Below are 57,671 nucleotides of genomic sequence, written 5' to 3' on the forward strand. Positions count from 1 at the left end.
GTTATGGTACTCGTAAAGTCTGGAAACAGTTGAAAGCAGAGGGTATACATCCTGCACGCTGCACTGTAGAGCGGTTAATGCGGCAGCATGGCATGCAGGGTGTTTGGCGAGGTAAAGGTAAGATAACGACTAAGTCTCGTGACGATCAAAAGCGTGCTGATGATTTGGTTAATCGTAACTTTAATGCCCATCGCCCTAACCAACTATGGGTTGCTGATTTTACCTATATAAAGACACTGAGTGGCTGGGTATATACCGCCTTTATCATTGATGTATTTGCTCGCGCTATCGTTGGCTGGAAAGTATCAGATCGTATGAACACTGATATGGTGATGGCAGCACTAAACCAAGCCATTGCAGACAGAAACCATCCTAAAGATGTCATTCATCATAGTGATCGCGGCGTTCAGTACTTATCAATTCGCTATACTGATAAGATGGCTGATTCTGGCGTCATTGCATCTGTTGGCACGACAGGTGATTCATACGATAATGCGTTGGCTGAAACGGTTAACGGACTTTATAAAACGGAGGTGATTGAATATTTAAAACAGCAGTGGCAAGGTGTGAACGATGTTGAATTAGCAACCCTAGAATGGGTGGACTGGTTTAACAAAACTCGCATTCATAGTACGATTAGTTATGTGTCGCCTTTTGAGTTTGAGAGACGATACTATGATAGTCTTTGTGAGTCAGACAAAGCTGCCTGACTCAAGCAATCCACTCTCCGATATAGTCGGGGCGGTTCAGTTGTACGCTATCTTCACCGTTTATTTTGTCGTCGCCATACTGATAAACATCGCCAATACAGACGTTAGACTCATCCATCTCAGGAAAGCCATCAACGGTTTCAGTAGTAAGATTTTCACCGAGCGTACCGACGCGTACTTTTAGGTCAAACTCTGTATTGATTTTTTCGTACGTGGCCGTTGGCAGTTGATGCACCGCTTTGAGTGGGCCGCCATGATGTTTGCGATCGGCTTGCTCGTCAGTGGTCAATCCCATAAAATTGACGGCGACGGGTGCTGTAATGGGCGCTTTATCAATGGCACTCATTTCTTCACGAGTGAAAGGCATGGCTTTGCCCGCGCGGACACATACTAAGTTTGCCACATGCAAGGGTAGGTTAATCTCAGAATTTGAGCGGTGAGTAGCAGACATGGGCAATCCTTAATGATACGTGAGAGCAGGACAAAATTTGCGCAGCAATAGTGATAAGGATGATAACAATCTATCCGACAATTATCCATTCTAATGGCTGTTTATCATTGCAGATATGTCTAAATATCGGCACAAAAAAAGACCAGAATAACAATTCTGGTCTTTTGGTCTTATGCTTTTAGTATGACGCGATTATTGTACTCAATAATCTTATTTGTTCTTGTTGCGACGACCAGCGGTTTTCTTTTCACGCGGTGTGGCGACCAGTTCAGCCAACTGATCCGGTGATGACCATAGGCCCTCTAAGTCATAGAACTCACGCGCTTGCGGGGTCATGATATGGACAACAACCGCGCCCAAGTCAATCAAAGTCCAGTCAGAGTCGATACCGCCTTCACGGCCAAGTGGCATAAAGCCTGCTTGTTTGGCTTCAGCGCCGACGCTATCCGCCATCGCGCGTACATGACGTTTTGAGGTACCATCAGCAATGACGATACGTTCGGTGACGTCAGTTAAGTCTTCTACATTCATTACAGTGATGTTCTTTGCTTTCATATCATCTAGCGCGCTTTGTACAAGGTTCAAGCACACGGTTAAGCGTTCTTCGGTCATGGTGTTGATCATAAATTTTAATCTCTTCAATCGTAACTATTAAAAATAAAGGGGTAAAACGTCAATTTGTCTGATTCGACTGATCATATGTCGTCAGTCACGTATAGAGACAGGATAGGCAAAATGACATAGATAAGGCGATTTTAACGGAATTGAGCAGCAGAATATAGCTGATGGGCGATAATATAGTGATAAACGGCAGGATTAAGCCATTTAGCTAATGAATTGGGGTGAGTATTGCTCATAATATCATTTATTGGTGCGATAGATGCGATTTGCCTCTCAGTGACGGGCATTTTATTTGTTTTATTGCCCAATATTTGTAGTTGCTCGCGTATTTGAGTGCTTGATACGGCAGTGATCGGTCGCGTATCTATATAAATGCGTCCTTTCATAGCGCTTTTCAAGTCAGTGCTATTTATGTCAAGGCTATTTGTTTTTGAGCTATCGTCTTCCGTGCTATCTACCAAGCATCGAGCAATTGGGGTTAATAGCTCAATCGGTGAGTTGGTTACGTGTGGTTGTAAAAGTCGCGGCAGTTGCGTTTGTAAGGTTGCCAGATATTGCGAGGCCGCTATAGGGTTTTCAAATGATGTCGCATTGTCAGAAACTCCATCATTAATATGATCGCTATCCTCACGATTAAACACCCACAGATTGACATAGTCCGTCAGTTGTAATCCATCCTTCCATTTATCCAAACTGCGCGCGCTGTCCATACCCATGATAAAAATTAAACAATCATGAGGGTACTGCTGTCTGAGTGCACGCACACTATCAATCGTATAGACAGGCGGCGCTTGCCATAGCTCTAGCTCATTGATTTGTATCGGTGTGTCTTGCGTTGCGAGCTGCAACATGGCTAGGCGATGAGCAGGATCTGTGCTTTGCGCCTTAAATGGCGAGCGTGCATTGGGTAATAAAGAAACGTGTAAGGGGCAGTTTTGCTGCTTTGCGATTGGTAATAAGTCCTGATAGACGTGTATAGCCACTTCTAAATGACCATTATGTACCGGATCAAACGAGCCGCCAAGATAGGCACGGATGGCAGGGGCAGAGGTCTGTTCGTGACTATTATTACTCGTATTTGGCATAAATAAATGCGTAAAAAGAGATGAAGTATCTGTTGGTATCAATACACCTTACTCTTTTATCCGCTAACCTTTTTATATTAACTGAATCATAGCGCTATTGTAGAGGGCGGGCGAGTATCTGTCATCACTATCTATCACCACCTATAGTCAGTGAAAATTAATACCGCTACATTATGCACTGCTAAATCAATTTTTTTGCTTGCTGTGCCTGCGCAGACAGAGGCTGCAAAAATTGATATTAGCAGTACCGTATCGTTTTTGAGATGCTTTGACTATACCACCACAGCACCAATAAAAAACCGACCATCATGACGATAGTCGGCGATATAAAGGACTTTAATTAACAAGTATGACAGCGATTAAATCAGGTCGCTATACGCTTGGATAGCGGTTAGCGCGATGGTATAGACGATATCATCAACGAGCGCGCCACGTGATAGATCATTGACTGGTTTGTTTAAGCCTTGAAGCATTGGTCCAACGCTGATGACATTGGCGCTACGCTGCACTGCTTTATACGTGGTGTTACCTGTATTGAGATCAGGGAAAATAAAGACGTTGGCTTGACCTGCGACAGGAGAGTCAGGCGCTTTTTGTTTGCCCACACTCATGACCGAGGCGGCATCATATTGTAGTGGGCCATCGACCTTGAGGTTTGGCGCACGCTCACGGACGATTTGAGTGGCACGAGCGACTTTTTCGACATCAGCACCTGCGCCTGATGAGCCCGTAGAATAGCTGATCATCGCGACTTTTGGATCGATACCAAAGGCAGCAGCGGACTGTGCCGATTGGATAGCAATTTCAGCCAACTCTTCAGCATTCGGATCAGGATTAATCGCACAGTCACCATAGACAACCACTTGCTCAGGCAACAGCATAAAGAACACGGATGATACGAGCGAGTACTGCGGTGCGGTTTTGATTAATTGAAACGCTGGGCGTACGGTATTGGCAGTGGTATGAATCGCACCTGAGACCAGACCGTCGACCTCATCTAGCTGTAGCATGATGGTGCCAAGATACACCGTATCTTTTAGATATTCAGCGGCGACGTCCGCGCCAGTTTTACCTTTACGGCGCTCCACGACGGCAGCGATATATTTGCTCATATCAAGGGTGTCGGGGTCGATGATTTCTAGACCTTCTGGCAACGTCAAATCGCGATTTTTGGCGACTTGCTCGACATCGCTACGCTTGGCCAGCAGTACGCAGTTGGCAATACCGCGGCTCTGACAGATACAGGCCGCTTCGACAGTACGTGGCTCAGAACCTTCTGGCAATACGATACGTTTTTTGGCGTGCTGTGATTTTTTGACCAGCTGGTGGCGAAACGCAGATGGGGACAAGCGCGGTTCATGATTACGGCTAAAGTATTCTTTAATCCAGCTCAAATCCAAATGGGCAGCGACATAACGCGCTACTTCTTCCGCACGCTCAGTATCATCACTTGGAATCTCAGAACTCATATGCATCAAGCTCTGCACCGTCTGATAGCTGTCGCTCTCGACACTCATGACAGGGATGCCAGTTTTGAGCGCTGATTGCCAAAGCTCAGCGACCGTTTTGCTTGGGGTGATACCGCCAGTGAGTACCAGACCTGCCAATGGAATCCCATTAATACAGGCCAACCCAGCAGCCAGCAATAAATCATCGCGGTCACCAGGCACCACCATTAACGTACCGCGCTTAAAGACTTCGTTGACACGTGCTACTGAGCGCGCCGTTAGACTGATACGATTGATACGACGTGTTTTTGCTTCACCGACATTGAGCCAAGTAGCATCCAGCTCTGTGGCAATATCCCATGTGCGCGGCACTGATAACGAATCGCTAAAAGGAACGACACCGATAAGGCGAAACGCATCAGTATTGAACGAAGGCGATAGGCGCTGCACTTCTTGCAAAAAGGTTGGATCTAAGCTGACGACCGCCTCACCCGGAGCGACTGGTTGATTCTCAAAGGTATTGGGTACGTCTTGTACCCGCATCAATATCACGCCAAGCGTACGCGCATCCATGACACCGCCGAACTCGCGAGCATGCACATCTAGCTTGTCTGCTAAATAGGCAGGCTTGCTGATATCAGCCGTACTGACAAATATAATCTTGGCATCTAAAGCATGGGCAAGCGCACGGTTGATTTGTGAGGCGTAAGAGGTCTCAGTGGTCGGCACCAGACCTTCACAGATGATGACATCAGGGCCATCATCAATCGTATGATAATTGGCAATCACTTCTTCCATCAAATCATCAAGATTGCCGTCGCCTAGCATCCGCTCGACGTGCTGACGGCTGATCGATTTGGGCGGCTTTAGTCCAAAGGCATGCATGGTCAATGCACTTGAGCTATCTAAGCTGTGCTGCTTATCTAGTGTATCGTCTTGCAAAAACGGCTTCATAAAGCCCGCTTTGATACCGTTATAATCAAATGCGCGAATCAGGCCAAGCGCGGCTGATGTCACACCGATACCGCGGCTAATGGGAACAAGTAAAATGGTCTGCATAATGTATCCTACGGTTTATTTTATTATTAAGTTCAATTCACCCTTGGCAGAATGAGCAATGTGCTGAGTATGTACGCCATAGCTTTATAGCAAATGTTAAGTATATAGGTATGGAGTATCAAACACTTTCACGCTTATATCAAATTCAATGCCTGACGCGTCTCTTGAGCAATACGGTACTCTTCGTCAGTTGGGACGACCCATAGCTCGATACTGCTGTCATCTGCGTGGAAGCTACCTTCTTTACCACGAACCAAACTGGCATTTTTTTCAGCATCTATTTTGATACCGAAATGACGCATCACTGCCAAAATTTTGGTACGTGTAATGTCGGAGTTTTCACCGATACCGCCAGTAAAGACAATACCAGTAAACTCTGGTAGCGCACAGCTAAGACTGGCCAGATATTTACCAGCACGATAGCAGAACATCTCGATAGCGAGCTGCGCATCTTCGTGACCTTCACTAGCTGCTTGCTCGATGGTACGCAAGTCGTTAGACAGTCCTGAGATGCCGAGTAGACCGCTGTCATTATTGAGCATTTTGTCGGTCTCTTCTAAGCTCATATCGAGCTGGCGTTTTAGATGCATGTGCAAGCTAGGATCTACATCGCCACTACGCGTGCCCATCATGAGGCCCTCAAGCGGGGTCAAACCCATGCTAGTATCGAGACTTTTGCCATCGTATACCGCCGCGATTGAACAACCATTACCCAAATGCGCGGTCAACCAACCATGCGGGCCTTCTGCCTCGGTGATTTGGCTGGCACGCTCTGAGACATAGGCGTGAGACGTACCATGAAAACCATAGCGACGGATTCTATGTTCTTCATATAAGTATTTTGGTAGCGCATAACGGAAAGCAACGGGCGGCATGGTTTGGTGAAAAGCGGTGTCAAACACCACCACTTGAGGCATATCAGGATAGATCGCCTGAACCGCTTCGATACCTAGGGCGTTTGCAGGGTTGTGTAGCGGAGCTAGTATTTTGAGACGTTTCACTTCTGCCAATGCATGCTCGTCAACGCGAACGGCTTTGGAATATTCGCGACCACCATGTACCACACGATGACCGACGGCGATGAAATGATACTGCTCTAGTAGCTCAAGGATTTTTTGTAGTGCCAGCTTATGGCGACCACCAGGGATAGAGATTTCAAGTTTTTCACCGTTTAAGGTCGTGTGTTTGATACGAGCCGTATCAAGACCTAAGTTTTCGGCAAGACCGGTGATACGAGTAGAGTTGTCATCGCTAATCAACGCGTATTTGATGGAAGACGAGCCACAGTTTAAAACCAAAGTTGGGCTGGTCAGGGTTGATGTTTCAGAGTTCTTGTCATCAAAAGTGGTCGTTAGGCTGGCGCTCATACTCTATCCTTAGATTGGTTTTTATAGGTGGGTTTTTGTAGGTAGAAAATCATCATATCGTCAGATTACTATGATAAAAATGACACTGACATCGCATCGTGTTCATATTAAGGTGGTGATAGATTGATCGTGTTTAACACAAAATTAGCTATATCCATGCTGATCTATCAAACAAGTATATGCTTGATCTTAGTCATACTGAGGCTGATGGTTGTATCTTATTACTATATAGCAGTACCGCCGAATCGCAGGCCTGCGCCTCATCATAGCCGTAAGGTCGCGGTATAATGTAACATATTTTTGTAGCTATACCGCGATAACGGTAAGGTTTAAAATTGGTGTCTATCAAGCGTTCAAAATATTGGTACATCTGTTATAGCTAGTGGCTCCTAGGTACTTTAGCCATTGATTATTAGCTGTTGTAGAGCAACCTTATGAATATCAAAAATTGTAAGAAATATTGTCTAAATACCTATCAGATATGTTTTTATGCGCAAATTATCAAGCGATACCGTCAGTAAATTATGATGAAAGCATCAAACCAATCCCCGCTATGAGCCAAATTTATTGGCCAATGCTGTTCAGTATGCGTACAGCTTTGTGTCATAATGCTATGATTAAAACTTTGATATTGGCTATGCTTTGGCTGCCTTTTTCGCTCTTTATTTATTACGATTTTTAATCGCACTTACACCGCTACACGCTCACAGGTGATCCACTCTATGTCTACTATACTTCGCTCATCAGAAACTGGGCATATCGCCTTATGGAGACTTGCCAGTCGCCGCGCCATTACTACTTTAGTAATTGGCAGTGCGATGATGGTAGGGTTGTCAGGCTGCGGACAAAAAGGCGCTTTGTACTTACCAGAGTCCAGTAGCCAAACGATAGAGGGTAGCCAATCTGTACTAAATAGTACGAGTCATCCACAAGATGCCGCTTTTGCAGGTATTGATGATGATACCTATCAAAAAAATGACTATCTAGATGAACAGCAAATACTGCCCGAGCCGAGTACGGATCCTAACGATTATTAACTTTTATTCTTACCCTTGATACCCTGATTATATTAGAGATGTTTATATGAGTCATTCTGAACTACCTGCTGACGTAACCGATTTTGCCACTGGCGAATCTGTCACTATCCAAACTGAGCAAGGTCTATATGTTGATCCTAAAGCGTTAAGCGCTCATCTGCCCGCGCTAAGCTATCGCGACGAGGCACTATATATGGAGCAGGTCAGTGTTGATGCGTTGGCAAAACAATATGGTACGCCATGCTATGTCTACTCAAAGCAGGCGATACTGGATGTTTATAAAGCCTATACCGATAGCTTCGCCAGTCTCAATCATCAGGTATGCTACGCGGTAAAAGCAAACTCGAATCTTGCAGTGCTTGGGGTGCTTGCGCAGGCAGGCGCTGGGTTTGACATCGTCTCTCGTGGTGAGCTGATGCGTGTATTGGCTGCAGGCGGAGCGGCGTCGCGCGTTGTATTCTCAGGTGTTGGCAAAACATATAGTGATATCGAATACGCACTGACCCAAGGTATTGGCTGTTTTAATGTTGAGTCAGTCAGTGAGTTGACCTTAATCAACGAGGTAGCGGTAGCACTTGATAAGCGTGCGCCAATCTCATTGCGCGTCAATCCAAATGTTGATGCCAAGACGCATCCGTATATCTCAACGGGTCTTAAAGACAACAAGTTCGGTATTACCCACGAAGACGCTCTAGCGGTCTATCAGCAAGCGGCGAATTTATCGCATATTGATATCGTTGGTATTGATTGTCACATTGGTTCGCAGCTGACTGAAGTCGCGCCGTTTGTCGCCGCATTAGACAAAGTCATTGAGCTGATACATAGCCTGCGTGATCATGGTATTGAGCTGCGTCACATTGATTTGGGTGGCGGTCTAGGCGTGCGTTATATTGATGAGACGCCTGTGTCTATCGATGAGTTTGCCGAGGCTTTATTACCAAAGCTTAGTGAGCTTGGTTTGACTGTATTCTTTGAGCCGGGTCGTAGTATCGTTGCCAATGCTGGTGTGCTATTGACGCAAGTCGATGTACTCAAGCCGACTGAGCACAAAAACTTTGCGATCGTCGATGCTGCGATGAACGACTTGATTCGTCCTGCTTTATATCAAGCTGAAATGGCTGTGATTCCAAGTACACTGCCGAGCGATGGCATGGATACAAATGGTACAAAGCCGTGGGACATCGTTGGCGCGATTTGTGAGACAGGGGATTTCTTAGCAAAAGACCGCTTACTATCACTTGCTGAAGGTGATGTGCTGGCTATGACAGGCGCGGGTGCTTATGGCTTTACCATGAGTAGTAACTACAACTCGCGTCCGCGTGCGAGCGAAGTGATGGTATCAGGTGATAACCATCAGCTCATCCGTAAACGTGAAACGGTTGAAGCCTTATATGCTGACGAAATACTGTGGCAGGATAAATAAAAGCGCCAACACTGACACTGTTTTTGCATAATAAATAAAACCCACCGTGATGATAACGGTGGGTTTTTTATGGCAAACTCGAATGGCATATATCGAGTTTGAGGTATAACGATAAGTTGGTATTTGATAGCGGTGATAATTATGATTGTATCTGACAGCGTGCTAATATAAGCCATACATAAAAATAGGATAGGACATCAAAGATATGCTAATAGAATTTACTAAAATGCATGGGCTGGGCAATGATTTTATGGTTATCGATTTGGTGACCCAGCGCCTAGATTTGACCAAGGAGTTGGTAGAGTTATTGGGAGATCGTCACCTAGGTATTGGCTTTGATCAATTGCTTGTGGTCGAGCCACCGATGCGCCCCGATGTTGATTTTAGTTACCGTATTTTTAACACGGATGGCACCGAGGTGGAGCAATGCGGCAATGGTGCGCGCTGTTTCGCCCGTTTTGTCCAAGCGCGCAAGCTGTCATTTAAGCAGCGTCTACGGGTTGAGACGGCGAGTGGCATTATCTCTTTGACCACTGATCGGTTTGGTTGGGTAGAAGTCGACATGGGTAAGCCCAAGTTTGAGCCAAATGAGATACCCTTTAGCCCAAGAGCCACGACCAAAATCCAAAACACTTATCACCTCGATGTAAATGGCACGCCTGTGCAGCTATATGTCGCCAATATGGGCAACCCACATGCTGTTATCAAAGTCGATGACGTGCTGGACGCCGAAGTTGAGACGTTGGGCAAGGCCATTGAATCTCATCCAGCATTTCCAGATCGCGTCAACGTGGGCTTTATGCAAGTGATGAACCAGCGTCATATACGTCTGCGTGTGTATGAGCGCGGTGTTGGCGAAACGCAAGCCTGCGGCACGGGCGCCTGTGCCGCAGTTGCAGTTGGTATAAGAGAGGGCTGGCTCGATGAAGGCGAAGAAGTACGCGCGCAGCTCTATGGTGGCAGCATGATCATCAAGTGGCAGCCTGGCTATTCAGTTATGATGACGGGTCCGACTGCTTTTGTTTATGAAGGAGTCTTTAGTCCAGATGGTTTGATGGCGCAAGCAGGTATTAAGCCAAGTTCTGAAGGCTGATATCTGTCGTTAGACAAATGATATCAATAACATGGGTGCTTCTGATATGGTTATGTCCACTCATCAAGACGGTCAGACAACGCAAACGGCACCTTGGCTATCAGCTGAGCTGGCGGTAAATATAGAGTCAGATGCCGCGCTACGAGCGTTATTAGCACCTGTCCATCGTTGGCTCAATACGCTGTCTGTGCGCAACCATTCGCCGCATACGCTGACCGCTTATTTTGCTGGCTTAAACCAACTTGCGCTGTTTTTACGTGGTAAGCGATTGACGTGGACGCGTTGTGATAAGCGCCAACTGGCTCAGCATATCAGTCAGCGTCTCGATGAAGATAAGCTTGCGCTTGCTAGCGTTCAGCAAGAGCTGTCAGCGATTCGGCATTTTTATGGTTGGCTCATAGAGGAGGATTTGGCGCGTATCAATCCAACGACCGGCTATCAGCTCAAGCGTAGCCCTAGACCATTACCTTCGATTGCTGATGTGGATTTATTGACGCAATTATTGGATCAACAAATCCCCGACACGCCAGAGCAAGCGCGCCTGTGGTTGCGTGATAAAGCCATGTTTGAGCTGCTTTATAGTAGTGGTCTACGTGTTGGCGAGTTGGTCGCACTTGATATGGCTGATGTGGACTTGTCTGATTTACGGGTCCGAGTCACTGGTAAGGGTAATAAGACCCGCTTAGTACCATTAGGTGCAAAGGCAGCAGAGGCGATAACGCGCTATCTACCGCATCGCAATCTATGGGTTGAGCAGATGGACAGTGCCTTGTTCATTAGCGAAAAGCTCGGCACCAGACTATCGACGCGAGCAGTACAGCAGCGTTTAAAAGTTGCTGCGACTCGCGCAGGTATCGCGCAAAACATGTATCCACATCTACTGCGTCATTGCTTTGCCTCACACATGCTGTCAGGTAGTGGTGACTTGCGTGCTGTGCAAGAGATGTTAGGACATAGCGATATCAGTACTACGCAAATTTATACCCACGTTGATTTTGCCAAATTAACACAAGTCTATGATCGCGCCCATCCACGAGCCACCCACACTCAAAATGATGAAAACCCTACCTAATTAAGTCATTTACGGTTTAAGTAATCTATGTTACTTCCTAAACTACGCCAAACGATGGCAATCAAAGATAGGTAGTTTCTGTCGACCTTGCACTTGAGCTTGCTTGTCTAATGATGCCATGACGATGGCGTATCCTTTATCTACGTCAGATGTCGTAGACAGATTTAGCTCACTACTATCATGGCTCGCAATAACGCTACCATCAAAAGCAGTAATGGCGGTATGTCCCCACGTCTGGCGAGTATTGCCATCTTTATATGCATGATCGCCGCCCTGTGCTGCCCCAATCACCATACACTGACTGTCCAAAGCACGTGCCTGTAACAACAGCGACCAATGCGCTTGTCCAGTCAGATAAGTAAAAGCAGACGGTGCACTTAATATGTCAGCACCTGCTTGACGTAAGCGCTGCGCTAGAGCAGGAAAGCGCAAATCAAAACAGACCATCATACCTAACTGATAGACAGCGTCGCCGGATTCAAGAGGCGCAACCACTGTTTGCGTGCCCGGCTCAAACGTCGCCGCTTCATTGTAGCTGCCTTGCTTGTCGGCCACGGTCGCGGTAAACAGATGGATCTTGTCGTAGCGTGCCACTCGCGTCCCATCTGGTGCAAACAACTGACTGACTTGGCGTAGCCGACCATCAGGAACGACCATGCCATCAGGCCGATAAGGGCAAGGCAGTGAGCCTGCCAGTAGATATATATTATGAGTGCGGGCATACTCTGCCATCGTCGCTGATAGCGCGTCAAAACGCTCTGCAGTCGCAAACTGTTGGCCCATGCTACAGCAGTTTTCAGGTACGACAACGAGTTCAGCACCTTGCGATTTGGCATCAATGATCGCCGCTTCTATATTCGCTAAATTGCTATCGATGTCTTGCTGGCTGTTCATTTGAATCGCAGCTGTGGTAAATTGAGGGATATTTGTTTGGTCATGCATGACAATATTCTCCGTAAATGTTGAGTATTGATGGTCGCTCATTATGTTATTTTTATAATAAAATTTTGATGATCGTGAACAGGCCATTCATATTTATTGGTTGGCTATTGAGATAAAAATGATAGGTTTATATAAGAAACATACCAATCGTATCTGGGTAGAATATAAATTATCGTAGCAAAATTGTCACAAAAAATGCTATCGTCATGTCCTGATCAGGTTATGTCACGGCCTCAATTGGCAAAATAAATATAATATCACCAAAATTGGAGTGTAATAAGCCGCCCATGAGTATGTCATTCGGATTGGCGAGCACGCTAAGCACCTCACAAAAACTGACACCGCAAATGCAGCAAGCCATTAAATTGCTGCAGCTCTCTAGTCTTGAGCTCGCACAAGAGGTTCAAGCCAAGCTGGATAGTAATCCGCTGCTTGAACGTATCGAAGAAGATGATGACGAGTACGAGAATAACCGTGACGATAGAGCAGATGAGCTAAGCGAGTCATTAACACTTGATAGCTGGAACCAAAGCAGCAATGACGCATCTAGCGCAGGATCTGATAACCATGCAGACTATGGTGACGATAGCACTGACAGCTGGGAGAAACTGCAGCAATCTAGTATTGATGATGGGGCGATGGATAGTGACAGCAGTTTTGACACTGATAGCTTCGATGCTAGCAGCTTTGATAAAGATAATTACGCTTCGACATCAACAGGCGCAGGCAATAACAGAGGCGATGAGGATTTTGATAGTTATCAGGGCGGTACTTCGTCGATTATCCAAGATCACGTACGCTGGCAGCTCAACTTTAAGCGTCTATCAGAAGCAGACACCCTGATTGCAGAGTATTTGATGGACTCTATGGATGACATGGGATTCATACGAATTGATATCGATGAGTTGCTACAGAGCTTTGATACCATGGCCAACTTTTATCAGTGGGATGAACGCGTTGAGTACGACGAGGTCATGGCCGTATTGCGTATGATCCAATCTTGCGATCCGATTGGCGTTGGCGCACGTCACTTGAGTGAGTGTCTAGCGATTCAGCTGTCCAAGCTAGACGCCAATACTCAATATCTCAAAGAAGCAAAAGCGCTGCTAACGGCGGGCGAGCATTTAGTCAGTAACAATATCAAAGCGCTTACTGAACGGACAGGACTTGCCCCTGAGAAAATCACCCCTGCGCTTACCTTACTACGCACCTTAAACCCTTCACCCGGATTACTCTTTCAGATCAACCAGCCTGATTATACCCAGCAGCCCGACAGTTACGATATTCCAGATGTGTTAGTCACACCCATTAGGAGTCGTAAAGCCACTACCAATGCTGAGGCACTAGAAGATGGTTGGCATGTACGCCTCAATCCTGACACCTTGCCGAAGCTGCGAGTAAACCAAGAATATGCCAATTTAGTCAAACGCGGTGATGACAGCCCGGACAACCAATATCTACGCGAAAACCTCACCGATGCGCGCCTCTTTATCCGCAGTATCGAAGAGCGCAATCAAAACCTATTAAAAGTAGCAACCAGTATCGTGCGTTATCAGCAGGAGTTTTTGCAGCACGGCGCGACGGCTATGCAACCACTTATTCTAAAAGCAATTGCAGAAGAAGTGGATCTACACGAGTCCACCGTCTCACGCCTCACTACCAGTAAGACGATTTTGACACCGCAAGGACTATTTTCACTAAAGCACTTTTTTTCTTCTCACGTCAGCAGTTCGGATGGCGATATCTCATCAACGGCCATTAGTGCCATGATTAAAAAGCTAATCGCTGATGAAGATCCCAAAAAACCGCTCTCGGATAGCCGTATTCAAAAAGAATTATTGGCAGACGGTATCGATATTGCCAGAAGAACTGTTGCCAAATATCGTGAAGCCATGAATATAGGTTCATCCACTCAGCGCAAACAGAAGTATTAATCGTTTAAATACAGTTATCTATAAATACATTGAGTAATTATGAATATTTCTGTGTCAAGATATAAAAAATAAAATTTTTTGATTATATAGAAACATGATAGAAACAACAGGTATTGTTACACTTAATTACAATTTAACGTCTTGCTACTATCTGTCTTTCATGACAAATTAGAGTCATACCAACAACGAAATCTAAGTGCCAATCTATAGTATTTACTTATAATGAATAAAGGAGACGATAAAAGGATACGTCGAAATGTTACTAGAGGCATTAGATAAATTATTGGTAAGGCAGGATGATAAGAGCAGGAATGCGACTTCATCTGTTGAATGTAAGTTACAAATACAAGGACAATAATATGAATGTTTCTATCAGTGGTCACCATATCAGTGTTACCGAAGCTATGGACACAGCAGTTCGTGAAAAGCTTGAAAAAGTAGAGCGACACTTTGATCAGATACAGAGTATTAAAGTGATATTATCGCTAGACAATAGTGGCGCAAATGATGGCGGTAAAAAAAGCCATAAAGCTGAAGCAATTATGCGCGTCTCAGGTCAAGAAATGTTTGTCCAAGCATTAGAAGATGATATGTATAAAGCCATTAACGAGATGGCAGACAAACTTGATAGACAAGTACGTAAGTACAAAACCCGTCAAGAGCGCAAAAAGACTCAGGGTGCTGGGCGTGATGAGCGCTATCAAGACACCACTCCTGCTGAAGCAGTACCAGCAGCTTAATCATACGTTTGAATCACGTTAATTAAGTGGGCAATCAGATTATCAAGAGCGTCTGAACAAGCTAAAAAATAAGAAATTTGACAAACAGCTATTTCATTCATTGATGATCCACAAAAGAAAAAAGACCTCAAACGTTTGATACGTTGAGGTCTTCTTTAGTATGTCTTTAATACTGCGGTCAGGACTTCATAAAACATAAAAGCTAATGACAGACTGAAATATAAAAAGTTAGCCTCCGCCCACAGCCTGTACGACTTCTATATTCATACCCTCTTCAATACGCAATTGAGCCAGTTCACTCTTTGGTATCAGGTCACCATCTACTTCGACGGCATAGCGTCCTTGACTGAGTCCAAGTTCATTGATGACCAACTGCACTGTCTGATGGGTGGTTTGTAAGTTTTTACCATTGACGCTAATGGTACTCATATAAAATCCTCCTTAATAATTTGAGATTCCTTGTATCAGCCGTCCTCTTATATTAACCGCAATATAGCTGCTTTGAATCTTATGGGCGACTTATTTTTATCTATACTCATAATATCAATCAACTTTCGGCAGGTATGAGTAGAATGGATTAATCCATTGAGTTCTTAAGTCGAAATGTAGAGATAGCAAGCCATAACCAACCTGAAATCATAAGAACCCCGCCAATGGGCGTAATCGCGCCAAACCAGCGCGGTGCTCCAAGCGTCATGGCATACAGACTACCAGCAAATATAATAATACCGATTTGCAATAACCAAGCCGTAGTTTGAGTGGTATATTTTAAGCGTATCAGTAAGCCCACAACTAATAGACCCAGCGCATGTATGAACAAATACAGCGTCGCGGTATGCCACCATTCAAGCTGTTGTGCGCTGACAATATTCTCTAAACCATGAGCACCAAATGCGCCCAAAGCGACAGCAATAGCCATATTAATGGCGGCAATACCGATCCAATTTAGCATGGCAAAACTCGTATTCTTTTAGAGCTACTGAATGTCATCTGGCAAGATCACGCTATCAATGGTCATGGCATCGCGGATTTTGTCCATCGCGTTTTTTTCGATCTGACGGACACGCTCAGCCGAGATAGAGTAAACTGCTGCCAGCTCGTGCAAAGTAGATTTTTGCTCAGAGAGCCAGCGCTGCTCGACGATATCGCGTGAACGGTCGTCTAATGTTCCCATAGCAGCGATCAATGCTGACGAGTTGTTTTCTTCCCAGTCTTCTTCTTCCAACTGCTCAGCAGGATCGATACCATCTTCCAAAAACAGCTGCGGTGCATAACGACCATCATCATCGTCACTTGACTGCGCTTCAAATGAGGCATCATAAGAAGTCAGGCGTGACTCCATCTCTAGCACTTGCTTGCGCGTAACGTTCAAGTCTTTGGCAATCGCGTCTGCTTCTTCTAGTGTGAGCTGATTATTGGTTTTCTTTAAGCTGCGTAAGTTAAAAAATAACTTGCGATGGGCTTTGGTGGTCGCGACTTTTACGATACGCCAGTTACGGATGACAAATTCGTGAATTTCAGCTTTGATCCAATGTACGGCAAAAGACACCAAGCGCACACCCTTATTGGGATCAAAGCGTTTGACTGCTTTCATCAATCCAAGATTACCTTCTTGAATTAGGTCAGCTTGTGGTAGTCCATAACCTGAGTAGCTACGTGCAATATGAATGACAAAACGCAGATGCGACATCACCAGCAGACGTGCTGCTTCGACATCGCCTTCATCATAATAGCGATGGGCGAGTTCTTGCTCTTGTACAGTAGTCAAGATAGGGATTTGATGAACAGTATTGATATACGCACCCAAATTGACCCCTGGCGCTGACAAATGGGTTGGCATTGCTGGCACCAAATCACGCGTACTGGTATTGCCTAACGTACTGGCGTCATAGGGTGGGCGCTGCGCAGCTGCCTTTAGTGCAGCATCGCGCGCATCGTTTTTTATAGGAGCTGTGCTGTCTTTTTTATTCGCATTCGCAGCATCAGAAGTAGTAGTAGCCATATTCTTGACCTTGGTTAAATAGTTAAGCAAATAGTCAGATAAAAATCTCTATAGTTGTAATTGTAAAGGACAGCAGCGTTTAGTTGCTATCAGTTTTGGTAATGATGAAGTGATATATTGTAGCGAAACGCTGCAATGATGTGCTATTGCCTGACAAATCAGTAACTTCGTTTACGATTAACGCTAGGTAGTCGTTTGTCTGTGTTTGCTGACTCTGACGACAAAACGCTGTGATATCAGCTTGTGAGTTGGGATCCGTCGCGACCACATATAATGATTCACCAGCGGCTACATCACGCAACGCAACTTTGGTTTTCAACAACGGCATTGGACATGCAAGCCCGCGACCATCGACGAAACGCTTGATATTTAGTAAAGGTTGCTCTCTATCTGTTTTGGTCTCAGTGTCAATATCTGAGCCACCATTCTCTACTGGCAACAAGTCTAACAGATGGTTGATCTCTTGCTGCTCTGGATCGGATAAGCTCGCTGATAAGTAAATAGAGTGTGATGCGCGTTTGATGGGTAATTGGCTATCAGCGGACATAATACAAACCTTACAAGTATCAATATTTCGGTTTCTTTATTAAAAAGGCTCTAACAATTATTTTTGAATATCGTCAATATATTTACGACAACCATGAGCTTACTATTATTGTGTTTAACCATTATACCAAATAGCCGATGTATAATTGCATTTGAATATAATCAACGTCATGTTCGGTTCATTAGAATCACACAGTCATGTTGCACAATCGTGACGGGTGGCTGAGTGATTGGTAGCTAAGCACATAGTAGAATTGACCTTATACAAACAAGCTCGTATAGTCAAAAAGACGTCGTCAACAATCTGATAGGATACGAATTTGTACCACACTAATAGACCGCCACGACTTACTAAAGCCACCAGCCATTCGATGAATAAGCTAACGGAAAGCTCGCTATCTAAACTATTTGGGCAAACAGATAGCCACAACTCTGTGGTTTTATATTTTGCAAATGGTATCAAAATCGGACTGTCAGTGACACTGCTGGTAATCGCCACAAGTGCTCATAGCAAGGATGGTGATGATAGCCAAGCTATGCCATTTGCCAATCATTCATGGCAAACGGTAGAGTCACAATCGTTAGAGTTACCCAATTTGCGCGGGCAAGGACTGAGCTTTGCTGAGCAGTATCAAAACAAAATGCTGGGTGAGTGGTCATTACAGAACATCAATGGTCGGGTCAAAATGGAGCACGACCCTTGGGTGCAAGAGACGGTAAAAGACATGACATGGCGACTCAATGCACAAGCCCGTCAGCAAGCACCACTTGGCTTAGTTATTCTTGATAATCCTAGCATCAATGCTTTTGCCGCACCTGGCGGAGTCATCGGGATCAATACAGGGACGATATTGGCCGCCAAAAGTATGGATGAGCTGGCAAGTGTCATCGCCCATGAAGTCGCGCACATCAGTCAACGGCACTATGAACACAGCGCAGACGAGCGCAAAAAAGCCTTACTGATGCAAGTAGGCGGTATGTTGGCTGCGATTGCCGCATCAGCAGTCGATGGTGATGCGGCGGCGGCTGTAATGGCGGGTAGCCAGACAGCCTCTATGAATAGCAGCATGGCTTTTAGCCGTAACAACGAGCGCGAGGCCGACCGAGTAGGGATGCAAATCATGACTCAGGCAGGCTATGACCCTCGGGCAATGCCACGGTTTTTTGCCACGATGAATCAACAAAGCCAGCTCAATCAGGTTGAAAATCGCTTTTTACCAAGCTTTGTGCGCTCGCACCCACTCAGTGATGAGCGACTGAGTGAGTCGCAGAGCCGTGCTGGGCAGTATCCCACACTGTCATTGAGCCAGCAGCAGCGCCATCAAGCCTTGTTTGATTTGCTCTATTGGCGTGTACAAACTACTGGCAAACATGCTTCTGAAGTGACGCTCACAACCGCTGCTAAAAATAGTCTGGGTGCCAAGCTTGCCTTAGTGAGCTGGTATGGAGAACAGCAGCGCATCAAAGAGGCTAATGAGGTATTGGCTGAGATAAATAAACTCCCAAATACGCAGCGTCAAAGCCTAGAACCTTTGCTATCGATTACTCATAGTCAGCTTTTAAGTGAACAAGGCAAATGGCAACAAGCTGCAGATATTTTAGAGGGTCAGCAGCGTCTGTATCCTGAGCGCCGTGACTTACGTCTGTATTTGGCAGAAGCACTGACCAATAGCAATCAGCCATCAAGGGCACAAGCACTGCTAAAACCACTCACAGAGCAACAACCAAGCGATCGCTACGCATGGCAAAGTTTGCAGCTTGCTAATGAAAAGCTCGCTAAAACTGCAACGTCACCACAACTGGCTAATATTGCAACGATTAACGCATTGCGTTATCGAAGCTACGATCAACTTTGGAATGGCCGCTATGAGAGTGCATTGACATCACTAACGCAAGCAAAGCAATTGACGGAAAACCTGCAAGCCACAGCACAAAGCAATAGTGCGCGCCCGTTGCTAGCCAATATCAATGCAGAAATCAAAGCAATAAAAACCGCCAAAGACTTTGAGCTTTAGGCGGTTTGTAAATAGTCAGTTTTTCGCACAATAGTGGGTGCGCTTGACGACATCATTCTCAGTAATAGCAGCTCATATGCCATTTGCTACCCAAAACGAAAAATTAGCCTTGTAGCGCGTCTTTAACCATTTTAGAGATCAATGCAGGATCAGCGCGACCAGCGGTCTTGTTTTTCAGTACACCCATCACGCTGCCCATATCACGCATAGAAGTGGCACCTTGCTCTGCGATTTCAGCGTTGACCAATGCCATGATTTCATCATGACTCATTTGCTGCGGCATAAACTCATTGATAATATCAATTTCAAACTGCTCTTTGGTCGCCAAATCATCACGGCCATTTTCAGTAAAAATAGTGAGCGACTCTTGACGTTGTTTGAGCTGCTTTTGTAGCACTTCTAATACTTGCGCGTCATCAAGCTCTGTTTGACGATCAATCTCAATTTGTTTGACCACTGATTGTACGTTGCGCAGTATTTTAACACGCTCAAGCTCACGAGCTTTCATTGAAACTTTGATGTTGTCTGATAACGTCTGTTTAAGTTGGCTCACTGCTATTATCCTTATTCGTTTGTTAAATGCTATTTGTTGGGTACTGTTTAATAAGTTTTTTGGGATAAAACCTGCTGAGAGCGGGCTTTGATAAAAAAATGCGTCAGCAGTAACAACGAAAATTGTAGCATAAAAAACGCCACTGATATCGATGGATAACAGTGGCGTTAGTGTAGCACTTGTACTTAACTAATCAGATTGTTGATTAGTACATACGAGTAGTACGAATAGTTTCGCGTTGTAACTTCTTCTTATAACGCTTTACGGCAGCAGCTTTTTTGCGCTTACGTACTTGCGTTGGTTTTTCATAAAACTCACGCTTACGTACGTCTGATAATACACCAGCTTTTTCACAAGCGCGCTTGAAACGACGGATAGCGATATCAACTGGTTCGTTTTCTTTAACCTTAACTGCAGGCATGAAGACTCCTCGATTAGGATGAGATATAAGGGCATTAGTTTGGCTGTGTGTTAGTATTTAGCCGTAATATCTCAAGATTACTGGCATCAGCTCAAACTAGGACAATTCTCACGCATTGGCGTAAGGGCAAGTATTTTAATAAAAAATATCAACAAAGTCAATGATTTTAACGGTTTATTGTCTATTTATACTTTGTTTAAAAAGTATTCAAGCTAAGCTGTCAGGTTTTAGGTGGAGTTAAAGCACAAAGCTTAGTATCAATAAAAAGTCCCTACGGTCTATAACGGTTTAGTGGGAGTTTATGCTATGATATTTCCCATATTATAGGGTCTGTTTGATATTCAAATGTTAGGGCTGCTGATGGCTAAAATGGCACCAAACTAGGCGAAAACCGACGATAATGTCGAGACCTTAGCTAGGTTTTCAACGACGGTTGGGGTGATTTTAGCATCAGCCTTTCAGGGCAGTACTCTTTTTTGCCAATATATGGCGAAATGGTTTAACCTAGAATGACTAGGCGTCAACAATTTCACTGCATATTGTCTAAAAAATAGTGACTGCCAGCACCACATTTGAATATCAAATAGACCCTAGTAAGCCTATGAACCGTTTTGTGCGTATTTTATTGAGGATGTTGGAATGAGAAAAACAGTATTGAATACGGTGTTGAGCACAGCTTTTATCGTGGCGTTGGGTGCGGGCGTGAGTGCTTGTAGCGGCGGCGAAGAGCATGAAGAAGTATTGGCGATCGATATGGTAGATGAAGCGGCTGAGCTAGCACGCGTAAATGCCCCTGAAGCAGAAGACATGGAGTTTCCAGAGACTTCTGCAACTGCAGTGGCAGACAATGCGACGGCAGCTGATGAAGCAGGTGCGACTGAATCTGAAGCGATGAGTGTTGAGCAAGAAATAACAGGCGATACCCAAGCGGATAGTGCTGATACCGCGGCTGCGCCTGCTGCCACTGACAGCGCCGATATGGCAACACCTGAAGATGCCGCTGCAACACCTGCTGAGTAAGCCTTCAATTAGACTCGTAATATAATATTGCGAGTCTATGAACTGCTACAAAAAATTTGGCCACAGACGCATCAAATAAAGGTAAGGTCATGATTGATATACAGCAGCACATAAAAAGACTGAGCTTATCTGTCATCAGTCTGAGTGTGTTATTAGTATTGAGCGCTTGTAGTGGTGATAACGCGACTACGGAAGCGTCTACCGCAGCCAACGAACCTGCTGCTACGAGTGTTGAAGAAATAGTTGCAACAAAATCCGAAGCTACGGTGCCTGAGCCTATAGTTGAACCTGAGTCTACCGACATGGTAGTTGAAGAAGAAACTGCCGCTGAGCCTGAAATGCTCGCTGCAGATGCTGGTGCTAAACTTTACGAGTCAAACTGTAAGGTTTGCCATACAGCAGGTTTATTGAATGCGCCGAAATATGGTGACACAGCCTCTTGGGCGACTCGTTTGACCAAAGATAAAGAGACACTATATATGCACTCTGCTAAGGGCTTTAATAAAATGCCAGCACAGGCGGTAGATGGTGTCAGTGAGGCACAAGTCAAAGCCGCTGTTGATTATATGCTCGCGTCAGTAAGCTGATACGGTATATATAGACGATATCAGTCATTGAAATTTGTTAAACTGACCGTCATTGTGACTGACAATGGCGGTTTTTTTATGCACGTTTTTTATTACTATCAACTTTGACAATATGACTGGCTGTACGAAGCGGATTTGATTCGCTATTCAAAATGTTAAAGTGATATACAATAAAAACGCGGCGAAAAATAGTCCGAAAATCAAAGCATAAAGGCAAAAGTATGAAGGTATTGGGTTTAGAGACCTCTTGTGATGAGACGGGGCTAGCGATTTTTGATAGCGAGCAGATTAATAGTGATAACCAAGGGTTAGTTGGGCAAGTACTGTACTCACAGATTGAGCTGCATGCGCTCTATGGCGGCGTTGTACCTGAGCTTGCCAGTCGCGATCATATTCGTAAGCTTGTGCCATTACTCAACGAGCTACTTGAGCAGTGCAACATGAAAAAAATCGAGATCGATGCGATTGCCTATACCAAAGGTCCAGGGCTAATTGGTGCGTTAATGACTGGCGCATTATTTGGGCGTAGCTTAGCCTATGGTTTGGATATTCCTGCCATTGGTATTCATCATATGGAAGGTCACTTGCTCGCGCCGCTTATGGGTGCCAATCCACCCGCTTTCCCATTTGTCTCGCTGTTAGTCTCTGGCGGTCACACGTTACTTATTGCCGCACATGGCGTTGGGCAGTATGAGATATTGGGTGAGTCGATCGATGACGCGGCGGGTGAGTGCTTTGATAAAGCGGCCAAGATGCTGGGCTTACCTTATCCCGGTGGCCCTAATATTGCTAAACTGGCAGAAGCTGGCAACCCTGATGCTTACGCACTGCCAAGACCGATGCTTCATCGAGGTTTGGACTTTTCATTTAGTGGTATGAAAACAGCGGTACATAACTTGATCAAAGACACTGATGGCTCTGATAGCGATCCGCAAATTCGCGCGGATATCGCCGCCAGCTTCCAACATGCAGTGGTCGATACCTTAGTGAAAAAATGTGTCAAAGCACTCAAGCAAGCAGATATGAGCCGTCTGGTCATTGCAGGCGGCGTCAGTGCCAATACGCATCTGCGCGAGATGCTAGAGGCGGAGCTGGCTAAGATCAATGCGACGGTCCACTATGCACCGCCCGCGCTGTGTACAGACAATGGCGCGATGATTGCTTATGCAGGGTTTGAGCGTTTGCAGGCAGGACAGTCTGATGACTTGGACGTTAGCTGTGTTCCGCGCTGGCCAATGACAGAGTTACCAGCCGTATAATTGAGCCTTTTGTCCAACAAATTTATACGAACTAAGGACAGTCTATGCAGTGGCTTGCTATTGGTCTGGGAGCAGCATTCGGTGCTTGCCTGCGCGCGTGGCTATCGCGTTTCAATGCTTTAAATAGTTGGGTACCACTTGGGACTCTGAGCGCTAACATACTGGGCGGGCTTCTAATTGGGCTTGCGCTGGTGTGGTTTGAACGTATGGGAAGCAATCTATCTGATCATGTGCGTGTCTTTGTGATTACTGGCTTTTTGGGTGGGTTAACTACCTTTAGTACGTTCAGTGCAGAAGTATTTAGTTTTATTCATGATGGGCGGCTACTGGCAGGCTTAGCGCTCATAGGCTTGCATGTGGGGATGACATTATTGGCAACCGCAATTGGTTTTTATTTCTTTAAGTTGGTTTTGTAGTCATTAGTAGATATTAATCGTTTAATAGACTGTTATAAGTGGTTCCATTATATCAGTCTGTTTTAAGTGGTCTGTTAATAGGTTTGAAGGGTGAAATAGCTGTTTCTGTTGGGGTATACCTGAAATAGACCGCCTAGACATTCTTATATTCTAATTAAAAAAACTCTTATAATAGATGCCGAGAGCTTTTTAATAATACTGTTCTACTGAGTAACGTATATTGGAAATAATTATGAATATTGAAATTCACGGCGATAAAATATTGACTGAGTTAGAATTTCATAAAGAAATTGCGCGGCAATTTGATGTGGAGCTCTACTATGGTAAGAATCTTGATGCATTATGGGATCTATTAAGCGGGGGTGTAGAGAGACCTATTAATTTAATATGGTTCAATTCAACTACTTCAAAAGAAAAGCTGAGTTGCTTTGAAGAGATAGTTTTTATTCTCGAAAAAGTTAAAAACCAGGACGAGCAATTCAACTTGGAAGAAAAATTTACTTATACCTTAATGTAGTTCTGCTAGCTATCTTACAACAATCAGAAATAAGGTAGTGAAAAATCAAAGTTGTTAATAAAACACTATAGATATTAGGCATACAACTCATAGTTCGATGCCTGTATAGCGCACCAAACACGTTCCCATAACAGACGTTATTAAATATAAGGCTTAGCAGTATGTTGAATATAAACGATGTTATTAAGGTATCAAAAAATATTCAAGACGATATCAGAGCAGGTCATTTGGGTACTGTAGTACATATTTTTGATCAAAATCCCCCTATGTACTTAATTGAGTTTATTGATAATGAAGGCCGTACAACTGAAATGGCATCTCTAAAAGAAGAAGACATGAGCCTTTATTGGGTTGCCAGCACTGAAACATATGTCGAATAGTTAACGGTGAATTGTCCTGACTATTGATGACTACCTGATAACCTAGTCAAAAAACCATTAAGCCAAGCTCATTCAGTACACTCAGATGTACATTGATTCAATATAAAATCTATATCCATTGGAATCACGTGGGCTATAGCCGAAGATTCAAGTCCTCACTAGGGAACCATCAGTTTTCCTAACGCCTACCACAACGTAAGAAAGCGGACAGTATTTTATAACCAAAAAATGTAATAAGCAGTGGAGTATTAAACTGGCTTTACGATCCCTTCCAATAAATTCGCAAACCCTTGCATGTATGCTGTATCTTTACTTGAGGTACGCGTCGCGGCGTATAGCTGACAATGCACACCCTCTCCTAGTGGTCGCGAGACGACCCAACCTTTTCTCTCATATTCAGCAACCACCCAATCAGGCAACGCTGCCACACCGCGTTCACTGGCAACCAACTGAATCAGCATCGCGGTCAGCTCTGTGGTACGAACACTCTCAAAGCTCACTTGTGCTGGTGTCATAAAGTTGGCAATGATATCGAGACGCTTGGCTTCTACCGGATAGGCAATTAATGTCTCGTTGGTCAAATCATCTGGTTCAATAAATTCCTGTGCTGCCAAATCATGTGTTGGCGACAGCACCAAGCGACTCTCATACTCAAACAATGGCTGATAGCTGATACCATCGATCGGTAAATCACTGGTAGTGATGAGCAGGTCGATATCGCCCTCCATCAATAGATGATGCGGCTCAGGCTCAAAGCCTGTGGCAAAATCCAGCTCGACATCTGACCATTCACGTCGATAGTGATTGAGTATCGGCATGAGCCAATCAAAACAGCTATGGCACTCTGATGCCAGTCGCAATCGTCCTGCTTGACCGTGTGCTAAGCGTTTGAGGTTGGATTTGGTACGGGTCACTTGCGGCAAAATACTATCTGCCAATGCCAATACGGTTTTACCCGCTGGCGTGAAGCTGAGCGGGCGAGTTCGACGATTGACTAAGCTGATGTCGTAATAGTTCTCTAGCTCTTTCAATTGATGCGAAACGGCCGAAGCAGTGACGTGTAGCTCATCGGCCGCTGCTGCAAGTGAACCATGCGCTCGTAGCGCGGTTAATGTATTAAGATGACGAAGCTCAAGCATAATAGTACCTAACCGCTAAGGTGAGAAAAATTCATTATAGTCAATATGGAGCTGAATTTCACTCATAGTCTGCTACTAGTGAGAAGTTAATAAATAATCAACGTTTAGCGCTTGCGCAATAGTAACTGTGAGATGACTACCAATACTAGCGAGGCAACCAATAATAACGTACCTATCGCGTTGACTTCTGGCTTGAGACCGACGCGCACCATAGAATAAATACGCAGCGGTAAAATCTCATAACTAGGCCCTGTGACAAAGGTCGATACCACCACATCATCAAGCGATAAAGTAAAGGCGAGTAACCAACCTGCCATGACCGCTGGCAAGATAACGGGAATCAATACCGTGCGCACCATGGTTGATTCGTTAGCACCCAAGTCACGTGCCGCTTCCATCAAGCGCTCATCTAAGCTGCTCAAACGCGCAAAGACAGTAATCACTACAAAGGGCAAGCAAAAGGTAATGTGTGCTAATAGCAGGGAGATAAAGCCTAGCTGCAAACCGATTAACAAAAATAGCGCGAGCAATGAGATAGCCAGCACAATCTCAGGCGACATCATCAGGACAAATAGCAGACCATTTAGTAAGCCTTTACCGCGAAAATTATAACGATGTAAGGCGAGGGCAGTGAGCGTCCCTATAAGAGTCGAAACAGTAGCCGCGACCAACCCCAAGACAATAGAATGCCAAAACGCATCGAGCATCGCTTGGTTGTTAAATAGTGACTCGTACCATTTTAAGCTAAAGCCGCCCCAGTTGTAGCCGATTTTTGACTTGTTAAATGACATCACCACCAAAACAATGATGGGTAGATATAACAAAGTATAAATAAGACCGAGATAGCCTTTGGCAGCGATACTGCCAATCTTGAGTGTACGCGAATAAGACATTAGGCCACCTCGTTAAAATCGGTCTTGCCAATGCGGCGACTACTGGCACGGTAGGCTAGTAATAATACCGCCATTGCCACTGTCAATAACACGCTAGCAGCAGCACCAAACGGCCAGTCACGGGCGTCTAGGAATTGGTTTTTGATGATATTACCGACCAACAAGTTACGAGAGCCGCCCAAAATATCCGCCACATAAAACATACCCATCGCCGGCAAGAGCACAAGCAGCACCCCAGAGATAATCCCCGGCGTCGTCAGTGGCAGCACCACATGCCAAAAGGTCTGTGTTTTAGTTGCGCCCAAATCCTGTGAGGCTAATAGCATGTCATTGCGTAAGTCAGTAAATACTGCATATAACGGCAGTACCATAAACGGAAATAATAAGTAAGTTAGGCCAGCAATCACCGCGCCTTGCGTATATAAGATATCGATAGGGGTATCAATGACACCGATTGCCAGCAGCGACTTATTAATCAAGCCATTATTCGCAAAGAGCAGTTTTAGCGCATAAGTACGCACCAAAGAGTTGGTCCAAAAAGGCAGGATCAACAGCAGCATGAGTAACGGCTGCCATCGCACTTTTACTTTGGACACGAGCCACGCAAAAGGGTAGCCCAGCAGTAGACAGATAACCGTTGTGATACCTGCCATCCACAATGAATGAACAAAGACCTCAAAATATAACGGATCAACCATGCGCACATAGCTGTCAATACTGACAGGCAGGCTAATAAAGGCGCTGCTATCACGGGTCAAAAAACTGACAGCAATGACCAATATGTTTGGTAATAGCGCAAATATCAGTAGCCAACCCCAGATCAGCCAGAGCGTTGCCGTACGAAACGGACTTTTGCTGCCTAAGTGGTTGCGGGCCATCAGCTACCATCCTTTTGTGCGATCGCATTGTTTGTATCGTTAGTATCTTCTGGCAACACCCACTCCCAGCCATCGACCCATGAGACTTTGACGCCTTCGTTTAGTTTATAATCAAAGCTTGGGTCGTCTTCATCAAAAAACTCAGAGGCCTTAATGATATGGCCATTCGCCAACTCGATAATCGAGTCTAACGTACTGCCTTTATAATTACTCTCGATGACCCGTCCCAATAGTCCGCTATGCTCGTTATCTTTTGGATCATATATTCGTAGATCTTCGGGACGAAGTAGTAAATTAACGATGTCACCTACTTGTACATCATTGGCAAAATTGGGTCGGCGCAAGTTACGTAGCGTTGTTGGTCCTTCTTGCGCTTGAGCCTCACAGACTTCGACTTCGATGCGTCCATTAGTCACTTTGCCATCGCGATCGGGAAGGTCTGGATAGACACCCTTGACCTCAGCTCTAAACAGATTGGTCTCACCGATAAACTTGGCAGTAAACAAGTTGGCAGGGGTCTCATAAATCTCGATAGGCGTACCGATTTGCTGGAATGTACCGTCTTTCATCACGGCAATACGATCTGACATAGACAGCGCTTCTTCTTGATCATGCGTGACAAAGACAAAGGTAATGCCTAGCTCACGTTGCAGACGCTTTAGTTCAGACTGCATTTGCAAGCGTAGCTTATGATCGAGCGCGGATAGTGGCTCATCGAGTAGTAATAGCTTGGGGCGATTGATCACCGCACGGGCGATCGCCACGCGCTGCTGCTGCCCACCAGATAAATCTTGCGGTTTGCGATTGGCCAAATGCTCCAACTGCACCATGGCTAGCATCTCGCTCACACGCGCTTGAATCTCGTCTTTCGGGACTTTCTTTAACTTTAATCCATAAGCGACATTTTGGGCGACGCTCATATGTGGAAACAACGCGTACTGCTGAAAGACGGTATTGACCGGACGTTTATCAGCGGACAATCCTGCCATCTGTACGCCATCTAGATAGATTGTCCCCGCATTTGGCTGCTCAAAACCTGCAATCAAGCGCAGTAATGTCGTTTTGCCACAGCCTGAGGGCCCAAGCAGGGTCAAAAATTCGCCGTGCTTGATATCAAGGTTGATGTCTTTTAGAACCTCGGTTTGATCGTAGGTTTTTTTGATACCATTTAATTGCAGCAACGTCTTGTCATCCTGAGGCGACGCGGAGGTAGGGTGCGTATGTGCAGAGGGGTCGATCATAATATTTGTTCCTAAGCGTCTAGTAGATCAGTGCAGCCACCAAGCTGGAGCGTTGTTTTTAAAGGGGCTGGCATGAGTGTCAGCACGATTTGATTACTGTCTGATTGTTGCCTGATTGCTGCGTATTATAACAAACCCGTGATACAAATCAGTGCAAGTTCGTTATCAATTACGCGAGTTGTACCGTTATGGTAGCGCTAGGAGGGGTTCTAATTTTGATGATATATGCTTTGATATAACGACATTTAAACAAAATTTTTTACCGTTTTTTGGCCTCTATTCCTATACAATCACGGTATGGCTGACAAACATAATGAGTCTGCTAGGTTAGTATCTGCTCGCACCTCAATGTCTGCATACATGTGTGAAAAGCCGTTTATAACTCTCATATTATTGATAATAAAGGATCTCTCATGCCTACTGATATACGTCCAACAACAGGTCAAGAAGCCCTTGAGCTGTTAAAAGAAGGTAATGCCCGCTACGTGGATAGTCTCACCAGTACCGATGAATATATGCAGCGTCGCCCAGAATTGGTCAAGGATCAAAATCCATTGGCCATTATTTTGGGCTGCTCGGACGCACGAGTACCCGTTGAGATTGTCTTTGATCAAGGTTTGGGGGATTTGTTTGTCATACGTGTGGCCGGCAATGTAGTGGCGCCATCACAGATTGGCTCAATTGAGTTTGCGGCCGAGGCCTTCGGTACGCAGTTGGTGGTTGTCCTTGGACATTCAAAATGCGGTGCTGTCACAGCCTGCGTCGAGACACTGATTAATCCTGAACAGAATTATTCACCTAATTTGCAATCGATCGTTGATCGTATTCGCCCAAGTGTTTATAACTTGCATGAGCTGGCAACGGCCAATGGTCAAGACGTCGATGCCGATGAGCTGGTTGATCGCTCTATCCGTGCCAACGTGCGCATGTCAGTGAGTCAGCTCAGACATGGATCGCGTGCACTAGAGGACTTGACCAACAGTGGTCAACTACTTGTTGTCGGTGCTGAGTATGACCTAGAGACGGGTAAGGTAAGGTTCTTAGACGGCTAATATATCTGTAAATATGAACATACTTTGTTCATATTCTTACAAAACCCTATCAATTATTTCGCCATTTTTTATTATGATGAAAGAACCAAGCGAATTGCGACCATCGTGATTCGCTTATTTATAACTGCATTTTCTAAATTATATTGGGATAATTATGTCTAATCCATCTAATAATAACGCAACCATCGCACAGCCTACTAGCAGCATCAGTGCAGATGGTGTGAAGTCGATTTCAGCACAAACGACAGGCTTTACCTTTAATCACACCATGCTACGCGTCAAAGATCCTGCCAAATCATTGGACTTTTATACTGGCGTGTTGGGTATGACGTTGCTTGCGGTCAAAAAATTCCCTGATATGGAGTTTGACTTGTATTTCTTGGCAAAGCTGACCGAGAGCGAGCGTGAAAACCTACCCTCTGGTGACGATTTGGAAATTTTTGCGTTCCGTCAGCGCGGTATTTTGGAGCTAACCCATAACTATGGCACAGAGACAAAAGCTGATTTTAGCTACCATGATGGCAATCAAGATCCACAAGGTTTCGGTCATATTTGTTTTAGCGTACCGAATCTAGAGGAAGCGGTTGCTTGGTTTGATAAGAACGATGTCGAGTTCAAAAAACGCCCAGAAGATGGCAGCATGAAAAACATTGCCTTTATCAAGGACGTTGATGGCTATTGGATCGAAATCGTACAAGCTGATTTGATGTCATAACTGGCAAAGAAGCAGTGAGATGTTCATTTATTTATTCCTTTAAACACGCGCTAAGACAGCAATAGGAGCAACCCTTTATGCCCACCCCCGACGTGAGTCGCATATCGAATACGCTAACCGATGGTGTGACCATCTATCAACAAGTGGTCTATACCACGCAAGACTTGGCAAGTGGCTTTATTGAGCGCATTCCATATTTTGTGGCGGCGCTCATTGTGTTGGGGATTTTTTGGCTGTTGTCGATTATTTTCAAAAAAGTCGTGCATAAAACCTTGGGCGCGCGCGTGCGTCATCAAAACTTGGTGAAAGTGTTTCAGCGGATAGGTGGGGCACTTATTCTATTTATTGGCTTTATGATCGCTATGGTTGTTGCTATTCCAGGATTTACACCAGCCAAATTAATCGGTGCGCTTGGTATCGGTTCGGTTGCGATTGGCTTTGCTTTTAAAGATATTTTTCAAAACCTACTCTCTGGTATTTTATTGCTGATCTCAGAGCCGTTTCGTATTGGTGATCAGATCGTCTCAGGGGATTATGAAGGAACGGTTGAGGACATCAAAATCCGTGCAACGACCATCAAGACCTATGATGGCAGGCAAGTGGTTATTCCAAACTCGGAGCTATATACCTCGGCGTTGACTGTCAATACCGCTTATAAACAGCGCCGCTTACAAGTAGCGGTGGGCATTGGTTATGAAGACGATATCGAAACGGCAAAAGCTGAGATTTTACAAGCTTTGGATAAAGTTGAGAGCGTATCGAAGAAAGCGACACCAAGTGTGATTGCCACAGGGTTTGGCGGCTCGTCCATAGATCTAATGGTTCGCTGGTTTATTGAAGATGGCACGCAGGCCAACAAGGTCACCTCAATTCATCAAGTGATTGTAGAGATCAAAAACGCCCTTGATGCGGCAGATATCAATATTCCATTCCCAATACGTACGATAGATCTAAGCGATCCTTCGGTAAAATCTATTGTTAAGCAAATAAATAAGCAGCAAGATGAGGACGTTAATGATGATGCTAATAATGCCAAAAAAATAGAGACAGAGTGATTTACTCAGAGCGTTATTTCAAAGAGCTGCCTTAGCGTGATATTTTTTGAGCAATAAAAAACCGCCATATCATTGAATATGGCGGTTTTTTTGTCTTTCTACAAACTACTAGGCCAGTATAAAGCGTTAGTCATTCTTTGCTCTAAATTCGGTATGGCACGATTTACAGCTTGCGCCCACTTCACCAAAGGCAGGCTGAACGTCTTCGACACTAGTGGCTGACTGTGCAGCAGCATTTAGCTCAGCAGTCACTTTTTGAAAGTTGTCCGCTTCAGCACTGAAACCATCAGCATTTGACCAAACGGCTTCAGCGGCATTGCCCATGGCTTCTTGGTTTTCAAAATGACTCCAAGGGCTTGAGGCGTCTTCTGCCAAGAATGCCGCTTGTTCTTTGAAAACAGCCGCATCAAAGGTATCTGGTGATTTGACCATATCACCCATGACCCCCATTGCATCGCCCCAGCTTTTCATGCTGTCTTGGCGCGCTTTGATATCAGGGTCATCGCCTGCACCGCTACACGCTGTCAAACCCAGCGCCGCTGCCATTAAGGTGATGCTAAAAAAAGACTTCAAAGATTTTTTGGTATAAACCTGTGCCATATGACTTACTCCTTTAAACTTGGCTAATCGCAGGCGCCACTATAAACGCGCACTTTGCCTCAAATATTATTATAAAAATACTGCCGAAAACTCTTTTACGTACAGTAGCCGCCAAAGAACTTCTCTTATTGTAGCGGTTATCTACAAAATGGTAATGAGATAGTTGTTATATCCTCGTAATCATTCAGGTGATTAAAAAGAGTTTATGGCGTTAATAACACGATTATTGTTCATTTTATTTAAATGTCATATCAGTAATGTCATATCAATGCAGTGAAATTCAGTATCAGTCATCATATGAATGTAAAAAGGCCAGCTATCGTAGCTGACCTTTTAAATCATTTATCAAAAACTTGAACGACAAGTTATCTGCAAAATCTATAATGCTAACCAATCACGTGGTTTTAGATAATAATCAGTCAACTCAAATTCAGGTGTGCCCTCAGTCGGCTCAAAACGATAATGCCAGCTAGCAAGTGGTGGCATACTGACTAGGATAGACTCGATACGTCCGTTACTTTGTAGTCCAAATAAAGTCCCGCGATCGTAGACCAGATTGTATTCAACATAACGGCCACGGCGATAGAGCTGAAACTCACGCTGTGCTTCGGTATAAGGCATATCTTTACGCTGCTCAAAAATCGGCATGATACCGTCAAGGTAACCATTGCCAACGGCCTTCATAAAGTTAAAGCAAGTCTCAAAATCCCAGCCGCGACTCTCTGTACTGACGTCGTCATAAAACAAACCGCCGATACCACGCTGCTCATCACGATGACGCAGATGAAAATACTCATCGCACCACTGTTTAAAGTCAGCATAAATATTGTCCCCAAAAGGTGCGCACAGATCGTGACAGACTTGATGCCAATGCACACAATCAGCGAGTACGGGATAAAAGGGCGTCAAATCAAAGCCACCACCAAACCACCAAATAGGCGCCTCGCCTTCCGCTTCTGCGACAAATAAACGCACATTGGCATGGCTGGTTGGCACGTTTGGGTTTTTGGGGTGCACAACTAGCGACACACCCATGGCCTGAGCTTTACGCCCAGCGATATTTGGGTGACGGGCAGTGGCTGAGGCAGGCAGGTTATGGACATGAATATGGCTAAACATGACGCCCGCTTTTTCGATGACCTCGCCATCTGCCAATACACATGACCGACCGCCGCCGCCTTCAGGACGTTCCCAGTCATCGGGAACGAAGGTCGCATGCTCGTTGTCATTAGTACTGCCATCACGCTCTTGTGCTTCTAGCGATTCACAGATACGTGCCTGTAAATCAACCAAAAATTCGCGCACTCGCATGATGTCGTCATTGGTTGGCGTCGTCACAGACGCCACCGTTGATAAGTCTGTTTCGTTATTTGTATTTGTAATACTCATAAGATATCTATTTATTCAGGTGTATGGCGGTATTAAGGTCTGTATCGAGAGAAGCATCTGTATTGAGATTGATATTTTTATCAAACAAGTGGCCCATACGATCGCGTTTGGTTGCTAGATATTCAGCGTTCATATCGTTCACACCAACGAGCATGGGTACACGTTCAACGACATCGATACCGTGCTCCGTCAAATAAGCAACTTTGTTTGGATTGTTAGTGATGAGTCTGACAGCGTCGACACCGATATGGGCAAGCATCGGACCACACATATCATAGATACGCGCATCAGCAGGCAAGCCTAACATGAGATTGGCATCCAGCGTATCATGTCCCTGATCTTGGAGGGCATAAGCGCGAATCTTATTGGTCAAACCGATACCGCGACCTTCTTGACGCAAGTACAAAATAGCACCGCAACCAGCCTCTTGGATGGCTTGCATGGCAGTATTGAGCTGTGGTCCGCAGTCACACTTCAATGAGCTAAACGCATCGCCTGTTAGGCACTCAGAATGAATCCGAACCAGCGGAATTGGTTCTTGCGGCAACGTGTCATCTGAGCTAGGTGCTGTCATTGTGCCTGTCGTTTGATCGACCACAGACAGACCGACGGTCAGCATGACATGCTCTTGGCCTTCATCGTTTTCAAAGATATGAATATCAAACTCGCCGTGACGAGTGGGTAATTTGGCACTAGTGATAAATTGATATGACATTGCTGTCCTGCATAAGCCTATAATCGTGGCGGTGAAGGGTTTGTGATAGTGCTATTAAACCCGCGATGACATCTTAGACTGAACGGTAAGGCCAAGATGATAGCAGTATAACCCTTTCATAAAGAACGCGTGCTTATTGTATTTATTATAAAAACACACAAAGTTCACAGACGACGCACGATGATTAAAGCGACAATTAAAAAAAAATGCTATTATGCCATACTATTTTGGTGGATACAGTGACAAGTCTTTATCCTTACATTACTATGTCGTCACTAACATCCGATATTGATGCAAAATAATAGGGCATAATGTTAAGCCTCATTGTCGAAGCATGCAGTATTGAAACATGGTCTATTATAGTAGTGTGCCCACGTTATACATAGTAAAACTATAGAAATGCAAAAGTTGCATGAATAATTATATGGTCGATTACATCAATAATGATGTAGATATTATTGACGTCTTTCAGTTGTAGCTATTGCTATATTGGAGACACGTCTTGTCAGCAGATTGGTAGGTATCGTACGGTTTATGCAGCAGTCACTTCATTCCCCAAAGTCTCAGTCCTCATCTGCATCAGTATCTGATTCTGCCGCCCAGCTATCGAGCTTACAGCAGACTTATACTGTGATTCCTCGCGTGCGTCCGCATACGCCATTGCTTGATGCCATTGACACACCTTCTGATATGAATGCGTTTTCAACCACTCAGCTGATTACGTTGGCTGATGAACTGCGTCTTTTTTTGTTGTATTCAGCCGGTCAAAGCGGCGGGCATTTTGGCGCCAATTTGGGTGTGATTGAGCTGACGATTGTATTGCATTATTTGCTAGATACACCGCAAGATCAGATCGTATGGGATGTGGGTCATCAGGCCTATGCACACAAAGTCCTGACAGGTCGCCGTGAGCAGTTGGCAACGATCAGATCAAAAGATGGTCTGACTGCATTCCCAGAGCGTGCAGAGTCTATCTACGATACATTTGGTGTTGGGCATTCATCAACCTCTATCTCAGCGGGTCTGGGCATGAGCTTGGCGCTGCGCTATCAAGGCCGCGCGCAAACCGTTGCTTGTATCATTGGTGATGGCGCGATGACCGGTGGTATGGCTTTTGAAGCCATGAACGATGCAGTCCAACAAGATGCCGATCTACTAGTCATTTTAAATGACAACGATATGTCGATTTCTTGTTCTATCGGTGGTTTTTCGCGGCATCTAGCGATGCTTTGGGAGTCGGGCTACCAAGTCGATATCTCTGATTCAGGTAAGCCTGTGCTTTGCCAGCGTCCTGATATGCAAGCATTTGATCGGCGTAAACGTCACAAAGAGATGCGTGATGTGCCCCAGTTAGAGGACAACTTATTCAAAGCGATTGGCTTTACCTATTTTGGTCCGTTTGATGGGCACAATATCCCTGAGCTACTGCGTGTGCTGTCAATTGCCAAACAAGTCAAAGGGCCTGTTTTAGTACATATCTATACCACCAAAGGTAAAGGCTTTGCACCAGCAGAACTAGATCCGGTCGGCTATCACGCGATTAGTAAGCTGCCAGCAGAGATTCATAATGAGTCTCAGAGCAAATCTACAGAAGCACCAAAACAAAATACAAAACCTGCGCTAAAATACTCGCAAGTATTCGGCAAGTTCTTATGCGATAAAGCGGCTGAAGACGATAAGTTGCTAGCCATCACCCCTGCTATGGAAGAAGGTTCGGGGATGATTGACTTTGCTCGTCATTTTCCAACACGCTTTTTTGATGTGGCTATTGCTGAACAACATGCGGTCACGCTAGCGGCCGGCATGGCGACGCAAGGTGTCAAACCTATTGTGGCGATTTACTCGACATTTTTGCAGCGTGGGTATGATCAGCTGATTCATGACGTGGCGCTACAGAATCTCGATGTCATGTTTGCCATTGATCGAGCGGGTCTCGTTGGTGAAGATGGTGCCACGCATGCAGGCGTTTTTGATTTTAGCTTTTTACGTTGTATCCCGAATATAGTGATTGCTGCGCCAAAAGATGAGAACGAATGCTACCATCTGCTCAATACTTGCTATGAACATCAGGGATGTACGGCAGTTCGTTATCCGCGTGGCACCGGTACAGGCGCAGCTATCGAGCAGCCAGCACAGAATTATAAAATAGGTGAAGCCGTTATTGAGTCAGTATTGGGCAGCAATGATGCGCCTTATAAGCTAGCGATATTGGCTTTTGGTACGATGGTTGCGACTGCTCAGCAAGCGGCCGAGAGCTTAACCAGTGCTGATGCATTGATAGAATGTCAGGTACATGTGGTCAATATGCGCTGGGTAAAACCGCTAGATACCACAATGCTTGAGAGCTTATTGGCGCAAGGCGTGACGCATATCGCAACCTTAGAAGAGCATATGGTCATGGGCGGTGCAGGTAGTGCGGTCAATGAGTACTTGCTTAATGAGTCGGCTGCTTTTAAACGTCAGCGTTCAGCTATTGGCAACATAGGCATTGCTGATCGCTTTATCGCGCATGGCTCACAAGCAGAGCAGTGGGCTGATTGTGGTTTGGATGTCGAAGGCGTAATTAAACAGCTTAAGCAACTGCTGTCGTAATTTTTATTTTTAGATTTACAATATTATTTAAGAATTATTGCTTTAAAAACATATTAATTAAAACCGATATAAGCTCTTTGAATGGAGCAAACGCCTGCTAGCCGTAGGTGCTGACTTTTTTACAACTTGCGCAGTTTGTATGACCCCCAAAATACTGGCTTGGTCAGCGTGACGGTTTTTTCGTTTTTATCGAACAATTTTAGTATAATGCGGTTGTCGTTTATAAGTTTTTATTTATAAAAGACACGTTTTTAATCGCATAGATGTGGTGTGATGCGGCGGCTGTTTGGCATGTTGTGGGCACAGAGTTGGTCTTATTTTTTATATTCATTCATCAAGCAAATAGGTTATTTATGGAACCCATGGTCGTCATCGCAGCGCGTACTGCTGAAAAAGTTGGTAAAGAGATTTTATATGCGCATCAAAACCGTCACAAAATCGAGTTAGATATAGAGTCTAAAGGGCTTGATGGTCTGGTTACACGCATCGATCGCTTTAGCGAAGAGCTCACTATTGAGACACTAAAAGCCAGCTATCCCAATCATTCGTTTTTGGGTGAAGAGTTTGGTATGCAAGAAGGTCGCGGCGAAGACGCTGACTGGTGCTGGATTATCGATCCGCTAGATGGTACTAAGAACTTTGTCCACGGTGTACCGCAGTTCTGCGTATCTATCGCTGTACAGCACAAAGGCGTGACTCAGCACGGCGTCATTTATGACCCAGTCCGTGACGAGATGTTCTCTGCTAGCCGTGGTAAAGGCGCACGTTTAAACCAACGTCGTATCAATGTCAGCGAACGTAAAACGATTGATGGTGGGTTTTTTACCACAGGTCATCCGCTTGAGCGTAAGCGCAATGGTGAAGTGATCTCTTATGCCAAGCAGCACTTTGAGAGCTTACAAAAGATCTCTGAAGCTGGTGGTCAGGTACGTCGTCTGGGTTCAGCGGCGCTTGATTTGTGTTATGTCGCTGCTGGTCGCTTTGATGGCTATTTTGAGATGTCGATCAAGCCTTGGGATATCGCAGCGGGTGAGCTTATCGTCACCGAAGCGCGCGGCGTTGTGGTCGATCACACGGGCGCGCACAATTCTATGACTTCAGGCTCTATCTTTGCTTGTAACGTCAAACTGCTCAAGCCATTGATGCAAACTGTTGTGCCAATCTGGGGCGATGTGATCTAATCACAAAATAAGCAGGCTTAAACGCCGAGCGAGTCAAGTATTAAAAAGCTGGTTCCGTTAAGGAGCCAGCTTTTTTGTTTTCTTAACAGGTTTGTCTTCAACGGTGATACCTTTAAATGCCAACTCTTGACTGACAGTTTCTAGCAACTGTAGCTCTTCTTCTATCAGCATGAGCATGTCTTGGACACGCGGTAATGCTTTACTACAAGCAGTGATGCCAAATTCAATTCTATCCAAATAACTGGCCAATGTGATATTCATGGCTTGACCGTTGAATACGATAGAAGCAGGATACAGTGATTGTAAGCGTGCACCATTCCAATACAGCGGCTTCTCAGAACCAGGAACGTGAGAAATAATGAGGTTAAAGGCCTGCTTTTTTGGAAACACACCAGTCGCCAAGTTGATACCTTGCCATGCATAGGCGATGACGCTGTAATTAATGACTTGCGCTTGATTCATGCGGCGAAAGCGACGTTTGCCATTATTCATACTGCGATGGATAAGCTCTATCCTGCGTAGTGGGTTGTCTAAATGTGTGCCCAAATTCGCCAGTACAAATGACAGCTGGTTGCCCGATATACTATCATCAGTACGCAGTGACATCGGTACAAACGCAATCAGCGGCTTGCTGGGTAGCGCATCCATCGAGATCAAATAACGACGAATGGCGCCAGCACAGACGGCTAATACCACATCGTTTCTACTGATTTTCAGTCTTTCGGCAATTTTATTAAAGCGTTGTATGTCGTAAGACTGCGCCGAGATACGACGTGATGCGGAAATGCGCCTGTTTAAAATACTCATCGGCGCGTCAAACGTACCGACATAGCCTTCATCACCATAGTTTTTCAGATTGTCTATCAGTTCTGTAAATACCGGTTTGATGGTAGATATTTGCTCTTTCATGATGCGCCTGATAGATCTTTCGGCAGGCAAAATAGCATTCACTTGATTACGATGACGCGCCATCAGTGACCATACTGGTAGGGTGACGGGCTCGGTAGGGGATTGTGATAAGGATTTTTTTACCAAACGCATGGCAGCGATACCATCAACGAGCGAGTGATGAATCTTAAAATACCAAGCAAAACGTTCAGGCCCACCTTCTACTTCTGGCTCAATCCCTTCTATGACGTGGCATTCCCAGAGAGGCATCGCACGATCTAACAGTCGCCCATGCTCTCTTGAGACATACATCAAAAGCTCACGGATCCGTCCAGGACTTGGTAGCGCCACATGATGAAAATGATGCTCAACATCAAAATCTTTGTCTTTTTTCCAAAACACCAAATGCTCTAGCACCTGATTGAACGGAAAGCTCGGCGGTACATCGGATTCTTGCATTTGTTTTACCAGCTGATAGACAAAGTCGCTATCAGCACCTTCGGGTAATTCAAATAAAAACAATCCGCCAACGTGCATTGGCTGTTTACGCGACTCAAGAAGTAAGAACAACTGGTCGACTGCTGTGAGAAGTCGCATAATAAATCCTTTTATGACGATAATGAATAAAAATTATAGCTGACAGGTGGCTGAGCCAACCAGATTTCTGTCTTATTATTTTATAATCGGTTTTTTGTTAGAGCTGACCCAAGCAAGCGCCTACTGGAAAAAATATCCTGTCTGCGGTGAGCTGGCAGTTGCCATCTTACGCATCGGCATACGACCAGCCAAAAATGCGGCGCGGCCTGCCCATACGGCATGTTTCATGGCATGTGCCATCATCACAGGGTTTTGCGCATTAGCAATCGCTGAGTTCATCAGAACGCCATCACAGCCAAGCTCCATGGCAATCGCAGCATCAGATGCTGTACCGACACCTGCATCGACCAAGACGGGCACTTTGGCGTTTTCGATGATGAGGCTGAGGGTATGGCGATTGAGTAAGCCAAGCCCAGAACCAATCAAGCTCCCAAGTGGCATGATGGCGACACAGCCCATGCTTTCTAGCTCTTGGGCGACGATAGGATCATCTGAGCTATAGACCATGACTTCAAAGCCATCATCCACCAGTACTTGAGCCGCTTTTAAGGTCTCAGTGATATTAGGATAAAGGGTTTTTTCATCGCCCAATACTTCAAGCTTAACCAGATTGTGCCCGTCCAATAACTCGCGAGCAAGTTTGCACGTACGAATGGCAGTTTCGGCATCGAAGCAGCCAGCCGTGTTCGGCAAAATCGTATATTTGTCAGGAGAGATCACATCAAGCAAATTTGGCTCATTGCTGTTTTGTCCAATATTGGTACGGCGAATAGCGACAGTCACGATTTCTGCTGCCGAAGCGGCAATCGCTTCTCCAGTCTCACTCATGTCTTTGTATTTGCCCGTACCGACCAGCAGGCGAGAGGAAAAGGTACGACTACCAACGGTAAAAGTATCTTGCAAAAGTGGTGTCGGGTGAGTAGCAGTGCTAACGTTCTCTGACATAACTAAAAATCCTAATGGCGAGCGGGCAAGGTGGACAGAAAAAATATAACGAGATTTCTAAGTAATATTAAAAAAGTGCAGTAGACAATAATAGCGCACTGTTAGCAAAATAAAAAATCGCATGATAAGTTGGCTATACATACCGTAAAAATAGGCGAGTGGCGATACGTAAAAAACGCCGACCACATAAAATAATACGCGTCTAAGACAAAATGTTATTATAACAAACTCATGCAATCTTACTTGCAATCTTTTTGGGCTTAGTCAGTCAAGCTCAGTGTATTTACAGTGCTTTGGTGTGATTGTCTATTTGACACTATCTCTATTTATTAGGTTGTCTTTATGATGCAGTTGCCGTACAGCTTTGCGAAACGCCATCAGATTTTGGCCATACTTGCCATTGACCCTGAGTTGCCACCAACTTTGGTGTTGACGAAAGCCACACCATTATCCGCAATCAATGAAGCGGTGCGGTTTTTACAGCAGCAAGGTAGTCGCGGCGTACCAACTTACGAAAGTGTCAGCTCGGATGATTTTGAAAAACGTATGAACGCGGCTTACGCTGGTAATACCGGAGAGTCGCAGCATATCGCTGCTGGGCTTGAGGATCATCCGGATCTTGATAGCTTAGCAGATAGCGTCCCTGAGACTGAAGACTTGATGGATCAGCAAGACGATGCGCCCATTATTCGTCTGATCAATGCGCTGTTGTCAGAAGCCATTCGCCTAAACGCCTCAGACATTCATATCGAAACTTTTGAAAAACGCTTAGTGGTTCGCTTTCGAGTCGACGGCGAGCTTAAAGAAATTATCACGCCAAAACGTCAACTGGCTCCGTTATTAGTTTCGCGTATCAAAGTCATGGCCAAACTGGATATCGCAGAAAAGCGTGTACCACAAGATGGGCGTATTAGCTTACGACTGGCAGGGCGAGAAGTCGATGTGCGTGTATCGACACTGCCGTCGAGCTTTGGCGAGCGCGTGGTGATGCGTCTACTAGACAAGCAAGCGGGACGTCTTAACATGACGTATTTGGGGCTATCTGATAATGACTATACTGAGCTGAAGCGCTTGATTCATCGTCCTCATGGGATTATCTTGGTCACAGGGCCGACGGGTTCGGGTAAGACCACCACGCTATATTCGGCACTGACAGATCTCAATGACCAAACGCGCAATATTTTGACCGCCGAAGATCCAATTGAGTTCCAGCTCGATGGTATCGGACAGACACAGGTTAATAATAAGGTGGATATGACCTTTGCCAAAAGTCTGCGCGCGATGTTGCGTCAAGATCCAGATGTGGTGATGGTGGGTGAGATTCGTGATTTAGAGACAGCAGAGATCGCTGTACAGGCATCTTTGACAGGGCATTTGGTCTTATCAACGCTGCATACCAACACCGCGATTGGCGCGGTCACTCGATTGCAAGATATGGGTGTTGAGCCATTTTTATTATCGTCGTCACTGATCGGCGTGGTGGCACAGCGCTTAGTGCGTACTTTATGCTCACATTGTCATGGCTGGCAGGCAGCAGATACCGAACAAACCAAACTTTTTACCGAAATTGGTATTGAGCCAGCTTTAGAAGGTAATGCGATTCGTCTACCCAAGCCAGTTGGCTGCGATAAATGCAATCAGTCAGGATTCAAAGGACGTACGGCGATATATGAAGTCGTACCAGTTGATGATACGCTGCGCCGCATGATTCATAGTAATACCGCTGAGTATGAGTTAGAAGCGTATGCTCGCCAGCAGACACCATCGATTCGCGCGGATGGTCTACGTAAAGTGATGGAAGGGCGAACGACACTAGAAGAAGTACTGCGAGTGACGAAGGAAAGTGCCTTAACGGATGATATGATACTGGTATAAGTGCTTAGCTATAAACGATGAGAAACAGTATTTGGAGAACAGTGTCTGGTGCGCAATGTCTGAAAAGTAGAAAAAGATAACTGAGCGAAATAGCCAGTTATCTGGTCTTTTTTCTGAAATTAACAGGGTAACGTTTTCAACTGCTATTACTTGGCAGCGATGCACTCAATCTCAACGCTCGCTCCTGCGGCCAACTCCGATACGCCAAACGCTGAGCGTGCAGGATAAGGTCTAGACAGTTCTGCCTTATAGACTTTGTTAAAATCATCAAAGTCATCCATATCAGTCAGCATGGCCATGCATTTAACGATATCAGATTTTCGGTAGCCATGTTTTAGTAGCGTGCTATGGATATTATCTAGTGTTTGTTTGGTTTCAGCGTCGATACCGCCTTTGACCAATTTGCCGTCTTTAATACCAATTTGTCCTGACATATATAATGTATTGCCAACACGTACGGCTTCTGAAAAAGGATAGTGGCCGCCATCACCCAAAAAAGTCGGGCTAGATTTAGTATTAGCGGCAGGAGCTGTCGCCGGATTGGCGTTAGCACCAACAGCCAAGCCTAATGAGCACATAGCAACCAGTGGTACGATAGATAAATAGGTGCTAAGTTTGGACATCCTTGTCTCCTTATTGAGTTGATTGATCACAAATATGCTAGATGCGCCATAAAATGCAAATAGCACATTTTATGTCGGTTTAATCGATTATTTGTTATTAATAGTCTCGTCATCTGCAGAGAGTGTATCGTCTTGCTCGTTATCTGCTGTAGTATCCGTATTATCTTCTGAGGCATTGTCACTTGCTTTGCCTTGGCGGCGGGCCTCTAGTTCAGATTTTGGAATCCAAGCCCAAGTCATCTCCACTACAATCGGGTCGCGGTCACTATCAGATTCACGGTCATCAATGACGCAAGGAATAACCATTTCACCTTTTGGCGTATTTAAAATCTGCAAGCGCTGCTCATCAGATAGACTGGCTACGGCTGCAATTTGACCTTTTTTGATTGGGCGATAAAAATTAACGGAATAGGATTTAATCAGCAGTACGCGATCAGAGGGTAAGTTTAACCCCAAAATGAAGCCAGTTGCCGTTTCAGCCAGTAAAGTAATGGCTACTGCATGGATTGAACCAATATGATTCTGTACCCCTTTGACATTGTTTAGACTGACGATGACTTGATTGGGCTCAACCATTTCATAATACACGCCTGTTGTCCCTACGTAGGGTACAACTTTACCAAAGGCTTTTGAGAGAATGCTTGAGCGCGCACTGGCAGGTAGATATTTGGTCACAGATAACAGTTTGGTGAATTGATTACTGATTGGTTTTAGCGTGCTGCTGGGTTTTTCGATGGATGATCTTGTGCTGTCAGAGACTTTGGCTGGTTTTTTATTGATCAGCTTGACGGGCAGTTTTTTTAATAATCCTGACATACAAAATTCCTTAATGTAGATAAATCGAATGTTGTTTTTTGATAGTGGCAAACAGTAAGTGTTAGCAAAGCCATTACAAACACTATGGTACATTAACCGCTGCTTTCCTACTATTATTAGCATGAACTGCTGCGCTTATAAAACAGCAGTCATCTATATTGTGTTGCTAGGATATAGTCTTAAATAATTAAAATAGCTCAATGGTGATGCACGGATCTGCTTAGTAGACAATCTCTTACTATACCACCGCGCTATAATAGCGTGATGTTGGTACGTCTTATTTTATAAATTTTCAATACTGGATGATGCTATGTCTGATATGTCTACTCACGAGCCGACCAATATTATTTATACTGGCGTCACGGGTACTGGCAAAACCTATCGATTGCTCCAAATCGCGAAGCAATATACCGATTATCTACCTGAGACAAATAATGAAGTGCTACTTGGGCAGCTGTTGCAAAGCCTAAGCTGGCGTGAAGTACTGTGTTTGATATTTTTAGACTTACGGGCTGAACAACAGGATTTGGTCAAGGTACGAGAGCTTGTCGACCATCCTTTTTTTATCACTAAAGCGGCACAAAACTCACGTGAGAAAAACCTAGAGAGCACTGCTTGGTTAGAGCTTCGCAGACATAGTCCCATAGATTCTAAAACCGTCAGTTTTGATAATCGAGCCAGCCAAGCGTATTTTGACAAAGATAACAGCGGCGCATGGTATTTACTGCCTGAGAGTATGGTATTGCTGAGAGAGTTGTCACAGCAATTGGCGGAGTTTCAGCAGGCACAGCGTGATAACCAGTCCAATCAAAACCAAAATTCTGGACAGCAGCGTTTTAGTATGGTGAGCTTCCATCAAGCCTATGGTTATGAAGAGTTTGTCGAAGGTATTCGTCCTGTTATGAGCGGCTCTATCCACGCAAATAACAGTCACTCGAGTAATACCCAAATGAGCTACGCCGTTCAAGATGGGGCCTTTTTAAAGCTATGTCAGCGTGCTGCGCGTGACCCTCAGCATCGTTACGCGATGTTGATTGATGAGATCAATCGCGCCAATGTGTCACGAGTATTTGGCGAGCTGCTCAGTTTGATCGAGCCAGACAAGCGTGCTGGCAAGCCAAATGCGATGACGATTCATTTGGCGTATTCTGGGCGTGCTTTTAGTGTGCCTGCCAATGTTGATATTTACGCCACCATGAACACACAAGATCATTCGCTCGCGCCGCTTGATATGGCATTGCGTCGACGTTTCCGCTTCATTGATTGTCCACCGCAGCCTGAATTATTACCGATAATTGGTGATATCGCTAGCGCGACTGATCGTGCAGAAGCAGACACGGTAGATTTAAGCAAATTGCTAACAGGCTTAAACATGCGTATCACACAGACGCTAGGAGCAGAGGCACAGTTGGGGCATGCTTTTTTATTTTCAGTCGATGATTTAGAGCAATTACAAATGGTGTTGGTCGAACAGATCATCCCGCAGTTGGCGCAAGCTGCGGGCGGTCAAGTGGCTATATTGCAGTATATTTTTAGAGATGAGCAGCAACCGTTAAGCACCCAGTTCATCCACGATAGCCAAACAATGATAAATAATGATTTGTATGATCCGATGAGTAAGAACCATACAACGACTCAACATCAAATGTTTGCAGGGCAAGGCGCCTTTCTTGGTCAATCGATGAACGTAGGTAGCTATATAATGAATCCTGATCTTATTGCTAAGACCAATGAGTTTGGCAAGCCCGCTATCTATCAGCGTTTGTACGAGTAAGGTGGTTGTTTAGTGAGAACTCATAATCAATACTATGCGCAAGGAAACTATATTAATGCAGATAGTTTTTATGCTCGTATGCCTAACAGTAAGGATCCCGCAGCGAAGGTTGTCACGGTATTTGAACATCAACGCCTCACAGCGCAAGATTTCCCGCGTGTCTCTGACTTTCACTGGCTAATGGCACAAGAGTTTGCCGTATTTACCATCAAGCGTAAACAAGGACAGTGGCAGCTCAAGGTTGGGCATCATATAGGAATTATCCTTTTGCCTAGTGGTATGACACTTGAGCTATTGCCAAAACTTAATCAATCCACTCAATATAATAATATTGCTCAGACTCGTCACTGGGTACAAGGCATGTTATCCGACTTGACTCGTCTTGATGCGCGTCAAAGTCGTAAGCTGCCTAGCATGAAAAACCTAGGTCAATTTAGTGATCAGTCAATGCCATTATCTGTCGAGGCTCCGCCGTTGTCAGACTGGCTATTAGAGCAGTTTTTGCAGCGCTTGGTTCGTTATCAGCCAACCCAGCACTATCAGGCGCAGATCAATAACCAATCATCGCTACAAGGGCGCCTGCTCATCAAAGAGCAGCTACGAAATAACAGCATGCAGCCGCATAAGTTTGTCTGTGAGCGTAGTGTGCTGAGTCAAGATATGCTGGCCAATCGCTTGATCAAGAGCGCATTGGTATGGCTTATGCCATTACTGCCTAGATCTATATGTACACCGCTCTTACAACCATGGCAGCCGTTATCTGGGCTAAACCAGCGTGAACTACAGCGGCTAGAGTCAATATATACTCAAGCAAAGCAGCAGTTAAGCGTCCTGCCATTACAAAAACAGCAACTGCAAGCCGCGCAGCAGTTGGTAGACCTAGCTTATTGGCTGTTACAGCAGTCGAATGCATCGACAGGTTATGGTATTGACCCTACTCGACCAAACTTATCTCAGCCAAAATTATGTCTATTAATCGATATGAATCAGGCGTTTGAACAGTGGGCGAGTCAGCGCATCGCATCGATGTTTCAGCAATTGAGTAGCAATTATCGTCCTTTTTACCAAATCCAAAGTGTTTGGCTCAATGATAGCGAGGGTCAAGCATGCGTATCGATACGACCAGATTTGCTGATATACAAAACGGCTGATAATGATAATAACCAAAATCAGAGTGACACCGCGGTTAGTAAAGAGACGGTAAACGGTTGCTATAGCCATGTCATCGATATCAAATGGAAATATCTGCCTCATGCTGGTGCCATTACTGCCAGTGACGCCTATCAGTTGACCAGCTATGCACAGGCCTATCAAGCAGGGCAAGGTTGGATGGTATATCCTGTATTAGGAGACAAGAGACGACCAGTTGCGCTTAAGCAGCAAATGTATCGTGACAGTGGCGATAGTAAAAGTGACATTATCGATGGTACTAAAAGTAACCACTCAAACCATGCGGATTTATGGTTGATACCGTTCGATGTGCTGACAGGTATGGTCAACGGTGATTTGCCTGCGAATTTGAATGAGGCATAATGATTCCATCAATCATAAGAATCATAATTAACAAAGGTTTTTGAAGAGACTATTTTTATAAAAATGCCTTTTTTGAAAGAATTTAGAGATTATTTAAAATTAATCGAAAATAGGTGTTGACACAATCGCCTTTACCCCTTAATATGTGCACCTCGATAGCGAGGAACATTAACAAGTTAGCGGCATTGCCAACAACGAGTTAATCAACAAACTATCGTAATAATAGAGAATTTCGGAGTGTGGCGCAGTTTGGTAGCGCATCTGGTTTGGGACCAGAGGGTCGTAGGTTCGAATCCTATCACTCCGACCATCTATTTTAAGAGCCTTACAGGCTTTTTTTTATGTATAATGATTTAGTTTCTGATATAGTAAAAATTATATTATAAACTGAATGATAGTGTATAAAAGTCCTCTAAGAGCGCCTGTAGCTCAGCTGGATAGAGCATCTCCCTTCTAAGGAGGTGGCCGCAGGTTCGAATCCTGCCAGGCGCGCCATTTAGCCTGCAAATCTTGCCTATTCTTTTGGCAATAGTTATGGCGGTTGTAGCTCAGTTGGTAGAGCCCCGGGTTGTGATCTCGGTTGTCGTGGGTTCGAGTCCCATCAGTCGCCCCATTTTATTTTGCATTATCTGCATATAAATCCTATCTTTATACTAAATCTTATCTAATAAATAGCACTCGCCACTGTTGGCGTTTTTTTGTGTCTGCTTGATTTCTATTTCCCTGTATTATCCTATAATATTAAACGGTTAAAGCTTTCTGAACCTTTAATTGTTTAGTGATTTACTGACTTCTTATTCATATCAATTTTGCGATAGGTTTTTCTTCAAAAACCTAAACTGACTGTGTCTGCTCTACTATTGGTTAGTACTGCTTATGAGTGAATAGACATCATGTTTTAAATCGGGCATTATGCTTAGGTCTTGATGCGTCCTGCTGATGAAAACATCGTATTGGCTACACCGAAAAAATTTAAAGCATTTTGGATACACCCTCGCCTTTTTAAGATTTGTTGTTATTGACCCTGTATTATTGAGGAACTAATTGATGGACGCATTGAGCGTATTGCTACAGAATGTGCACTTATTTGAGACCAAGTATTATCGTTTGAATGGTGCTGGCAATTGGTCTTATTCTATGAGTAGAAAAGACACCATTTTATTTTACTTGGTGATGTCGGGTGGTTTTTGCATAGACGTTGGCAACGGCCTACGCGAAGCTCGTGCTGGTGATATGATTATGATCCCGAACGCGCACAAGCACGTAAGCTATGCACTCAATCATCATGGTGACGTGGCTGAACCCCTTGATGAGTTACTGACCAATTGTCAAGATCGCACGCTTGAGATCGATGGCAATGGCGATCCTAATTCCTCATTGATTTTGATTGAATGTAAATACGACAAAGAGATGATTAGCCCTCTACTATCTGTGCTACCACCGATATTGCCTGAGCTCAATGATGCTGCTGATGGTCGGTTCGAGGTGATTGATGTGGAGATCAAGCTTTTGACCTTGGAGTCTGAGCGCGAACGCATGGGCAAAACGGCTGTGATCAATCATTGGGCAAGCATTATGATGATTGAATGTTTGCGCGTTTATATTGAAAGCTTACCTGAGGCGACTGAGAGTTGGCTAAAGGCCATGAAAGATCCATTTTTGACCAAGGCACTAGCAGCGATGCACGAGGCGCCAAGTCAAAGCTGGACCATTCATAAGCTTGCAGAGGTGGCAGGTATGTCGCGCTCGAGCTTTGCCCAGCGCTTTAAAGATACGGTAGGGATGCCGCCGCTGACTTATTTGATTGATTACCGCTTGCGTTTGGCAGCACGCTATTTGCGCTTGCAGCAAAATAGTATCAGCCGTATCAGTGATATGGTGGGCTATGCGTCAGATTCAACTTTTAGTCAGGCGTTCAAACGCGTTTATGGTGTCTCACCCAAAGCGTACCGTCAACAGTATCAACAGCAAAAGCTTGCATAAGTTATTTTTTGACGTCCTCAGTGTTCATTTATTAAAAGCGTTAAGGCGACCAAGGTATCCTTAGCGCTTTTTTTGATTGATAAATCTAGCATTTACATAGGTAAAATACTTGGCAATCAACTGGCGCTATTTTGGTTAGGTAAGGCTGACAATACGCTTGTGTTCAGGTACTATGGAATAATGAGTCGTCGAGGTGTAAGTGTTTATATTTGACGCATAATATGTGACTATATGCCAGTGATATAAGAGGATCGAGACGATGTTTATTTTTGCTGCTGATGGTATGTTATGACTGAACCGACCGCAAAACCAAGTACAGAAGCCAATAGCCACCAAGGTACTACTGCAACTGCTAAAAAAGAACAGAAATCTGATAAAGCTAATGCGCAAGATAACGTGCATACTGGCAAAACGGTATCAGCTAATACGGCTGAGATGCCTGATAAAGCGGCATTATTAACATTATTTACTTTGTCAGATACCAAAGAGAGCATTGATGAAGTAGGGGCTAGCGAGCAGCTTGACACCGATACATCAACCATACAGCCTACCGCCAACGAGTCAAACGTAGCTGCGCAGCGTGTGGCTCTTTATCATACCCAGCATGAACGTACTCGACTGCTATATATGGCATCCGCCAATACGCGCCCCACGTATTTAGTACAAACACTCAAATCACAATTTGCAGAATATCAGCAGTATTTGCTTGCTCAGCAGCTCGATAAGCGTGGTTTGATGGATACGGAAATGCTTGAACGACTCTGGCAGCAGCTGCACGTGGTCGATGATATTATTGCAGATATCGTCCATCATATGCCCGCTCAGCAGCCAGCAGGTTGGCAGCTTACCACGCAGGATGGGCGCAACCCGCTGTGTTTTGCCACTGTCGGTAAGCTAAAACATGGCAAGCCAATCCGCGATCAAGGCAGTCTCAACAGCTACGTGCTCGGTCACTTTGGCGTGAGCAGCTTTACCTATGATCGCGGTTATTATATCGGTCACGTGGTTGGGTATTTATTCAGCTGTTATTTCTGCGCACACTTATCTATCAGTTATGGTGTGGCAGCGCTCGGTCAGCAAGTCGTTGCTGATTATGACTATGCTAGCCTTGAGACGCCGCATATGGTCAGGCTTTTACAAGGTCTGGATGGGTATTGTAAAAAACGTGTCTATCAGCTGGCAGTGATTTGTGCGCGCTTGAGTGTGTTTGCGAGTGATAAACGCATTGAGAGAATGCTGATTGCTGAGGTTAATGATTTTGATAAAAAACTCCAGCAGCAGCATTTGGATGTCTTATTATTACAAGGCTTGATGCCTGATAGTAACGACTCAACCCCGCTTTAATAGATAGTTTTTATAGACATTGCCCTTTTTGTTAAGCCATACATCCAAACCCCTACCTGTGATTTTTTTAGGATATCTGCTGCTATGCCCGCTTATCATTTTAAAGCGCTTGACGACCAAGGTAGTGTCCAAAAAGGCTTACTAGAAGGGGATTCTGCTCGGCAAGTTCGGCAGCAGCTGCGTGATAAGCAGTGGACACCAGTCGAAGTCAGTGCAGTCAATGACATACAAAGCCAAAACAAAAGCCGCTATAAAAAACCATCTGCTTATGAGCTTGCATTACTCACACGCCAGTTATCTGTGTTACTAGCGGCTGGTATTCCACTTGAAGAAACTTTGGCTGCTGTCGCTAAACAATCGCCAAAGACGCATATCAAATCTCTGATGCTGGCGGTACGCTCACATGTCCTCGAAGGCTTAAGCTTAGCACGAGCATTACAACAAGCCGCGAGCTTCCCACCCTTATACATCGCGACGATTGCCGCAGGCGAAAAATCTGGTCACTTAGATTTAATCCTTAATCAGCTAGCCGACTACACCGAAAACCGTTTTGCCCTCCAAAAGAAAATCCAAGGGGCGATGGTCTATCCGATTGTACTGATGGTTATGGCAATTGGTGTGATCATGGGGTTGATGAGTTTTGTGGTGCCCAAAATTGTCAAAGTCTTTGAGCAGTCTGAACAGGCCCTGCCATTAATTACTCAAGTCGTTCTGACGCTATCAAATATTATTACGCAGTGGTGGTGGCTAATGCTACTGGTATTGGCAGGTATTGCGTTTTTGTTTTATCGTTTTGCCCAAACGCAGGCTGGGAAATTGGCAATAGATAGTGTGGTGCTCAAGCTACCAATATTAGCCAGATTATCCAAGGGATTGAATGCGGCGCGTTTTGCCAGTACGCTTGCGATCTTAGTACGCTCAGGGGTGCCGTTGATTGAGGCATTGCATATTGGTGCGGCAGTGACGACCAATTTGCATATTAAGCAAACGATTGTGACTGCCGCTGATAGGGTCACAGAAGGCTCAAGTTTATCCAGCCAACTCGAAAAATCCACTTACTTTCCGCCGATGATGGTACAAATGATCAAAAGCGGTGAGAATTCAGGCGAGCTTGAAAACATGCTCAGTCGTGCCGCCACGATGCAAGAAGCGGAAGCCACCAATTTTATTAGCACCCTATTGTCGCTACTTGAGCCTTTGATGTTGGTCTTAATGGGCGTGGTGGTGATGATTATCGTGATGGCAGTGATGCTACCAATCGTTAATATGAATGACTTGGCAGGCTAGTCAATAGTTAACTGACTAGCTTACAAACAGCCGATATATTTTTCTCAAACTATCAACTATCTGCATTTTTATCCTCTCTTAATTACCTATCTTGCTAAACCCTACGTTAGCTTTCTTAAAATTTGCTTACTGTTGTATATTGTTGACTAAGCAAAATTTTTGCTATGGTAAACCTAAGCACCACGTTATAGTGAAAGCGGGTCAAAACGATAGTGATAAATATCGATGGTCAGTTGGTGCTCTATGATTGTTTGCTGATGGTTACTTGGTATTGACTGTAATGACAATCTGAGCACAGCGCTGGATAAAAATAAAACCATGGTTTATAGTGACAATGATTTAGGGTTTTATTGATAAGCCTCTAGACGCATGAGTGCTACTAGAACGCCACTTTTACTATTTACATAACTGTGATGACCAAAGCGATGACTATGACTGACACCCTTCAAGTAAATATTAGCCCAAAAAGTGCCAATACCAAAGATGACAATTATAATATTCAAGCCCATGGTGGCATTGTAAATGACCATCAGATAGTCCATTCAATGACACATCGCAGCTCGGTAGGCAAGTCTGGACAATCGGGATTTACGCTTATTGAGATTATGGTCGTTATCGTTATCTTGGCTATTCTTGCAGGATTGGTCGTCCCAAAAGTAGTCGGACAAAGTGACAAAGCGCGTGTCAAAACTACTGAAACCGCGCTCGCTACTGTCTCTAACGCGTTAGATATGTATAAAGTCGACAATTCACGCTATCCGACGACAGCACAAGGTTTAGAAGCGCTTACTACACCGCCTGCGGATGCAAAAAACTATCCTGAAGGTGGCTATATTAAAGGTGGCTATCCAACGGATGGTTGGGAAAATGAGATGCAATATGTTGCGCCAGGTAGTGAAGGGCGACCTTATGACTTGTTTTCCTTAGGTGCAGATGGACAGCAAGGTGGTGAAGGTCAGGATGCGGATCTTTATGCTCAGCTATAAGATTTAGCCTTGTCGGCATCTAGAAAGCCTATACCAATAAAATATCGTTAAATGCACTTGTTATCGTGCAATTAACGGCCTATCAATATCAACCAATAATTCTTTATTGGTTGATATTTTTTATCGATACGTAAAATAAATACCATCTGATATGAACCTGGTATTGAGGGTCAATAGTTTTATCAGTAGGTGTATGTTCGTACTACCAGTCACTGCAAGCTAAAATCAAAGGTAATAACTTATGTCAATAAAAATACCAACACTACAATCAGTCGCTATCAATAAACGCGCTACTAAGTTCCATGCGCTTGCACTTACTGTTGCAACCACTTCGTTGATGACAGCTTTATCAATGACATCAATTAGCGCACAGGCGGCAGGCTTGAACGATTTATTTAATAGTAGTAGCGCATCCCAATCAAAATTCTTACCAGTGGATGAAGCTTTTCAGGTGATCAGTAGCACCAAAGCGACATCTAAGGGCACGCGTTTATCCATCACGTTTGATATCACGCCAGGACATTATGTCTATAAAGACCAGCTCGCGTTAAGCTTTCCAAAAGGGATAAATGCAACACCATTTACCTTTAATCAGGCACCAGTGTCCATTGATGATCCAACCTTTGGTAAAGTTCCAGTATTTACGCAAAGGAGTGTTGTTGCCACCACGATGCTGACGACCAATAATGGTAAAGGTGCAAAAAATGCTCCAATTATCATTGGTTGGCAAGGCTGTGCAAAAGCTGGGCTATGCTACCCACCTGAAAAGATCAAAACTAAAGTAAATATTGCTGCGACACGTAGATAAGTATTGAGAAGTTTGATTCAAATATCGGTAATAACAGGTAGCTATTCATGCTCATGAAGACATCACAACAATCGCCATCATTGACTGCAAATACACATGCAAAAAAATCGTATGTCCTAGCATTTGCGATTGCTAGCGGCTCGCTATTGACAGGGCTGTTAGCGACATCAACGACGGCGCAAGCAGCAGTATTGGGCGATCTATTTGGCAATAGTCAAAATACCGCGCAATCGAAATTTTTGCCAGTAGATGAAGCCTTTCAGGTTAGTAGCAGTAGTGCATCTACCAAGTCAGGTACGCGTCTATCTATTAATTTTGATATCACGCCTGAGCATTATGTCTATAAGAATCAAATCAAACTGACGCTACCTGCGGGCGTGACCGCGGCACCTTTTACCTTTAACCAAAAGCCATATTCAATCGACGATCCGACATTTGGTAAAGTATTGGTTTTTGATCAAGCTAGTATGGTCGCAAGTACCATTTTGACCAGTAACAACGGAAAAAGCATCGATGAGGCAGCAGTTGTCATTGGTTGGCAAGGTTGCGCCAAAGCCGGATTATGCTATCCCCCTGAAAAAATCAAAACCACGGTCAATATCAGAGCAGCATCATCACAGAGCGCGACAAGTAATGCCAACACTGAGGCAGAAAATGCGTCTGTTAACGAGACGACCGCGAGCGACAATCTGACTGATGCGACAATATCTGCTGGGAATACTGAGACGACATCCACAACAACTGGTACCAGTAGCACCACGGCGCAAGCAGAACAAGCGCCGATGGATGATGAGGTTATGGATTATGATCTAATCGATGACAGTACTCTGGAGTATGACTCTTTAGATGGTAGCACTGCAACGACCACGATTTCTGGAGCAAATGCCAACGTATCAATTGACGCGACCAATAGTGAGAATGTAAATTCTAACGACCTGATTGATGGTGATCCTTTTGGTTTGGCGTCGCATCCTTGGCTCGCATTGGTCTTACTGTTTTTAGCAGGTCTCGGTTTGGCCTTGACGCCGTGCGTCCTACCGATGTTACCTATCGTTGCCAATATTGTCGCCCGCGAGCAAAACCCAACGGTCAAACGCGGTGTTATCCTAACCACCAGTTACGCGATTGGTGTGGCGACTGCCTATGGTATTTTGGGCGCTGTGATTGCAGTATTTGGCGAGTCATTAGGTATTATTGGCTGGTTGCAAAATCCTATTATTTTAATTAGCTTTGCGATTGTTTTCGTCTTGTTAGCCCTATACATGCTGGATGCTTTTACCATACGTTTACCGCAAGCACTCAGCCGAAAAATGCAAGGGCTTAGCCAAGCAGGTGATAGCAAGCTTGGTAGTACAGGTGGTAGTTTGATTGCTGGATTTTTATCTGCATTAGTCGTATCTCCTTGCGTCTCTGCGCCATTATTCGGTGCGCTACTGGCAGTCTCTACCATTGGTAGTCCGCTCTTGGGTTTCGCCGCCTTATTTATGCTGGGTTTTGGTTTGTCAGCACCGCTTATTTTAATCGGTGCCACTCAGGGCAAAATCATGCCAAAGGCAGGAGAATGGATGAACTGGGTCAAGCAGGGCTTTGCGCTACTATTATTCGCGGTGGCATTGCTATTAGTTGAGCGCGTGTTTATATCGCCAGTGATGCTTATGGTCTGGGCATTATGGTTTATGGTGGTGGCGACATGGGCGTGGAGCTGGCTCGGTAAAAGACGCATGTTAACCCAAGCCATGAGTCTGATCGCTGGTATTTGGGCTGCTTGTCTGATCGTGGGTGCGGCATTAGGGAATGATGATAGCCTGCATCCATTAGCCTCGCTAAGCGCTACGCCGACGATGGTGCAGTCAGCGACTGGTCAGCCGATGGGCAACGATAGTGCGGCGACAGATAAAACGATCACCACACTTGCAGAGCTAGATACGATTGTTGCGGCAAATCCCAATGTCCTTGTCGATTTGACAGCAGATTGGTGTGTTGAGTGCCGTATCATGGATAAAAACTTATTTCATAATCGCCCAGCACAGATGCAAGACTGGCAGTTGGTGAGACTTGATATCACGGATACTACTGAAGACTCCAAAGCCATTTTGTCACGCTACAAGCTGTTTGGCCCGCCAGCATTGCTTTATTATCAAGGTGGTCAACTCGTTAATCAGCAAGTGGGCGAAATAGGTCGCTTGGAGTTTGAGCAAACCTTAACGACGCTAAACAACTGATGGCTCACAACCCGTACTTAATAACCTGAGTAAGTCTTTTGCTAAGGCTTAATAATGAAAAAAAGCCAGCGTACGCCAATAATGGTACGCTGGCTTTTTTAATGCCATTAAATTATTTTTATAATATCTTCTAAACGTTTGGTTTCACACACAATATGTCTCTTCGGCCAGATTTAACATTTTACCGCAGAAATCCCCTACCTCTAAGGTAGTGGGATGAATGCGTTTGACCTTGCGTGATTATTATTATATGATAAATATCTAATTCAGTCTATTTATATAAAGGTATTATAATAAAATGCTTTTAGACACTAATTATCATTCAGTCTTTCTGCTAAATTATCATCTAATTTTAGTAACTAAATACCGTAGACAGGTTTTTGATGACGAAGTATCGGACAGAGCAAAAGCTATCTTTGAGCGCATTGCACCCGATTATAAGATTGAGGTTGTTGAATGGAATCACGACAAAGATCATGTTCATATTTTATTCAAAGCACACCCCAAAACCGAAATTAGTAAATTCATTAATACCTATAAATCAGCAAGCAGTCGATTATTGAAAAAAGAATTTCCTATGATTAAAACCAAGCTTTGGGAAGATAAGTTTTGGTCGCAATCATTCTGCCTAATCACGACTGGTGGTGCGCCTCTTGAGGTTATTAAACAATATATCGTTGACCAAGGTAAATAATGACTAAGCAAATCCTTAAAGCCTATAAAGTCAGGTTGTACCCGAATGATGAGCAGCAGATATTCTTTGCTAAGTCGTTTGGTTGTACGCGCTTTATTTGGAATAAAATGCTTGCCGACAAGATTGATTATTACCAAGCCACTAAAACCACCTTAAACAACACACCAGCTCAGTACAAAAAAGAATTTGAATGGCTCAAAGAAGTCGATAGCTTGGCGTTGGCTAATGTGCAGCAGAACCTAAGAGTTGCATATAACAAGTTTTTCAAACAAGGCTCAGGCTTCCCTAAGTTCAAGAAAAAAGGCATTAAAGACAGCTATACGACCAACAATCAAAAGGGCACTGTGGCTGTCACCAAAAACACCGTTAAACTGCCTAAAATTGGTCATATCAACGCCAAATTCCCCGATAAAATAAACGGACTTATAAAGAGCGCAACCATCAGCCGTAAACCGTCAGGTAAGTATTTTGTCAGCCTATTGGTTGAAACCATCGTTAATGAGTTACCCAAAAGCCAATCAAATATCGGTATTGATTTAGGATTAACAGACTTCATCGTCTTATCGGACGGTACGAAAGTTGCCAATCCTAAGTTTCTAGCAAAGCTACAAGACAAACTGGCGCGAGAACAAAAGATTTTAGCCAAACGCAGAGCTGCTGCCAAAGCGGATCAGCGGAAGCTGTCAGAAAGTCGTAATTACCAAAAGCAAAAACTTAAGGTCGCCAAGGTCTATGAAAAAATAACCAATAAACGAGCTGATTTTCTACACAAACTTTCATTCAATATCATCAAAAACCACGATGTTATTGCCATTGAAGACTTGAACGTCAAAGGCATGGTTAAGAACCATAAACTTGCCAAAGCTATATCAGACAGCTCATGGTCGTTATTCACCACTATGCTTGCCTACAAAGCAGAATGGTACGGTAAAGAGCTTGTCAAAATAGACCGATGGTTTCCATCATCTAAAACTTGCTCAAACTGCGATCATCTACTGACCAAGGCTGAATTACCGCTGTCAGTCAGAACATGGGATTGTCCAAATTGCTTACAGCGAAATGACCGCGATACCAATGCCAGTATCAATATCTTAAACCAAGGATTGATACTAGCTAAACACTCAAAAACTGTCGGTGCGACAGGGTTA

At 44.6% G+C, this 57,671-nt stretch carries 53 protein-coding genes and 3 tRNA genes (1 of these 56 running past the window's edge); 33 read left to right on the forward strand and 23 right to left on the reverse strand.

Annotated features, from left to right (window positions below; all coding sequences use genetic code 11):
* Positions 1-710 (forward strand): IS3 family transposase (locus JMX83_RS10210; RefSeq protein WP_201601363.1); only part of this gene is annotated, 710 nt, incomplete at its 5' end.
* A 1-nt stretch (position 711) separates the two neighbouring features.
* Here JMX83_RS10210 and JMX83_RS10215 read toward each other — a convergent pair.
* The 5 genes from JMX83_RS10215 to JMX83_RS10235 form a co-directional block, all read right to left on the reverse strand.
* Positions 712-1,161 (reverse strand): MOSC domain-containing protein, encoded by a 450-nt coding sequence (locus JMX83_RS10215; protein WP_320157664.1) that lies wholly within the window; start codon positions 1,159-1,161, stop codon positions 712-714.
* 210 nt (positions 1,162-1,371) lie between these two features.
* Positions 1,372-1,785, reverse strand: a complete 414-nt coding sequence (gene rsfS, locus JMX83_RS10220; RefSeq protein WP_201601366.1) for a ribosome silencing factor — start codon at positions 1,783-1,785, stop codon at positions 1,372-1,374.
* A gap of 131 nt (positions 1,786-1,916) precedes the next feature.
* A complete protein-coding gene (locus JMX83_RS10225) occupies positions 1,917-2,867 on the reverse strand; it encodes a nicotinate-nicotinamide nucleotide adenylyltransferase (protein WP_201601369.1) in 951 nt (316 codons plus the stop codon).
* A gap of 359 nt (positions 2,868-3,226) precedes the next feature.
* A complete protein-coding gene (gene pta / locus JMX83_RS10230; protein ID WP_201601371.1) occupies positions 3,227-5,374 on the reverse strand; it encodes a phosphate acetyltransferase in 2,148 nt (715 codons plus the stop codon).
* Positions 5,375-5,508: 134 nt separating this feature from the next.
* The gene (locus JMX83_RS10235; protein WP_201601374.1) at positions 5,509-6,741 is read right to left on the reverse strand and encodes an acetate/propionate family kinase; all 1,233 of its coding nucleotides are present in this window, start codon (positions 6,739-6,741) and stop codon (positions 5,509-5,511) included.
* 722 nt (positions 6,742-7,463) lie between these two features.
* On the opposite strand from JMX83_RS10235, the gene lptM reads away from it, so the two are divergent.
* The 4 genes from lptM to JMX83_RS10255 all read left to right on the forward strand — a co-directional run bounded on the left by lptM (position 7,464) and on the right by JMX83_RS10255 (position 11,366).
* A complete protein-coding gene (gene lptM / locus JMX83_RS10240) occupies positions 7,464-7,778 on the forward strand; it encodes an LPS translocon maturation chaperone LptM (RefSeq protein WP_201601376.1) in 315 nt (104 codons plus the stop codon).
* A gap of 46 nt (positions 7,779-7,824) precedes the next feature.
* Complete coding sequence (gene lysA, locus JMX83_RS10245; RefSeq protein WP_201601378.1) at positions 7,825-9,201, forward strand: diaminopimelate decarboxylase; 1,377 nt, start codon at positions 7,825-7,827, stop codon at positions 9,199-9,201.
* A 205-nt stretch (positions 9,202-9,406) separates the two neighbouring features.
* Positions 9,407-10,294 (forward strand): diaminopimelate epimerase, encoded by an 888-nt coding sequence (gene dapF, locus JMX83_RS10250; RefSeq protein ID WP_058025622.1) that lies wholly within the window; start codon positions 9,407-9,409, stop codon positions 10,292-10,294.
* A 46-nt stretch (positions 10,295-10,340) separates the two neighbouring features.
* On the forward strand, positions 10,341-11,366 hold the full coding sequence (locus JMX83_RS10255) for a tyrosine recombinase XerC (RefSeq protein WP_201601380.1): 1,026 nt from the start codon (positions 10,341-10,343) through the stop codon (positions 11,364-11,366).
* A gap of 42 nt (positions 11,367-11,408) precedes the next feature.
* Here the strand turns inward: JMX83_RS10255 and JMX83_RS10260 are convergent, their stop codons facing one another.
* The gene (locus tag JMX83_RS10260; RefSeq protein WP_201601382.1) at positions 11,409-12,308 is read right to left on the reverse strand and encodes a nitrilase-related carbon-nitrogen hydrolase; all 900 of its coding nucleotides are present in this window, start codon (positions 12,306-12,308) and stop codon (positions 11,409-11,411) included.
* A 287-nt stretch (positions 12,309-12,595) separates the two neighbouring features.
* Between JMX83_RS10260 and rpoN the strand changes: the two genes are divergently transcribed.
* Together rpoN and hpf are read left to right on the forward strand one after the other, a co-directional pair.
* Positions 12,596-14,242, forward strand: a complete 1,647-nt coding sequence (gene rpoN, locus JMX83_RS10265; RefSeq protein WP_201601384.1) for an RNA polymerase factor sigma-54 — start codon at positions 12,596-12,598, stop codon at positions 14,240-14,242.
* 359 nt (positions 14,243-14,601) lie between these two features.
* Positions 14,602-14,982, forward strand: a complete 381-nt coding sequence (gene hpf / locus JMX83_RS10270; protein WP_075105727.1) for a ribosome hibernation-promoting factor, HPF/YfiA family — start codon at positions 14,602-14,604, stop codon at positions 14,980-14,982.
* Positions 14,983-15,210: 228 nt separating this feature from the next.
* Here the strand turns inward: hpf and thiS are convergent, their stop codons facing one another.
* The 4 genes from thiS to JMX83_RS10290 form a co-directional block, all read right to left on the reverse strand.
* Positions 15,211-15,411 carry a sulfur carrier protein ThiS gene (gene thiS / locus JMX83_RS10275; protein ID WP_201601386.1) on the reverse strand — a complete coding sequence of 67 codons (201 nt, stop codon included), beginning with the start codon at positions 15,409-15,411 and terminating at the stop codon, positions 15,211-15,213.
* A gap of 148 nt (positions 15,412-15,559) precedes the next feature.
* Positions 15,560-15,934: a DUF423 domain-containing protein gene (locus tag JMX83_RS10280; RefSeq protein WP_201601389.1), complete on the reverse strand. Its 375-nt coding sequence runs from the start codon at positions 15,932-15,934 to the stop codon at positions 15,560-15,562.
* Positions 15,935-15,958: 24 nt separating this feature from the next.
* On the reverse strand, positions 15,959-16,822 hold the full coding sequence (gene rpoH / locus JMX83_RS10285) for an RNA polymerase sigma factor RpoH (protein ID WP_201601468.1): 864 nt from the start codon (positions 16,820-16,822) through the stop codon (positions 15,959-15,961).
* A gap of 241 nt (positions 16,823-17,063) precedes the next feature.
* Entirely contained in the window at positions 17,064-17,531 is a 468-nt protein-coding gene (locus tag JMX83_RS10290; protein ID WP_201601392.1) for a sulfurtransferase TusA family protein, read from the reverse strand.
* A gap of 319 nt (positions 17,532-17,850) precedes the next feature.
* Between JMX83_RS10290 and JMX83_RS10295 the strand changes: the two genes are divergently transcribed.
* Positions 17,851-19,545, forward strand: coding sequence for a M48 family metalloprotease (locus JMX83_RS10295; protein ID WP_227675814.1), 1,695 nt, complete (start codon positions 17,851-17,853; stop codon positions 19,543-19,545).
* Between the two features lie 103 nt (positions 19,546-19,648).
* On the opposite strand, the gene JMX83_RS10300 is transcribed toward JMX83_RS10295, so the two are convergent.
* Together JMX83_RS10300 and rpsU are read right to left on the reverse strand one after the other, a co-directional pair.
* A complete protein-coding gene (locus tag JMX83_RS10300; RefSeq protein ID WP_201601395.1) occupies positions 19,649-20,098 on the reverse strand; it encodes a GatB/YqeY domain-containing protein in 450 nt (149 codons plus the stop codon).
* A gap of 205 nt (positions 20,099-20,303) precedes the next feature.
* Positions 20,304-20,519: a 30S ribosomal protein S21 gene (gene rpsU / locus JMX83_RS10305; RefSeq protein ID WP_010195908.1), complete on the reverse strand. Its 216-nt coding sequence runs from the start codon at positions 20,517-20,519 to the stop codon at positions 20,304-20,306.
* A 639-nt stretch (positions 20,520-21,158) separates the two neighbouring features.
* Between rpsU and JMX83_RS15250 the strand changes: the two genes are divergently transcribed.
* The 6 genes from JMX83_RS15250 to JMX83_RS10335 all read left to right on the forward strand — a co-directional run bounded on the left by JMX83_RS15250 (position 21,159) and on the right by JMX83_RS10335 (position 24,698).
* Positions 21,159-21,539 carry a hypothetical protein gene (locus tag JMX83_RS15250; protein ID WP_227675815.1) on the forward strand — a complete coding sequence of 127 codons (381 nt, stop codon included), beginning with the start codon at positions 21,159-21,161 and terminating at the stop codon, positions 21,537-21,539.
* 89 nt (positions 21,540-21,628) lie between these two features.
* Entirely contained in the window at positions 21,629-22,126 is a 498-nt protein-coding gene (locus tag JMX83_RS10315) for a c-type cytochrome (RefSeq protein ID WP_201601398.1), read from the forward strand.
* A gap of 221 nt (positions 22,127-22,347) precedes the next feature.
* Positions 22,348-23,385, forward strand: a complete 1,038-nt coding sequence (tsaD, locus tag JMX83_RS10320; RefSeq protein ID WP_201601401.1) for a tRNA (adenosine(37)-N6)-threonylcarbamoyltransferase complex transferase subunit TsaD — start codon at positions 22,348-22,350, stop codon at positions 23,383-23,385.
* Positions 23,386-23,429: 44 nt separating this feature from the next.
* Positions 23,430-23,801 (forward strand): fluoride efflux transporter CrcB, encoded by a 372-nt coding sequence (crcB, locus tag JMX83_RS10325; RefSeq protein ID WP_201601404.1) that lies wholly within the window; start codon positions 23,430-23,432, stop codon positions 23,799-23,801.
* 232 nt (positions 23,802-24,033) lie between these two features.
* Positions 24,034-24,318: a barstar family protein gene (locus JMX83_RS10330; RefSeq protein WP_201601407.1), complete on the forward strand. Its 285-nt coding sequence runs from the start codon at positions 24,034-24,036 to the stop codon at positions 24,316-24,318.
* Positions 24,319-24,479: 161 nt separating this feature from the next.
* Positions 24,480-24,698: a DUF4926 domain-containing protein gene (locus JMX83_RS10335; protein WP_193011768.1), complete on the forward strand. Its 219-nt coding sequence runs from the start codon at positions 24,480-24,482 to the stop codon at positions 24,696-24,698.
* Between the two features lie 248 nt (positions 24,699-24,946).
* Here JMX83_RS10335 and JMX83_RS10340 read toward each other — a convergent pair whose 3' ends face one another.
* From JMX83_RS10340 to potA, 4 genes are all read right to left on the reverse strand, one after another.
* The gene (locus JMX83_RS10340; RefSeq protein WP_201601410.1) at positions 24,947-25,837 is read right to left on the reverse strand and encodes a LysR family transcriptional regulator; all 891 of its coding nucleotides are present in this window, start codon (positions 25,835-25,837) and stop codon (positions 24,947-24,949) included.
* A gap of 104 nt (positions 25,838-25,941) precedes the next feature.
* The gene (potC, locus tag JMX83_RS10345) at positions 25,942-26,730 is read right to left on the reverse strand and encodes a spermidine/putrescine ABC transporter permease PotC (protein WP_201601413.1); all 789 of its coding nucleotides are present in this window, start codon (positions 26,728-26,730) and stop codon (positions 25,942-25,944) included.
* Positions 26,730-27,608, reverse strand: a complete 879-nt coding sequence (gene potB / locus JMX83_RS10350; protein WP_201601416.1) for a spermidine/putrescine ABC transporter permease PotB — start codon at positions 27,606-27,608, stop codon at positions 26,730-26,732. The genes potC and potB overlap by 1 nt, the downstream gene beginning before the upstream one ends.
* A complete protein-coding gene (gene potA, locus JMX83_RS10355; protein WP_201601419.1) occupies positions 27,608-28,849 on the reverse strand; it encodes a spermidine/putrescine ABC transporter ATP-binding protein PotA in 1,242 nt (413 codons plus the stop codon). The genes potB and potA overlap by 1 nt, the downstream gene beginning before the upstream one ends.
* Positions 28,850-29,262: 413 nt before the next feature.
* On the opposite strand from potA, the gene JMX83_RS10360 reads away from it, so the two are divergent.
* The 3 genes from JMX83_RS10360 to JMX83_RS10370 all read left to right on the forward strand — a co-directional run bounded on the left by JMX83_RS10360 (position 29,263) and on the right by JMX83_RS10370 (position 31,671).
* Complete coding sequence (locus tag JMX83_RS10360) at positions 29,263-29,901, forward strand: carbonic anhydrase (RefSeq protein WP_201601422.1); 639 nt, start codon at positions 29,263-29,265, stop codon at positions 29,899-29,901.
* A 154-nt stretch (positions 29,902-30,055) separates the two neighbouring features.
* Complete coding sequence (gene gloA, locus JMX83_RS10365) at positions 30,056-30,616, forward strand: lactoylglutathione lyase (protein ID WP_201601424.1); 561 nt, start codon at positions 30,056-30,058, stop codon at positions 30,614-30,616.
* Positions 30,617-30,693: 77 nt separating this feature from the next.
* Positions 30,694-31,671 carry a mechanosensitive ion channel family protein gene (locus JMX83_RS10370; RefSeq protein WP_201601426.1) on the forward strand — a complete coding sequence of 326 codons (978 nt, stop codon included), beginning with the start codon at positions 30,694-30,696 and terminating at the stop codon, positions 31,669-31,671.
* A 126-nt stretch (positions 31,672-31,797) separates the two neighbouring features.
* On the opposite strand, the gene JMX83_RS10375 is transcribed toward JMX83_RS10370, so the two are convergent.
* The 3 genes from JMX83_RS10375 to ribA all read right to left on the reverse strand — a co-directional run bounded on the left by JMX83_RS10375 (position 31,798) and on the right by ribA (position 34,375).
* Positions 31,798-32,271, reverse strand: coding sequence for a c-type cytochrome (locus JMX83_RS10375; RefSeq protein WP_201601428.1), 474 nt, complete (start codon positions 32,269-32,271; stop codon positions 31,798-31,800).
* 378 nt (positions 32,272-32,649) lie between these two features.
* Entirely contained in the window at positions 32,650-33,660 is a 1,011-nt protein-coding gene (gene hemF, locus JMX83_RS10380; RefSeq protein WP_406947629.1) for an oxygen-dependent coproporphyrinogen oxidase, read from the reverse strand.
* A 7-nt stretch (positions 33,661-33,667) separates the two neighbouring features.
* On the reverse strand, positions 33,668-34,375 hold the full coding sequence (gene ribA / locus JMX83_RS10385; RefSeq protein ID WP_201601430.1) for a GTP cyclohydrolase II: 708 nt from the start codon (positions 34,373-34,375) through the stop codon (positions 33,668-33,670).
* A gap of 534 nt (positions 34,376-34,909) precedes the next feature.
* Between ribA and dxs the strand changes: the two genes are divergently transcribed.
* Positions 34,910-36,967 (forward strand): 1-deoxy-D-xylulose-5-phosphate synthase, encoded by a 2,058-nt coding sequence (gene dxs, locus JMX83_RS10390; protein ID WP_201601432.1) that lies wholly within the window; start codon positions 34,910-34,912, stop codon positions 36,965-36,967.
* Positions 36,968-37,320: 353 nt separating this feature from the next.
* Positions 37,321-38,148 (forward strand): inositol monophosphatase family protein, encoded by an 828-nt coding sequence (locus JMX83_RS10395; protein WP_075105898.1) that lies wholly within the window; start codon positions 37,321-37,323, stop codon positions 38,146-38,148.
* 57 nt (positions 38,149-38,205) lie between these two features.
* On the opposite strand, the gene JMX83_RS10400 is transcribed toward JMX83_RS10395, so the two are convergent.
* Together JMX83_RS10400 and JMX83_RS10405 are read right to left on the reverse strand one after the other, a co-directional pair.
* Positions 38,206-39,633: a WS/DGAT/MGAT family O-acyltransferase gene (locus tag JMX83_RS10400; protein WP_201601434.1), complete on the reverse strand. Its 1,428-nt coding sequence runs from the start codon at positions 39,631-39,633 to the stop codon at positions 38,206-38,208.
* Positions 39,634-39,753: 120 nt separating this feature from the next.
* Positions 39,754-40,536 carry a thiazole synthase gene (locus tag JMX83_RS10405; protein ID WP_201601476.1) on the reverse strand — a complete coding sequence of 261 codons (783 nt, stop codon included), beginning with the start codon at positions 40,534-40,536 and terminating at the stop codon, positions 39,754-39,756.
* Positions 40,537-40,920: 384 nt separating this feature from the next.
* On the opposite strand from JMX83_RS10405, the gene gspE reads away from it, so the two are divergent.
* The gene (gene gspE / locus JMX83_RS10410) at positions 40,921-42,453 is read left to right on the forward strand and encodes a type II secretion system ATPase GspE (protein WP_201601436.1); all 1,533 of its coding nucleotides are present in this window, start codon (positions 40,921-40,923) and stop codon (positions 42,451-42,453) included.
* Positions 42,454-42,599: 146 nt separating this feature from the next.
* Here gspE and JMX83_RS10415 read toward each other — a convergent pair whose 3' ends face one another.
* Positions 42,600-43,076, reverse strand: a complete 477-nt coding sequence (locus JMX83_RS10415; protein ID WP_201601439.1) for a RidA family protein — start codon at positions 43,074-43,076, stop codon at positions 42,600-42,602.
* 87 nt (positions 43,077-43,163) lie between these two features.
* Positions 43,164-43,892, reverse strand: a complete 729-nt coding sequence (locus JMX83_RS10420) for a DUF4442 domain-containing protein (protein ID WP_201601442.1) — start codon at positions 43,890-43,892, stop codon at positions 43,164-43,166.
* Between the two features lie 310 nt (positions 43,893-44,202).
* Between JMX83_RS10420 and JMX83_RS10425 the strand changes: the two genes are divergently transcribed.
* From JMX83_RS10425 to tnpB, 13 genes are all read left to right on the forward strand, one after another.
* Positions 44,203-45,666 (forward strand): McrB family protein, encoded by a 1,464-nt coding sequence (locus JMX83_RS10425; RefSeq protein WP_201601445.1) that lies wholly within the window; start codon positions 44,203-44,205, stop codon positions 45,664-45,666.
* Positions 45,667-45,678: 12 nt separating this feature from the next.
* Entirely contained in the window at positions 45,679-47,199 is a 1,521-nt protein-coding gene (locus JMX83_RS10430) for an McrC family protein (RefSeq protein ID WP_227675817.1), read from the forward strand.
* A 233-nt stretch (positions 47,200-47,432) separates the two neighbouring features.
* Positions 47,433-47,509: transfer RNA gene (locus JMX83_RS10435), tRNA-Pro, on the forward strand.
* 108 nt (positions 47,510-47,617) lie between these two features.
* Positions 47,618-47,694 (forward strand) — tRNA-Arg (locus tag JMX83_RS10440).
* Positions 47,695-47,736: 42 nt separating this feature from the next.
* Positions 47,737-47,812: transfer RNA gene (locus tag JMX83_RS10445), tRNA-His, on the forward strand.
* Between the two features lie 434 nt (positions 47,813-48,246).
* Positions 48,247-49,182 (forward strand): AraC family transcriptional regulator, encoded by a 936-nt coding sequence (locus JMX83_RS10450; protein WP_201601448.1) that lies wholly within the window; start codon positions 48,247-48,249, stop codon positions 49,180-49,182.
* Positions 49,183-49,470: 288 nt separating this feature from the next.
* The gene (locus tag JMX83_RS10455; RefSeq protein ID WP_201601451.1) at positions 49,471-50,526 is read left to right on the forward strand and encodes a hypothetical protein; all 1,056 of its coding nucleotides are present in this window, start codon (positions 49,471-49,473) and stop codon (positions 50,524-50,526) included.
* 84 nt (positions 50,527-50,610) lie between these two features.
* Positions 50,611-51,813 (forward strand): type II secretion system inner membrane protein GspF, encoded by a 1,203-nt coding sequence (gene gspF / locus JMX83_RS10460; RefSeq protein WP_201601454.1) that lies wholly within the window; start codon positions 50,611-50,613, stop codon positions 51,811-51,813.
* Positions 51,814-52,358: 545 nt separating this feature from the next.
* Complete coding sequence (gene gspG, locus JMX83_RS10465; RefSeq protein ID WP_201601482.1) at positions 52,359-52,799, forward strand: type II secretion system major pseudopilin GspG; 441 nt, start codon at positions 52,359-52,361, stop codon at positions 52,797-52,799.
* 241 nt (positions 52,800-53,040) lie between these two features.
* Entirely contained in the window at positions 53,041-53,607 is a 567-nt protein-coding gene (locus tag JMX83_RS10470) for a protein-disulfide reductase DsbD domain-containing protein (RefSeq protein ID WP_201601456.1), read from the forward strand.
* 47 nt (positions 53,608-53,654) lie between these two features.
* The gene (locus JMX83_RS10475; RefSeq protein ID WP_201601458.1) at positions 53,655-55,829 is read left to right on the forward strand and encodes a cytochrome c biogenesis protein CcdA; all 2,175 of its coding nucleotides are present in this window, start codon (positions 53,655-53,657) and stop codon (positions 55,827-55,829) included.
* A gap of 298 nt (positions 55,830-56,127) precedes the next feature.
* Positions 56,128-56,523 (forward strand): IS200/IS605 family transposase, encoded by a 396-nt coding sequence (gene tnpA, locus JMX83_RS10480; protein ID WP_201601461.1) that lies wholly within the window; start codon positions 56,128-56,130, stop codon positions 56,521-56,523.
* A protein-coding gene (tnpB, locus tag JMX83_RS10485; protein WP_201601463.1) for an IS200/IS605 family element RNA-guided endonuclease TnpB crosses the window boundary here: on the forward strand, positions 56,523-57,671 show its 5' portion. Its footprint extends 6 nt past the window's final position; the window shows 1,149 of its 1,155 coding nt (coding positions 1-1,149); it begins with the start codon at positions 56,523-56,525; its stop codon lies off the right edge, out of view. The genes tnpA and tnpB overlap by 1 nt, the downstream gene beginning before the upstream one ends.

The sequence above is a fragment of the Psychrobacter piscatorii genome (genome assembly GCF_904846415.1).
GTDB classification, from domain to species: Bacteria; Pseudomonadota; Gammaproteobacteria; order Pseudomonadales; family Moraxellaceae; genus Psychrobacter; species Psychrobacter piscatorii.

Coding starts and splice junctions, on each gene's coding strand:
- JMX83_RS10215 (WP_320157664.1), bottom strand. CDS start 1,161: ATGTCTGCTACTCACCGCTCAAATTCTGAGATTAACCTACCCTTGCAT.
- rsfS (WP_201601366.1), bottom strand. CDS start 1,785: ATGATCAACACCATGACCGAAGAACGCTTAACCGTGTGCTTGAACCTT.
- JMX83_RS10225 (WP_201601369.1), bottom strand. CDS start 2,867: ATGCCAAATACGAGTAATAATAGTCACGAACAGACCTCTGCCCCTGCC.
- pta (WP_201601371.1), bottom strand. CDS start 5,374: ATGCAGACCATTTTACTTGTTCCCATTAGCCGCGGTATCGGTGTGACA.
- JMX83_RS10235 (WP_201601374.1), bottom strand. CDS start 6,741: ATGAGCGCCAGCCTAACGACCACTTTTGATGACAAGAACTCTGAAACA.
- lptM (WP_201601376.1), top strand. CDS start 7,464: ATGTCTACTATACTTCGCTCATCAGAAACTGGGCATATCGCCTTATGG.
- lysA (WP_201601378.1), top strand. CDS start 7,825: ATGAGTCATTCTGAACTACCTGCTGACGTAACCGATTTTGCCACTGGC.
- dapF (WP_058025622.1), top strand. CDS start 9,407: ATGCTAATAGAATTTACTAAAATGCATGGGCTGGGCAATGATTTTATG.
- JMX83_RS10255 (WP_201601380.1), top strand. CDS start 10,341: ATGGTTATGTCCACTCATCAAGACGGTCAGACAACGCAAACGGCACCT.
- JMX83_RS10260 (WP_201601382.1), bottom strand. CDS start 12,308: ATGCATGACCAAACAAATATCCCTCAATTTACCACAGCTGCGATTCAA.
- rpoN (WP_201601384.1), top strand. CDS start 12,596: ATGAGTATGTCATTCGGATTGGCGAGCACGCTAAGCACCTCACAAAAA.
- hpf (WP_075105727.1), top strand. CDS start 14,602: ATGAATGTTTCTATCAGTGGTCACCATATCAGTGTTACCGAAGCTATG.
- thiS (WP_201601386.1), bottom strand. CDS start 15,411: ATGAGTACCATTAGCGTCAATGGTAAAAACTTACAAACCACCCATCAG.
- JMX83_RS10280 (WP_201601389.1), bottom strand. CDS start 15,934: ATGCTAAATTGGATCGGTATTGCCGCCATTAATATGGCTATTGCTGTC.
- rpoH (WP_201601468.1), bottom strand. CDS start 16,822: ATGCCAACCCATTTGTCAGCGCCAGGGGTCAATTTGGGTGCGTATATC.
- JMX83_RS10290 (WP_201601392.1), bottom strand. CDS start 17,531: ATGTCCGCTGATAGCCAATTACCCATCAAACGCGCATCACACTCTATT.
- rpsU (WP_010195908.1), bottom strand. CDS start 20,519: ATGCCTGCAGTTAAGGTTAAAGAAAACGAACCAGTTGATATCGCTATC.
- JMX83_RS15250 (WP_227675815.1), top strand. CDS start 21,159: ATGAGAAAAACAGTATTGAATACGGTGTTGAGCACAGCTTTTATCGTG.
- JMX83_RS10315 (WP_201601398.1), top strand. CDS start 21,629: ATGATTGATATACAGCAGCACATAAAAAGACTGAGCTTATCTGTCATC.
- tsaD (WP_201601401.1), top strand. CDS start 22,348: ATGAAGGTATTGGGTTTAGAGACCTCTTGTGATGAGACGGGGCTAGCG.
- crcB (WP_201601404.1), top strand. CDS start 23,430: ATGCAGTGGCTTGCTATTGGTCTGGGAGCAGCATTCGGTGCTTGCCTG.
- JMX83_RS10330 (WP_201601407.1), top strand. CDS start 24,034: ATGAATATTGAAATTCACGGCGATAAAATATTGACTGAGTTAGAATTT.
- JMX83_RS10335 (WP_193011768.1), top strand. CDS start 24,480: ATGTTGAATATAAACGATGTTATTAAGGTATCAAAAAATATTCAAGAC.
- JMX83_RS10340 (WP_201601410.1), bottom strand. CDS start 25,837: ATGCTTGAGCTTCGTCATCTTAATACATTAACCGCGCTACGAGCGCAT.
- potC (WP_201601413.1), bottom strand. CDS start 26,730: ATGTCTTATTCGCGTACACTCAAGATTGGCAGTATCGCTGCCAAAGGC.
- potB (WP_201601416.1), bottom strand. CDS start 27,608: ATGGCCCGCAACCACTTAGGCAGCAAAAGTCCGTTTCGTACGGCAACG.
- potA (WP_201601419.1), bottom strand. CDS start 28,849: ATGATCGACCCCTCTGCACATACGCACCCTACCTCCGCGTCGCCTCAG.
- JMX83_RS10360 (WP_201601422.1), top strand. CDS start 29,263: ATGCCTACTGATATACGTCCAACAACAGGTCAAGAAGCCCTTGAGCTG.
- gloA (WP_201601424.1), top strand. CDS start 30,056: ATGTCTAATCCATCTAATAATAACGCAACCATCGCACAGCCTACTAGC.
- JMX83_RS10370 (WP_201601426.1), top strand. CDS start 30,694: ATGCCCACCCCCGACGTGAGTCGCATATCGAATACGCTAACCGATGGT.
- JMX83_RS10375 (WP_201601428.1), bottom strand. CDS start 32,271: ATGGCACAGGTTTATACCAAAAAATCTTTGAAGTCTTTTTTTAGCATC.
- hemF (WP_406947629.1), bottom strand. CDS start 33,660: ATGAGTATTACAAATACAAATAACGAAACAGACTTATCAACGGTGGCG.
- ribA (WP_201601430.1), bottom strand. CDS start 34,375: ATGTCATATCAATTTATCACTAGTGCCAAATTACCCACTCGTCACGGC.
- dxs (WP_201601432.1), top strand. CDS start 34,910: ATGCAGCAGTCACTTCATTCCCCAAAGTCTCAGTCCTCATCTGCATCA.
- JMX83_RS10395 (WP_075105898.1), top strand. CDS start 37,321: ATGGAACCCATGGTCGTCATCGCAGCGCGTACTGCTGAAAAAGTTGGT.
- JMX83_RS10400 (WP_201601434.1), bottom strand. CDS start 39,633: ATGCGACTTCTCACAGCAGTCGACCAGTTGTTCTTACTTCTTGAGTCG.
- gspE (WP_201601436.1), top strand. CDS start 40,921: ATGATGCAGTTGCCGTACAGCTTTGCGAAACGCCATCAGATTTTGGCC.
- JMX83_RS10415 (WP_201601439.1), bottom strand. CDS start 43,076: ATGTCCAAACTTAGCACCTATTTATCTATCGTACCACTGGTTGCTATG.
- JMX83_RS10420 (WP_201601442.1), bottom strand. CDS start 43,892: ATGTCAGGATTATTAAAAAAACTGCCCGTCAAGCTGATCAATAAAAAA.
- JMX83_RS10425 (WP_201601445.1), top strand. CDS start 44,203: ATGTCTGATATGTCTACTCACGAGCCGACCAATATTATTTATACTGGC.
- JMX83_RS10450 (WP_201601448.1), top strand. CDS start 48,247: ATGGACGCATTGAGCGTATTGCTACAGAATGTGCACTTATTTGAGACC.
- JMX83_RS10455 (WP_201601451.1), top strand. CDS start 49,471: ATGACTGAACCGACCGCAAAACCAAGTACAGAAGCCAATAGCCACCAA.
- gspF (WP_201601454.1), top strand. CDS start 50,611: ATGCCCGCTTATCATTTTAAAGCGCTTGACGACCAAGGTAGTGTCCAA.
- gspG (WP_201601482.1), top strand. CDS start 52,359: ATGACACATCGCAGCTCGGTAGGCAAGTCTGGACAATCGGGATTTACG.
- JMX83_RS10470 (WP_201601456.1), top strand. CDS start 53,041: ATGTCAATAAAAATACCAACACTACAATCAGTCGCTATCAATAAACGC.
- JMX83_RS10475 (WP_201601458.1), top strand. CDS start 53,655: ATGCTCATGAAGACATCACAACAATCGCCATCATTGACTGCAAATACA.
- tnpA (WP_201601461.1), top strand. CDS start 56,128: ATGCTTTTAGACACTAATTATCATTCAGTCTTTCTGCTAAATTATCAT.